53 protein-coding genes (1 of these 53 only partly in view) are annotated in these 57,671 nt (G+C 31.3%); 16 read left to right on the forward strand and 37 right to left on the reverse strand.

Going from position 1 to position 57,671, the window contains the following annotated elements:
• The 4 genes from EV195_RS09075 to murQ all read right to left on the reverse strand — a co-directional run.
• On the reverse strand, positions 1-1,684 hold a 1,684-nt coding region (locus EV195_RS09075), incomplete at its 3' end, for a beta strand repeat-containing protein (protein ID WP_207899780.1).
• A gap of 125 nt (positions 1,685-1,809) precedes the next feature.
• Positions 1,810-2,859, reverse strand: a complete 1,050-nt coding sequence (locus EV195_RS09080; protein WP_132794634.1) for an ATP-grasp domain-containing protein — start codon at positions 2,857-2,859, stop codon at positions 1,810-1,812.
• On the reverse strand, positions 2,849-3,085 hold the full coding sequence (locus EV195_RS09085) for a hypothetical protein (RefSeq protein WP_132794635.1): 237 nt from the start codon (positions 3,083-3,085) through the stop codon (positions 2,849-2,851). The genes EV195_RS09080 and EV195_RS09085 overlap by 11 nt, the downstream gene beginning before the upstream one ends.
• Positions 3,078-3,893 (reverse strand): N-acetylmuramic acid 6-phosphate etherase, encoded by an 816-nt coding sequence (gene murQ / locus EV195_RS09090; protein WP_132794636.1) that lies wholly within the window; start codon positions 3,891-3,893, stop codon positions 3,078-3,080. Before murQ ends, EV195_RS09085 begins: the two co-directional genes overlap by 8 nt.
• 87 nt (positions 3,894-3,980) lie before the next feature.
• Here murQ and EV195_RS09095 point away from each other — a divergent pair, with 87 nt between their 5' ends.
• On the forward strand, positions 3,981-4,811 hold the full coding sequence (locus EV195_RS09095) for a mechanosensitive ion channel family protein (protein WP_132794637.1): 831 nt from the start codon (positions 3,981-3,983) through the stop codon (positions 4,809-4,811).
• A gap of 58 nt (positions 4,812-4,869) precedes the next feature.
• Here EV195_RS09095 and EV195_RS09100 read toward each other — a convergent pair whose 3' ends face one another.
• Together EV195_RS09100 and rplS are read right to left on the reverse strand one after the other, a co-directional pair.
• Complete coding sequence (locus EV195_RS09100; protein ID WP_132794638.1) at positions 4,870-7,095, reverse strand: NADP-dependent isocitrate dehydrogenase; 2,226 nt, start codon at positions 7,093-7,095, stop codon at positions 4,870-4,872.
• Positions 7,096-7,269: 174 nt separating this feature from the next.
• Positions 7,270-7,617, reverse strand: coding sequence for a 50S ribosomal protein L19 (rplS, locus tag EV195_RS09105; RefSeq protein WP_132794639.1), 348 nt, complete (start codon positions 7,615-7,617; stop codon positions 7,270-7,272).
• A 260-nt stretch (positions 7,618-7,877) separates the two neighbouring features.
• Here rplS and EV195_RS09110 point away from each other — a divergent pair, with 260 nt between their 5' ends.
• Together EV195_RS09110 and EV195_RS09115 are read left to right on the forward strand one after the other, a co-directional pair.
• Positions 7,878-8,561 (forward strand): phosphatase PAP2 family protein, encoded by a 684-nt coding sequence (locus EV195_RS09110; RefSeq protein ID WP_132794640.1) that lies wholly within the window; start codon positions 7,878-7,880, stop codon positions 8,559-8,561.
• Positions 8,561-10,057 carry an ArnT family glycosyltransferase gene (locus tag EV195_RS09115; protein WP_132794641.1) on the forward strand — a complete coding sequence of 499 codons (1,497 nt, stop codon included), beginning with the start codon at positions 8,561-8,563 and terminating at the stop codon, positions 10,055-10,057. The genes EV195_RS09110 and EV195_RS09115 overlap by 1 nt, the downstream gene beginning before the upstream one ends.
• Here EV195_RS09115 and EV195_RS09120 read toward each other — a convergent pair.
• Both EV195_RS09120 and trmD read right to left on the reverse strand, forming a co-directional pair.
• Positions 10,047-11,525, reverse strand: a complete 1,479-nt coding sequence (locus EV195_RS09120; protein WP_132794642.1) for a glycosyltransferase family 39 protein — start codon at positions 11,523-11,525, stop codon at positions 10,047-10,049. The genes EV195_RS09115 and EV195_RS09120 overlap by 11 nt on opposite strands.
• On the reverse strand, positions 11,518-12,195 hold the full coding sequence (gene trmD / locus EV195_RS09125; protein ID WP_132794643.1) for a tRNA (guanosine(37)-N1)-methyltransferase TrmD: 678 nt from the start codon (positions 12,193-12,195) through the stop codon (positions 11,518-11,520). The genes EV195_RS09120 and trmD overlap by 8 nt, the downstream gene beginning before the upstream one ends.
• Positions 12,196-12,448: 253 nt before the next feature.
• On the opposite strand from trmD, the gene EV195_RS09130 reads away from it, so the two are divergent.
• Complete coding sequence (locus tag EV195_RS09130; RefSeq protein ID WP_132794644.1) at positions 12,449-13,264, forward strand: hypothetical protein; 816 nt, start codon at positions 12,449-12,451, stop codon at positions 13,262-13,264.
• Positions 13,265-13,326: 62 nt separating this feature from the next.
• Here the strand turns inward: EV195_RS09130 and EV195_RS09135 are convergent, their stop codons facing one another.
• From EV195_RS09135 to EV195_RS09160, 6 genes are all read right to left on the reverse strand, one after another.
• A complete protein-coding gene (locus EV195_RS09135; RefSeq protein WP_132794645.1) occupies positions 13,327-14,601 on the reverse strand; it encodes a hypothetical protein in 1,275 nt (424 codons plus the stop codon).
• 11 nt (positions 14,602-14,612) lie between these two features.
• Entirely contained in the window at positions 14,613-15,515 is a 903-nt protein-coding gene (locus EV195_RS09140; protein WP_132794646.1) for an ATP-grasp domain-containing protein, read from the reverse strand.
• Positions 15,516-16,015: 500 nt separating this feature from the next.
• The gene (locus tag EV195_RS09145; protein WP_132794647.1) at positions 16,016-16,675 is read right to left on the reverse strand and encodes a pyridoxamine 5'-phosphate oxidase family protein; all 660 of its coding nucleotides are present in this window, start codon (positions 16,673-16,675) and stop codon (positions 16,016-16,018) included.
• A gap of 2 nt (positions 16,676-16,677) precedes the next feature.
• Positions 16,678-17,202, reverse strand: coding sequence for a GNAT family N-acetyltransferase (locus tag EV195_RS09150; RefSeq protein WP_132794648.1), 525 nt, complete (start codon positions 17,200-17,202; stop codon positions 16,678-16,680).
• A 1-nt stretch (position 17,203) separates the two neighbouring features.
• The gene (locus EV195_RS09155) at positions 17,204-17,806 is read right to left on the reverse strand and encodes a DJ-1/PfpI family protein (protein WP_132794649.1); all 603 of its coding nucleotides are present in this window, start codon (positions 17,804-17,806) and stop codon (positions 17,204-17,206) included.
• Between the two features lies 1 nt (position 17,807).
• The gene (locus tag EV195_RS09160; protein ID WP_132794650.1) at positions 17,808-18,326 is read right to left on the reverse strand and encodes a DinB family protein; all 519 of its coding nucleotides are present in this window, start codon (positions 18,324-18,326) and stop codon (positions 17,808-17,810) included.
• Between the two features lie 36 nt (positions 18,327-18,362).
• On the opposite strand from EV195_RS09160, the gene pdxR reads away from it, so the two are divergent.
• Positions 18,363-19,889 (forward strand): MocR-like pyridoxine biosynthesis transcription factor PdxR, encoded by a 1,527-nt coding sequence (gene pdxR, locus EV195_RS09165; RefSeq protein WP_132794651.1) that lies wholly within the window; start codon positions 18,363-18,365, stop codon positions 19,887-19,889.
• On the opposite strand, the gene EV195_RS09170 is transcribed toward pdxR, so the two are convergent.
• Positions 19,858-20,727 carry an RluA family pseudouridine synthase gene (locus EV195_RS09170; protein ID WP_243693095.1) on the reverse strand — a complete coding sequence of 290 codons (870 nt, stop codon included), beginning with the start codon at positions 20,725-20,727 and terminating at the stop codon, positions 19,858-19,860. The two genes, pdxR and EV195_RS09170, sit on opposite strands and share 32 nt — an antisense overlap.
• A gap of 215 nt (positions 20,728-20,942) precedes the next feature.
• Between EV195_RS09170 and EV195_RS09175 the strand changes: the two genes are divergently transcribed.
• On the forward strand, positions 20,943-23,195 hold the full coding sequence (locus EV195_RS09175) for an IPT/TIG domain-containing protein (protein ID WP_165915707.1): 2,253 nt from the start codon (positions 20,943-20,945) through the stop codon (positions 23,193-23,195).
• Between the two features lie 85 nt (positions 23,196-23,280).
• On the opposite strand, the gene EV195_RS09180 is transcribed toward EV195_RS09175, so the two are convergent.
• The 15 genes from EV195_RS09180 to EV195_RS09250 all read right to left on the reverse strand — a co-directional run bounded on the left by EV195_RS09180 (position 23,281) and on the right by EV195_RS09250 (position 41,786).
• Complete coding sequence (locus EV195_RS09180; RefSeq protein WP_132794653.1) at positions 23,281-23,625, reverse strand: 5-carboxymethyl-2-hydroxymuconate Delta-isomerase; 345 nt, start codon at positions 23,623-23,625, stop codon at positions 23,281-23,283.
• A 14-nt stretch (positions 23,626-23,639) separates the two neighbouring features.
• The gene (locus EV195_RS09185; RefSeq protein ID WP_132794654.1) at positions 23,640-26,912 is read right to left on the reverse strand and encodes a S41 family peptidase; all 3,273 of its coding nucleotides are present in this window, start codon (positions 26,910-26,912) and stop codon (positions 23,640-23,642) included.
• A 133-nt stretch (positions 26,913-27,045) separates the two neighbouring features.
• Entirely contained in the window at positions 27,046-27,465 is a 420-nt protein-coding gene (locus EV195_RS09190; RefSeq protein WP_132794655.1) for a VOC family protein, read from the reverse strand.
• A gap of 106 nt (positions 27,466-27,571) precedes the next feature.
• Complete coding sequence (locus EV195_RS09195; RefSeq protein WP_132794656.1) at positions 27,572-28,135, reverse strand: TVP38/TMEM64 family protein; 564 nt, start codon at positions 28,133-28,135, stop codon at positions 27,572-27,574.
• Positions 28,136-28,265: 130 nt separating this feature from the next.
• A complete protein-coding gene (locus EV195_RS09200; RefSeq protein WP_132794657.1) occupies positions 28,266-28,592 on the reverse strand; it encodes a YbjQ family protein in 327 nt (108 codons plus the stop codon).
• Positions 28,593-28,687: 95 nt separating this feature from the next.
• Complete coding sequence (locus EV195_RS09205) at positions 28,688-29,344, reverse strand: ATP-binding cassette domain-containing protein (protein ID WP_132794658.1); 657 nt, start codon at positions 29,342-29,344, stop codon at positions 28,688-28,690.
• Between the two features lie 343 nt (positions 29,345-29,687).
• Complete coding sequence (gene ggt / locus EV195_RS09210; protein ID WP_132794659.1) at positions 29,688-31,364, reverse strand: gamma-glutamyltransferase; 1,677 nt, start codon at positions 31,362-31,364, stop codon at positions 29,688-29,690.
• Positions 31,365-31,386: 22 nt separating this feature from the next.
• The gene (locus tag EV195_RS09215; RefSeq protein ID WP_132794660.1) at positions 31,387-31,962 is read right to left on the reverse strand and encodes a hypothetical protein; all 576 of its coding nucleotides are present in this window, start codon (positions 31,960-31,962) and stop codon (positions 31,387-31,389) included.
• The gene (locus EV195_RS09220) at positions 31,959-32,543 is read right to left on the reverse strand and encodes an acyl carrier protein phosphodiesterase (RefSeq protein WP_132794661.1); all 585 of its coding nucleotides are present in this window, start codon (positions 32,541-32,543) and stop codon (positions 31,959-31,961) included. The genes EV195_RS09215 and EV195_RS09220 overlap by 4 nt, the downstream gene beginning before the upstream one ends.
• Positions 32,544-32,584: 41 nt before the next feature.
• Positions 32,585-34,246 carry a hypothetical protein gene (locus tag EV195_RS09225; protein WP_132794662.1) on the reverse strand — a complete coding sequence of 554 codons (1,662 nt, stop codon included), beginning with the start codon at positions 34,244-34,246 and terminating at the stop codon, positions 32,585-32,587.
• A gap of 10 nt (positions 34,247-34,256) precedes the next feature.
• Positions 34,257-35,471, reverse strand: a complete 1,215-nt coding sequence (locus EV195_RS09230; RefSeq protein WP_132794663.1) for a DUF4249 domain-containing protein — start codon at positions 35,469-35,471, stop codon at positions 34,257-34,259.
• An 8-nt stretch (positions 35,472-35,479) separates the two neighbouring features.
• Entirely contained in the window at positions 35,480-36,697 is a 1,218-nt protein-coding gene (locus EV195_RS09235; RefSeq protein ID WP_132794664.1) for a DUF4249 domain-containing protein, read from the reverse strand.
• Positions 36,698-36,702: 5 nt separating this feature from the next.
• Positions 36,703-39,438, reverse strand: a complete 2,736-nt coding sequence (locus EV195_RS09240) for a TonB-dependent receptor (protein ID WP_132794665.1) — start codon at positions 39,436-39,438, stop codon at positions 36,703-36,705.
• 4 nt (positions 39,439-39,442) lie between these two features.
• On the reverse strand, positions 39,443-40,120 hold the full coding sequence (locus EV195_RS09245; RefSeq protein ID WP_132794666.1) for a hypothetical protein: 678 nt from the start codon (positions 40,118-40,120) through the stop codon (positions 39,443-39,445).
• A 202-nt stretch (positions 40,121-40,322) separates the two neighbouring features.
• Positions 40,323-41,786, reverse strand: coding sequence for an aminoacyl-histidine dipeptidase (locus tag EV195_RS09250; RefSeq protein WP_132794667.1), 1,464 nt, complete (start codon positions 41,784-41,786; stop codon positions 40,323-40,325).
• A gap of 91 nt (positions 41,787-41,877) precedes the next feature.
• Here EV195_RS09250 and recR point away from each other — a divergent pair, with 91 nt between their 5' ends.
• The gene (gene recR / locus EV195_RS09255) at positions 41,878-42,495 is read left to right on the forward strand and encodes a recombination mediator RecR (protein ID WP_132794668.1); all 618 of its coding nucleotides are present in this window, start codon (positions 41,878-41,880) and stop codon (positions 42,493-42,495) included.
• Between the two features lie 528 nt (positions 42,496-43,023).
• On the opposite strand, the gene EV195_RS09260 is transcribed toward recR, so the two are convergent.
• The 6 genes from EV195_RS09260 to EV195_RS09285 all read right to left on the reverse strand — a co-directional run bounded on the left by EV195_RS09260 (position 43,024) and on the right by EV195_RS09285 (position 47,233).
• Positions 43,024-43,428, reverse strand: a complete 405-nt coding sequence (locus EV195_RS09260) for a lipocalin family protein (RefSeq protein ID WP_132794669.1) — start codon at positions 43,426-43,428, stop codon at positions 43,024-43,026.
• 39 nt (positions 43,429-43,467) lie between these two features.
• Positions 43,468-44,067, reverse strand: a complete 600-nt coding sequence (locus EV195_RS09265) for a CopD family protein (protein ID WP_132794670.1) — start codon at positions 44,065-44,067, stop codon at positions 43,468-43,470.
• Between the two features lie 2 nt (positions 44,068-44,069).
• Positions 44,070-45,089: a ferrochelatase gene (gene hemH, locus EV195_RS09270; RefSeq protein WP_132794671.1), complete on the reverse strand. Its 1,020-nt coding sequence runs from the start codon at positions 45,087-45,089 to the stop codon at positions 44,070-44,072.
• 10 nt (positions 45,090-45,099) lie between these two features.
• Entirely contained in the window at positions 45,100-45,699 is a 600-nt protein-coding gene (locus tag EV195_RS09275) for an FEKKY domain-containing protein (protein WP_132794672.1), read from the reverse strand.
• Between the two features lie 130 nt (positions 45,700-45,829).
• Complete coding sequence (locus EV195_RS09280) at positions 45,830-46,351, reverse strand: TrmH family RNA methyltransferase (protein ID WP_132794673.1); 522 nt, start codon at positions 46,349-46,351, stop codon at positions 45,830-45,832.
• Positions 46,352-47,233, reverse strand: a complete 882-nt coding sequence (locus EV195_RS09285) for an AraC family transcriptional regulator (protein ID WP_243693096.1) — start codon at positions 47,231-47,233, stop codon at positions 46,352-46,354. It abuts the gene before it with no gap.
• Between the two features lie 215 nt (positions 47,234-47,448).
• Between EV195_RS09285 and hemA the strand changes: the two genes are divergently transcribed.
• The 9 genes from hemA to hemF all read left to right on the forward strand — a co-directional run bounded on the left by hemA (position 47,449) and on the right by hemF (position 56,570).
• A complete protein-coding gene (hemA, locus tag EV195_RS09290) occupies positions 47,449-48,714 on the forward strand; it encodes a glutamyl-tRNA reductase (protein ID WP_394851309.1) in 1,266 nt (421 codons plus the stop codon).
• Positions 48,698-50,284, forward strand: a complete 1,587-nt coding sequence (hemC, locus tag EV195_RS09295; RefSeq protein ID WP_132794675.1) for a hydroxymethylbilane synthase — start codon at positions 48,698-48,700, stop codon at positions 50,282-50,284. The genes hemA and hemC overlap by 17 nt, the downstream gene beginning before the upstream one ends.
• 80 nt (positions 50,285-50,364) lie before the next feature.
• A complete protein-coding gene (hemB, locus tag EV195_RS09300) occupies positions 50,365-51,330 on the forward strand; it encodes a porphobilinogen synthase (RefSeq protein ID WP_132794676.1) in 966 nt (321 codons plus the stop codon).
• Positions 51,331-51,412: 82 nt separating this feature from the next.
• Positions 51,413-52,708, forward strand: a complete 1,296-nt coding sequence (hemL, locus tag EV195_RS09305; protein WP_132794677.1) for a glutamate-1-semialdehyde 2,1-aminomutase — start codon at positions 51,413-51,415, stop codon at positions 52,706-52,708.
• 3 nt (positions 52,709-52,711) lie between these two features.
• Positions 52,712-53,176 carry a protease complex subunit PrcB family protein gene (locus EV195_RS09310; RefSeq protein ID WP_132794678.1) on the forward strand — a complete coding sequence of 155 codons (465 nt, stop codon included), beginning with the start codon at positions 52,712-52,714 and terminating at the stop codon, positions 53,174-53,176.
• A gap of 1 nt (position 53,177) precedes the next feature.
• Positions 53,178-54,206 (forward strand): uroporphyrinogen decarboxylase, encoded by a 1,029-nt coding sequence (hemE, locus tag EV195_RS09315; protein ID WP_132794679.1) that lies wholly within the window; start codon positions 53,178-53,180, stop codon positions 54,204-54,206.
• A gap of 24 nt (positions 54,207-54,230) precedes the next feature.
• Complete coding sequence (locus tag EV195_RS09320) at positions 54,231-54,830, forward strand: TlpA family protein disulfide reductase (protein WP_132794680.1); 600 nt, start codon at positions 54,231-54,233, stop codon at positions 54,828-54,830.
• Positions 54,831-54,896: 66 nt separating this feature from the next.
• Entirely contained in the window at positions 54,897-55,625 is a 729-nt protein-coding gene (locus EV195_RS09325; protein ID WP_132794681.1) for an EI24 domain-containing protein, read from the forward strand.
• A 42-nt stretch (positions 55,626-55,667) separates the two neighbouring features.
• The gene (gene hemF / locus EV195_RS09330; protein WP_132794682.1) at positions 55,668-56,570 is read left to right on the forward strand and encodes an oxygen-dependent coproporphyrinogen oxidase; all 903 of its coding nucleotides are present in this window, start codon (positions 55,668-55,670) and stop codon (positions 56,568-56,570) included.
• A gap of 6 nt (positions 56,571-56,576) precedes the next feature.
• Here hemF and EV195_RS09335 read toward each other — a convergent pair whose 3' ends face one another.
• Positions 56,577-57,671, reverse strand: partial view of a DEAD/DEAH box helicase family protein gene (locus EV195_RS09335; protein ID WP_132794683.1) — the end only. 1,533 nt of this gene lie beyond the right edge of the window; only the last 1,095 of its 2,628 coding nucleotides appear in the window; the start codon falls outside the window, past its right edge; it ends in the stop codon at positions 56,577-56,579.

Genomic DNA, 57,671 nt, shown 5'->3' on the forward strand with positions numbered 1-57,671 from the left:
CGGTTTGTCCTGTTGCACCTGTATTTCCTGTCGCACCAGTTTCACCTGTATTTCCTGTCGCACCAGTTTCACCTGTATTTCCTGTCGCACCAGTTTCACCTGTTGCTCCAGTTTGTCCTGTTGCACCTGTATTTCCTGTCGCACCAGTTTCACCTGTATTTCCTGTAGCACCAGTTTCACCTGTTACTCCGGTAGCTCCAGTTTGTCCAGTAGCTCCTGTATTTCCTGTTGCACCGGTTTCACCTGTTGCTCCCGTAGCTCCAGTTTGTCCTGTTGCACCAGTTTCACCTGTAGATCCCGTAGCTCCAGTTTGTCCTGTTGCACCTGTATTTCCTGTTGCTCCAGTTTGTCCTGTTGCACCAGTTTCACCTGTAGCTCCCGTAGCTCCAGTTTGTCCTGTTGCTCCAGTTTGTCCTGTTGCTCCAGTTTGTCCCGTAGCTCCAGTTTGTCCTGTTGCTCCAGTTTGTCCTGTTGCACCAGTTTCACCTGTTACTCCAGTAGCACCTGTATTTCCTGTTGCTCCGGTTTGTCCTGTTGCGCCAGTTTCACCTGTTGCACCTGTTTGTCCTGTTGCTCCTGTTTCACCTGTTACTCCAGTAGCACCTGTCGCTCCAGTTTGTCCTGTTGCGCCAGTTTCACCTGTAGCACCTGTTTGTCCTGTTGCTCCGGTTTCACCTGTTACTCCAGTAGCACCAGTTTGTCCTGTAGCACCTGTACTTCCTGTCGCACCAGTTTGTCCTGTTGCCCCAGTTTGTCCTGTTGCTCCGGTTTCACCTGTAGCTCCAGTAGCACCAGTTTGTCCAGTAGCACCAGTTTGTCCTGTAGCTCCGGTTTGTCCTGTTGCTCCTGTTTCACCTGTTGCACCCGTAGCTCCAGTAGCACCTGTTTGTCCTGTAGCTCCGGTTTGTCCTGTTGCTCCTGTTTCACCTGTTGCACCCGTAGCTCCAGTTTGTCCTGTTGCACCTGTATTTCCTGTTGCTCCAGTAGCTCCAGTTTGTCCTGTTGCACCAGTTTGTCCTGTAGCTCCTGTGCTTCCTATTGCTCCGGTTTCACCCGTTGCACCTGTATTTCCTGTAGCTCCTGTGCTTCCTGTCGCACCAGTTTCTCCTGTACTTCCAGTAGCACCAGTTTGTCCTGTCGCACCAGTTTGTCCTGTCTCACCAGTCGCTCCAGTTGCACCTTGTGCTGCTATATCAGAAATAGGAACTGAAAGAGTTCCATTGCTATCAGTAATTTCTAAATTTCCACCATTTACCCTAAAAGAAATATTAACCTCGTTTGAGGGATCACTATCATTATCGTTAATTAAAGACGATAAATCCACAAATGAAGAAGTTGAATTAGGAGGAGTTCCTGTAGTTATTGTAAGGATATTAGTAGCAGGGTCAAAAGTTACTTGTTGATCTATTGGTTGATTTCCAGTTATATTACAAAGACTTAACCAATTATTTCCATCATATTGATAGATACACCTATCATCAGTATTAAATATTAGAGCCCCTTGAAGAGGAGTAATACTATTCATTTGAAGAGTATTTACTCTTGTAAGCACCAGTACTTTGTCATTACTTTCAAGTTCTAGTAATGAACTAGCATCAATAACATCTGGGTTGTCTCCAACTTTAACTTGGGAATAACCTAAGATGCTTGAAAAAATAATGAGTAGGGTAATAAATTTCTTCATAAACGGGGATTTTCAATCCATAAAAGTAATAAAACCGATTTACTTATAAGACACACGGTGCAAAAAATAGTCACAAAAACCAAATAATAAGGTAGTTGTTTAGTTAAACAGACCGTTACTTTCTTTTATTGGAATTTTTTTATAGACGAAATGTAATTTCTTAATTCTAACATTTCATTAACAAATTTTTTAACACTTTTGTAAGGTACTTTCTTAGTTCTATGATTTTGAACCGAAATAAAAAACAATGATTTCCAATGGTTCCTAATTTCTCTTAAAGCATTAAAATAAGTGTAATTTTCAGCGTCATAAATATGGGTAGGTTCAGCAATAATTCCATTTATTTCAAGAACCTTATAATCAATCCCATTCTCTAATTCTTCAAAATCATTATATTTAATATCTACTCTTCCATAATACCATCCATCAATTGAATGACTTAATTGATCAAACGTTTCTGTTAACTTTTTTGATATTAAATGACTTCCATTTATAAATTGAGTTCCTTTAGAGTGATTGCCTATTACTGTAAGCCTTATTGTCTCATTTGGTTTAGGAATTGTATCTAGATTACTTTTATGAATCGACTCAAATAAATCAATATATAATTTTGCTCTTTTATCTGTTAAAATCAATTCTTTTAAAGTTGATTTTCCATCACCTGTAACAGCAATAAATTTTTTTAAAGTAACCGAGCTAATTCTACCTTTTTTTTCATTGGGTTTTCGATGATAAAAAACACCGCACTCATTTTTATAATCTAAAAACTCCTGGAGAATAATATTGATAGGATAGTTTATTAAATAGTTTTCTAATTCTTGTTTTGAATCAATTTTTTTGACTAATAACCCTCTAAAGCCAATATCGGGTTTTGCAATAAGAGGAAAATCAATTTCAGCATATTTTAAATTAGAAAGAACTTCTTTAAAATTAGTTTTTGGCTTTACTAATACAGATTTTGGTCTATATTTTTCAGGAACTAATTGAATGGTTTCAAATTTACTTTCTGTTCCATTACCTGAACTTTTTATAGCAGGATTAGCAGCACTAAAAAAAGCAGGATGTTTTGCTCTAATAGCTAAGTAAAAAGCGTAGGGTAGGTTAGGAACATAAAACATTGAAGAAGGCCAATATTCCCAGTTTAAATATTTTTCTATGGTAGTTTTATTTATCAAACAAATAATTTAATAAAGTTCTAAAAGCTTTAAAGCCAAAATAGACTGTAAATAAAATTAAAAATATTGAAATTCCTAATACGATATAACCAATTAATATTTTAGGCATTTCTTTAAAAGTTCTAACCATTCTAAAAGCTAAGCTTAACATTAATGGAGAAACCATTAAGAGTAGGAGTAAAATGAGAAAATTCTTAACCGGTTTGTCGTAGGCTTTATCAGTCATTTTTAAAGTTTTTAATTACTTCTCGTACACTTCCGTATTGCTTTAATAAATCTTTTGCAGTGTTTTGGTCTATGTTTAATTCAGAAACTAACATTTTTTCACCGCGATCTACCAATTTATTATTTGACAATTGCATATCTACCATTTTGTTACCTCTAACTTTTCCAAGTTGAATCATAGTGGAAGTAGATATCATATTTAAAACTAACTTTTGAGCTGTTCCAGCTTTCATTCTCGAACTTCCAGTAACAAATTCGGGACCAACTACAACTGTGATTGGATACTTTGCCGTTAGTTCTAAAGGACTCTTTTCATTACAAGTTATACAACCAGTATTGATATTGTTTTCATTACACTTTTTTAGCGCATTAATTACATAAGGAGTTGTTCCTGACGCAGCAATTCCAATAACCACATCTTTTTCATTAATATCATGCGCTTGTAAATCTTTCCAACCTTGATCCTCAGAATCTTCAGCAAATTCAACTGCTTTTCGAATTGCTGTATCACCACCAGCAATTAAACCAATTACCACATCATGAGAAACACCAAAAGTTGGAGGACATTCTGAAGCATCCACAATTCCTAACCGACCGCTTGTTCCAGCTCCCATATAGAATAATCTACCTCCAATCTTTAATTTTTCTACAATCACCTCAACTAACTTTTCAATCTTAGGAATTGCTTTTTCTACAGCTAAAGGAACTGTTTTATCTTCTCGATTTATGTTAGTCAATAATTGATTGATTGACATTTTTTCGAGATTGTTGTAGTGTGAGTCTTGTTCTGTGGTTTTGATAAAGTTCATAACCCAAAGTTACAATTAATTATGCTTTAGTAAGTGACAAAATCTAGATTCTGGTGTCATAGAATTGAACTAAAAATAAATAAAGAAATGGAAACTTTAACACAATCACTATCAAATTTTTATAATTCTATTGCAACAGGTTTTGGAGATTGGGGTCTAAAACTATTAGGAGCTTTTGCTGCATTAATATTAGGCTTATGGCTTGTTAGGATGATTATGCGGGGAGTTTCAAGACTCTTTGAAAATAAACATGTTGACGAAACTTTGCGTCCGTTTTTAACAACATTAATAGGTTTTGCCTTGAAGGCTCTTTTGTTGATTTCAATTGCTGGTATTGTAGGAGTTCCTACTGCTTCTTTTGCTGCTGTGATTGCTGCTGTAGCGTTTGCTATTGGAAGTGCTTTTAATGGATCATTAGGTCATATGGCATCTGGAGTGATGTTATTAATTTTTAGACCTTTTAAGGTGGGAGATTTGATTAAAACTAATAATGCTTTTGGTTTTGTAAGAGAAATTTCTGTGTTTGTTACTGTAATTGAAACTTTTCAGAATGAGACTGAGATAATTCCTAATTCAACAATAACTTCTAATAAAATAACCAATTTAACAGCTATTGGAAACCTTAGGATAGATATGCCTTTTGCTATTAGATATGGTTCAGATATTGAAAAAGCAAAACAAATAGTTTTAGATGTACTTAAGGATGATGTAAATGTTTTAGAAGGAAAAGGAAAAGAACCTAGAGTTGCTGTTAACAATTTAGGAGTAAACAGTGTTGAGTTATTAGCAATGCCTTATGTTAATTGTAACAATTACTGGGATGTTTTTTGGGACACGAAGCAAAAAATAGTAGAGGCACTTGGTAATGCCGGTTATGAAGCGCCATTACCACAACGAATTGTTACAATGGCAAAATAGATTCAATAAAAAAGCCGGTAAAAACTTTTACCGGCTTTCAATATATTATAATGATATTTTAAATCTCTGCTAAAATAGCATTTAAAGTTTCATTTGGTCTCATAAAACCATCAGCTAACTCGTCATTTGGAACATAGTAGCCTCCAATTTCTATAGCTTTACCTTGAACTTCATTTAATTCGTTTACAATTTTATCTTCATTAGTTTGCATAGCTTCTGCAACAGAAGAGAATTCATTTTTAAGTTCTTCATTCTTATCTTGATTAGCTAATTCTTGAGCCCAATACATAGCTAAGTAAAAATGACTTCCTCTGTTATCTAATTCACCAGCTTTTCTAGACGGAGATTTTTTATTGTCTAATAATTTTTCAATAGCATTGTCTAAAGTTTCAGCTAATACTAAAGCTTTTTCATTATTATTAGTTTCTCCTAAATGCTCTAAAGAAACTGCTAAAGCTAAAAACTCACCTAAAGAGTCCCAACGTAAATGATTTTCTTCTACAAATTGTTGAACGTGCTTAGGAGCAGAACCACCAGCACCAGTTTCAAATAATCCACCACCATTCATTAACGGAACAATAGATAACATTTTTGCAGAAGTACCTAATTCAAGAATAGGGAATAGGTCTGTTAAATAATCACGTAATACGTTTCCAGTTACCGAGATGGTATCTTTTCCTGCTTTTACTCTTTCTAAAGTATATTCTGTAGCTTCAGAAACAGATTTAATTAAAATTTCTAATCCGTTTGTATCGTAGTTTGGTAAATAAGCATTTACCTTTTTAATTAATTCGGCATCGTGAGCTCTGTTTTTATCTAACCAGAAAACAGCAGGAACTTTCATTGCTTTAGCTCTAGTTACAGCTAACTTTACCCAATCGGCAACTGGAGCATCTTTTGTTTGACACATTCTCCAAATATCGCCTTGCTCTACATCATGTTCAATTAAAGTATTTCCTTCGCTATCAACAACAGTAACTTTTCCGTTAGCTGCAATTTCAAAAGTTTTATCATGAGATCCGTATTCTTCTGCTTTTTGTGCCATTAAACCAACATTAGGAACAGTTCCCATTGTAGTAGGATCAAAAGCACCATGCTTTATACAGAAGTCTATTGTAGTTTGGTATAAAGAAGCATAAGAACTATCAGGAATAGTTACTTTAGTATCTTGTTGTTTTCCGTCTTTATTCCACATTTGTCCTGAAGTACGAATCATTGCTGGAACAGAAGCATCAATAATAACATCAGAAGGAACATGTAAATTGGTAATTCCTTTATCAGAATTTACCATAGCTACATCAGGATTGTTAGCGTAGATTGTTTCAATATCCGCTAAAATCTCAGCTTTTTTATCAGCTGAAAGCTCTTCTAAGTTACTTAATAAGTTTCCAAAACCGTTGTTTACATCAACGCCAATTTCTTCGAAAGTAGCACCATGTTTTTCAAACAAATCTTTAAAGAAAATACGAACTGCATGTCCAAAAATAATTGGGTCCGATACTTTCATCATAGTTGCTTTCATGTGTAATGAAAACAATACTCCTTTATCTTTAGCATCGTTAACTTGTTCCTCTAAGAATGTTAATAATGCTTTTTTATTCATCACAGAAGCATCAATAATTTCTCCTGCTAATAATTTTGTGCTAGCTTTTAAAACAGTTTCGTTACCATTAGCATCTGTATGTATAATTTTAACATCTGTTGCATTAGGTACAGTTACAGATTTTTCAGTGTGTGCAAAATCACCTTCACTCATAGTAGCAACGTGAGTTTTAGAATCTGAACTCCAAGCTCCCATTGAATGAGGATTTTTCTTAGCGTAATTTTTTACAGCTTTAGGTGCACGACGATCTGAGTTACCTTCTCGTAAAACAGGATTAACTGCAGAACCTTTAACTTTGTTATAAAGAGCTAAAACTGCTTTATCTTCATCTGTTTCAGTATCTTCAGGATAATCAGGAAGATTGTATCCTAAAGCTTGTAACTCTTTTATAGCTGCTTTTAATTGAGGAACAGAAGCACTAATATTAGGTAATTTAATAATGTTTGCTTCAGGTTTTGTAGCTAATTCACCTAAAAACGCTAAGGCATCTTCTACTTTTTGATCATCAGTTAAATAATCAGAAAAGTTTGCAAGAATTCTTCCTGCTAGTGAAATATCTTTAGTTACAATTTCTATGTTAGATGATTTGGTATATGCTTTTACGATTGGCAAAAACGAACGAGTAGCTAAAGCTGGAGCCTCATCGGTTTTTGTGTACATAATTTTTGCAGTTGTACTCATATATTAACTAGTTATTTTGTTTGAAGTGGTGCAAATTTACGTATTACAAATGGTTTTTGAAATATTAAATCTTTATTAAAATTTGCTTTTTGTTGAAGATTCTTGAATTTTTAATCAAGAGCAAAAAAAAACGATGTTAAATTAACATCGTTTTTTAATATTTTGTACAAAGAATTAATTTCTTCTTTCTTTAATTCTAGCTTTCTTACCAGTAAGACCTCTAAAGTAAAAGATTCTAGCTCTACGTACTTTACCAGTTTTGTTAATTTCGATCTTTTGAATAGAAGGTAAGTTAATTGGGAAAATACGCTCTACACCTACAGTACCAGACATTTTTCTGATTGTAAATGTTTCAGAAGATCCACTTCCTCTTTTTTGAATAACAACTCCTCTAAAGAACTGAGTACGAGTTTTATTTCCTTCTTTAATTTCGTAGTATACAGTAATTGTATCTCCTGCTGCGAATTCTGGTAAATCGTTTTTAGTTACGAATTCGTCTTGAACAAATTTAATTAAATCCATTGTTGAAAAATCTTTAAGATTTACAAAGCAACATTCACGATTCTCGTCAGAGGTTGATTTTGCGTGTGCAAATATAGTATGTTTTTCTAATATGAAAAATAAAATAGTCAATTAAATTTAGGTAAATAAAACAGAAAGTTAGATTAATAAACTGTTGATTAATAGTTGCTAAGTGTATTTATAGATAAAGATTACTTAAAACTTGGTTAAAGCAGAGTACATATTTCAAAAATATATTGCGATGCTAAACAAAACTATTGATGGAAAACGTTATAAAAACGACTAAAAAACCTTTACAGATTAAAGGCGAGCAAACTATAAAAACGCTACTTTTTCATTTAAAAGTAATACGAAAAGAAGTTTTTTTTACTTATCTATTGTTTTTTATACTCTCTATCATCTTAGTTTCTATATATAAGAAGTCTGAGTTACATTTAACATTAAATCAATATCACTCGACTTTCTTTGATCGATTTTTTAAATACTCTACACATTTAGGAGATGGAGCCATGTTTGGTGTTCTTGTTGTTATTTTCTTTTTTATTAACAAACGAATGTCTTTGGTTTTTGGGGTGGGAGGAATATTAACTTTACTGGTAACCCATTTTTTTAAAAAAATACTATTCAAAGGAATACCTAGGCCAGCAGGTTTTTTTGGAGTTGAGAATTTGCATGTAATAGATGGCGTTAAAATGGCTTTTTGGAATTCTTTTCCATCTGGACATACAATGACGGCTTTTACTGTATTCGCTATTTTATGTATTTATTATAGAAAGTGTATGTCACAGTATTTATGGATTTTCTTGGCATTTATCGCTGGTATTTCTAGAGTTTATTTATCTCAACACTTTTGGATAGATATTTTTGTTGGATCGGTTTTAGGTATTGTAATTGCATTTGTGAGTATGTCTTTAATATTTCCAGAACGAAAGAGAATTCATTAATGAACTCTTATAAGAAACAAGTATGTATAGTACTTCTATTTAGTGTTTTATTACGATTGTTTATTGGTGGCAATTTAGAGTTTGGAAACGATGAAGTGTATTATTGGTTGTATGCAAAGTATCCAGACATAAGTCATTTTGATCATCCTCCAATGGTTGGTTTTTTTATTCAGTTATTTACTGGAAATCTTTATTTTAATTCCGAATTGGTTATTCGATTAGCTGCAATTGTTCCATCTACTATAAGTATGTATGTTGTATTTTTGATAGGAACTTATATCAAAGATGAACAAACAGGTTTTATTGCACTATTACTTTATTGTTTAAGTATTTATGGATTTATAATTGCAGGAACCTTCATTTTACCAGATTCTCCACTAGTCTTATTTTGGTTATTAAGCTTCTATTTTTTTATACAAGTACTACCAGAAGAACCAAGTTCAAAATTAATAGTAAAATTACTACTTGCATTTTTGTTTGCAGGATTGGCATTGTATTCTAAATACCAAGCTATTTATTTGTTATTTGGAGTCGGATTGTATGTGTTGTTTTGGAATAGAAAGTGGTTACAAAACATATTTTTCTACCTTGGCTTTATTCTTCCTTTAATAGCAATTGGATTAATTTATTATTGGAATTATACAAATGATTTTATTAGCTATAAATTCCATGGAAATAGAGTTTCATTTTTTAGTCTGAGATTCAATAAGAATTCGTTTTTACGAGAGATTTTAGGACAGTTTTTATATAACAATCCCTATATAGTAGTTATGATTATTGTGATGGTTATAGCTGTTCGAAAGAAGAAGTTTCAATTCAATAACCATCAACAAGCATTCTTTTTTAGTTGTTCATTGCCTTTAATTATTACAACAATTTACCTTTCAGTTTCAAGAAATACATTACCACATTGGTCGGGTGTTGCATATTTAACCTTATTGCCTTTTTTAGCCGTTTTTCTTTCCGAAAGAAAACAACACATTATCAAGAATCTGAAAATCGGATTGATCAGTTTTTCAACGCTATTAGTAATAGCAACCTTTGTGATAAACAAAGGTTGGTTTTTGCCAGCAAACTTTTCAGAACATAAAGAAAAACTAGGTAGGAAAGACGCTTTATTAGATATGTATGGATGGAAACAAGCTTCCGAAAAATTATCTAGCGTTTTTGAAGAAGAACAATTTTTAAAACTACCAATTATTTCAAATCGTTGGTATCCAGCAGCTCATATTGATTATTATATAGCTAGACCTAATAAAATGCAGGTTTATGGAGTTGGAAGTTTGAATGAAATTCATAAATACTATTGGATTAATAAAGTGTACCCAATAGTAGAGAATGAAGTTTTATATATAACAGATAGTAGAAATTTTAAAAATCCTAAAGAATTATTCGAAAATACTTTTAATAAAATTTCTTTAGTAAAAACAATATCTATTGAAAGAAGTGGAGTAGTAGTTAAATACGTGTTTCTTTATAAATTATCTAAGGTGTAGCTTTGTATTTTTCACAAAAGTAAATCCAAAACTTTCGAACTTTTTTACCATGCTTTGTAATTATAATAGGTTCTAATTCTGTACATTTTTCAAAATAGGGTTTCACTTCATTTAGAATATGTCCTTTTTTATCTTCGTTTTTAAAGCGCTTATCAGAATCGATAAAAAAAGCATTTTTACCATTCAAAATGGTTAAGTCGTCTCCTAGGAAATCAAAATGCAACGCTTTTAAACCAATTACATTTTGTGCATATACTTTTTCTTCCATAAAAAAGTTTAATGCAGCGGTGGTTTTATAACCATCATCGGCAAACACAAAAGTATTTGGAAAGGTTTCTTTTAAAGTATCAATTTCGGAAGCTAGCTCTTTCCAGCCAACCCAGGTATCGTCACTTTTAATTGGCACTACATAAAAAAGTAATTGTATGCTAACTAATACATGAATTACAACAGAAAATATAACTTGATAACGAACCCATTTTCTAGTGATGAATATACTCGTCAAAATAATTCCTGTAATGTAAGAAGGCATCATCCAATTTAATTTTACCCAATACACTGGAGTTAAGGATAGAAAGCCTAAAAAAGTTGGAATAAAAAACGCAAGTAAAAAAAGAATTTTACTGCTAGGTAATTTAAACTTTAGTAAAAATCGTTTAATGTATTTAAAAGTAAAAATTAAGAATGTTCCAAAAAGTATTGGAAGTAACAACAAAGATTGATGACCTAAAGCTCCAAAGAAATATTTTGGTGAAATTTTAAACTTTGAAATACTACTGGTTCTATCAGAAGATTTGAATAAGAAAGAAGCAAAATCATTTTGATAGTTCCAAAACCATACAGGAAAAGTTATAATTGCTGAAACTATTAGAGAAATCCAAAGCCAAGGCGATATTAATAATTTTCTATGATGTTTAGAGAAAAGAATAAAAGCTAGTAAACCAATTTGAAGTAAAAGTCCGGTGTATTTACTGTCAAAAGCCAATCCCATAGCGATTCCAGCATATATCCAAGAAGCTTTTTTATGTTCAAAAATTGCTCTGTAAAGAAACAAAACACTTAATGTCCAAAATAATAGTAATGGAACATCTGGTGTTGAGTTAAATGATAAAATTGAAATGAAAAATGTTGAAGCTATTAAAATAATAGCATACTTGAGTTTTTCTTTGGATAGAAAACATTCTGCTAATTTATAAAAGCTCAGTAATGTTAATGAGGTAATTACAAAATCAGTCAGTTTAATAACAAATACTGTTTTCCCAAATACAAGCGTAAATATTCGTAATAAATAGCCTATCATACCTGGGTGATCTAAATAACACCAAGAAAAATTTTCACCATAAAAATGATAATACGCATCTTGGGGCATTAATCCCATAAAAGGTAAAAGTATAAAGCGAAAACATTGAAAACCAATTACAATACTCAATGCAGGATGCTTTTGAATAAGCTTATAAATATTATTCATCTAATAAGTCGGGCCTTATTTTTTGAGTACGTTCGTAGGCCTTTTCAGAACGCCATTCTTCTATTTTAGGAAAATTTCCTGATAATAAAATATCTGGAACTTTCATTCCCTCATAATCAGCAGGTCTTGTGTATACTGGAGGAGAAAGTAAATTATCTTGAAATGAATCGGTTAGGGCAGAAGTTTCGTCGCCCAATACACCAGGAATTAAACGAATAACAGCATCGCATAAAACAGCTGCTGCCAATTCACCACCAGTTAGTACATAATCACCAATAGATATTTCTTTGGTAATGTATTTATCTCTAACTCGTTGATCGACACCTTTATAGTGTCCTGTAAGAATAATAATGTTTTCGCTTAAAGACAGCGTGTTAGCGGTAGCTTGATTTAACGTTGGAGCATCTGGCGTCATGTAAATAATTTCATCATAACTTCTTTCAGCTAATAATCCCTCAATACATTTTGCAATTGGTTCAATCATTAATACCATACCAGCACCTCCACCAAACTGGTAATCATCAATTTGACGATAATTTCCTTGTCCGAATTCTCTTAAGTTATGAAAGTGTACTTCAGCTAAACCTTTGTCGATGGCTCTTTTCATCATTGAGTTTTGAAAAGGGCTTTTAATTAAATCAGGTTCAACTGTAATTATATCTACGCGCATTATGCAAAAGTATATTTAAAAAGTGAACAAATAAATTAAAAATTTCTACATTTGAAAAACTGTTATGAAAACAATCATAAACTTTTTTTCACATTTGTTAGATAAAGCCTTTTCTTATTCAGAAAAATTAAGTGATTTTGTTAAAATCTGGATTTTTGGTTTTATAGTTCTTATTGGAGGATTTTGGCTTTTAAAATCGTTTTTTCTTCTTTTATTTAGCCTTTTTAAATAATCAATTTCAAAAATTTTACGGATGAAAAATTACATTACACTGATTATAGCATTGTTATTAACCGCTAATTCTTTTTCACAAACAGCAATAAAAGAAGAGGCGTTAAAAAGTAAATTAGATTCTATAATTGCTGAAGCCGATTTGTTATATAGCTATGAGAAAGTGGCTTGGAAAGCATCAGATTTAATTATGCAGAATGAATCTTTAAAGCATCAAATAGGAGGGTATTTAGTATACCATTCTAATGATACTGTTTATGGTATTTTTACGGATAAGGTTTTCCAAAAAAGAATAGCAACATATACATTTACTATAAAAGATTTAAACGTTCCGTTTAGCACCGATTTTAATCTAGTTGAATTATCATCAAAAGAGAAAAATCTGCTAGCTATTAGAAATACAATTATCAATCAATTTTCTAATCCAAAATATCAAGTAACTATTACAAATGGATATACTCCGAACTTAGTGTTAATAGAAGAGGAGACAGGCTATAAGTTTTATGTTATTATGGGAACTAATTATCCTGAAGTTATTCCTTTTGGGAACGACTATTATTTTAAAACAGATAAAGAAGGAAAAATTCTATCCTCTAGAAAATTTCATAAAACCGTTATTCCTGCACAAACAAAAATGAAAGATGGCTCGGTAGTAGTCTCTGTAATTCATTCACATTTAAAAATGACACCATTTATCACAGCTACTGATATTTGTACTTTTAGATTATATGGTGAATTGTATCAAATGAATGAATTTATGGTATTATCAACAGCTTTAGGAAAGTATTTTAAATATACTTTAAACACAAATACAATTGAAGTAACTGATATAAAATAAAACGACCTCTTAACTTTTGTGTTTAAGAGGTCATTTTTATAATGGTTACAGTATTGTTAGTTTTAATAAGCTTTTACATCTCCCATACTTAACTCACGATCTTTTCCAAATCGATGCATTTTGGGTAATAAAGTTCCGCTTTCAGTAGTAATCCAATCTTCCCAAGTTGCAGGAACACCATTCATTTTCATACTAGGTACATACATTTTATAACTTTTCGGAACATAATTTTCATCTAAAATCCATAAGTAAGAATCACCCGGAGTTGTTCCGCCAGTAGTGTATTTTACTAAAAGCGCTTCTTTTCCGTCTGTTTCTTTTACAGAACGTAAAATACCTGGTTCAAATAGTTTATGAGGAGCCACTAGCCAAAAACTATCATTATTAAAATAGTCTTCTGCTTTTTTAATAATTGCTTTGTCTTTGCTTTCAGAAAGTTTTTCATTGAAATAAATGGTACTTCTTTCAAGGTTGTTAGGATGTAAAACTACTTTAGTTGTATCCCATGTTACTTCAACAATATGTTCTTCCTTATTCCACTTATAAGATCTTCTTCCTCCAAAGCTCCATTCAATATTTTTAGTGGTTTTATAAGCTTCATGTTTAATGGCTTTTAAAATTTTGTTAGCTAAAGTATCTGCCTTAGGAGTTGAAGCTTTAGGATTTCCCATAGTAATTGTCAAATCAAATAAATTGGTTTCGTGTTTGGTAGGAAGTTTAAAGCCAGCTTCTGTGTCTATCCAGTCGTTCCAAGAAGCATATACACCGCCAATTGGAATAATGCTCGTCCACATTTTATAACCAGTCGGGAAATTATTTTCATCTAAAATCCATAAGTAAGAATCGCCAGGAGTAGTTCCGCCTAAAGTATATGTAACTAGTAAAGCATCTTTATTTTCGTTTGTAACAATACTTCTTTCAACACCACTATCCATAACTTTATGAGGCGCAATTAACCAGAAACTATCATTGTTAAAATAGGCTAGTGCCGTTGAAATTATTTCTAAGTTATCAACTTTTTCTCCGTTTACAAAAGCTTCACTTTGTGCTGGGTTGCTAGTGTTTAAAATTACTTTATTTTGATCCCAAGAAACTTCCACTTTCCCTTCTGATTTAAACCATTTGTAATGATGATTTTCTCTAAAAGACCATTCTAAAAGCTCCGCATTTTTAAAAGCTTCGTGATTGATAGCGGCTAACATTTTAGTAGCTAATTCTTCTGCTTTTTCACCTTTTTCACCCGTTGGTAATGATTCGTTTTTACTAAAAAATAAGACTAAAAAAGTAATAATTAATAGTGCTATAAAAACTCCTACTACTTTAAAAAATTTTGTCATAAGTTGTTAGATTAGTTTTGGATTAACTTTTTAATACCTTCCGATAGTTTTGCAGCAGCTTCAGGATACATTCTAAACCAAAGTTCAGGCTCAATTAACTCTAGCTCTGCGATAGCTAATTTACCATTATTATCGGTAAAAATATCAACTCTTGCATACATTGGTTTTTCTTTGCAAGCATTTACTGCATTTTCAGCAAAAGCAATTTCTTCAGGAGTAGGCGTATAGTTATGCACAGAACCTCCGAAATCATCTTGGACTCTAAAATCACCAGGTTTTGCAATTTTTAAAACTGCATGGGTAAAGGTTCCATTCATAATCATTAATGATAATTCACCTTTTTCTACAATATTATGTTGAAATGGCTGCATAATAAAAGCTTCCTTTGAGATTAATTCTTTGAATAAATCCTCATGATCAGAAATGTTTTTTGCATTGATTTTATAGGTGTGTCTTGCTGCACCAGAAACACAAGGCTTGATAACAAAATTGTCTAGCTTATGTTTATTAGATAGTTCTTGTAAGGTTAAAGTTGAGTCTTTTTCAATAAAATACGACTCACAAATGTGGACTCCATTTTCTTGTAAATCTAAGAGATAGTGCTTGTCTAAATTCCAACGGATTATGGCTTGGGAATTGATTAGTTTAGTTTGTTGACTAACTTTTGTTAACCACTCAGAAAACTCTTCAAAACGATCAAAATAATCCCAAGTAGTTCTAAATAAAATGAAATTAGTAGAAGACCAATCAAAATTAGGATCATCCCATGACAAACGTATAACTTTTAATCCATCATTTTCTAACGCTTTTTTAACTAAATCATCTTCTAATAAAACATTTGAAATGTAGTTGTTAACTTCAGGTGGATTGATATATCTTCTTTCAGAAAGAATTGCGACATCGTATTTTTTCATGATGTAAATCTACAGTTTTAATTTTACTAAAGTCTTGGAGCTTTCTAAGAAAAAAGACGAAAAATTTTAGTTGCTAATTTGGTGATTATGATACTCTGTTTTCTAAATATTTAATATGACAAAGGTATTGAAGAGAATAAGTTTAACTCCTAGTAAATCAGTAGGTTTATAATTGTTTTTTATAACATTTTTCTAACACTTTCTTCACATTTTAATTAAAGAATTATGCCTAATTTAGTATTGTATTATTTGAATTTATGCCTCCTGAAAAAAACAGCTTTATTTGTAAAGCTGTTTTCTTTTTTTAGTCTACTATTTTCCTGTTTCTTATACTATGTTTATAGATGATGTTTTTGTAAATTAAGTAACAATTTATTTACATTAGGTAGTTGTCAAAAAGATATTTTTGCCGCCGTAAATAATTTGAGTTAATAAATCCCCTAAAAACAAAAAGACGGTATCTTGCATAGAGCCGTCTTTTTTTGTATGTATAACAATATTTATTTGAATTTGTTATAATGTGTTTCTATATGTTGTGGAATATTAATCGTTGAAGGATACCCTTTGTCAGGAATAGGAGCTTCTAATACTTGTTTAACTGGAATAACTCCAGCCCAGTAAGGTAATTCATAATCTTCAGGTTCGTCATTAACACCTTTTGCTCTAATTTTTGCAGATGCAGAAGTAATGGTAAATTCTACAACTATGGTTCTGTCTAATTCTTTTTGATGCATTGGACGTAGCGTTTCCCAATGATTTGGAATCATTTGATCTACAATATCTCCTAGGAGTTTACTTTTTTCTGAGTCTTCAATAATTTCTTTCAACTCACCAAATAAGGTTACCGAACGATAGTTTACAGAATGATGCAATCCAGAACGTGCAATGACTAATCCGTCTAAATGCATTACATTAATAGAGGTTTTACCACTTTCTAAAATAGCTTTTAACATTCTGTTTGCTGTCGAACCGTGTAAGTAAATTTTATCGTCCTTTCTAGTATACGCCATAGGTATACTAATCGGATAACCATCGTAGATATATCCTACTTGGGCAATAAAACCAGCATCAAGAATTGAATTAATAGTTTCTGTATCGTAAACGGCTCTGTTAGCACCTCGTTTGATTCTATTCAATTTTGTTTTTTCAAATTCTTTCATAATTATAATTTTTTAGCTAGAATCGGATTTTCATATCCTTGCTTACTTATTTTAAAAGAAATACTTCCTACTTCTTCAAAATTGTTTTTTAAATAAAAATTAATTGCTTTAGTATTCTTTATGTAAACAGATAACCAGATTACTTCAAAATTCAATTCTTGAGCTTTTTCAATGGTTTTGTTTAATAAATCAATTCCGAATTTTTGAGAGATAAATTCATCTAACACATAAATACGTTCCAAACGACAACTACGTTTATTAGGTATAAAAGGAGAAGTAGCATTTAAAACTAGCTTGGAATATCCTACAGGAAAATTATTTTTATAAATTATAAAATAAACATTGTTAGAATCATTTATTTGCTTTTGAGTGTTTTCAAAAGAAAAAGACGTATCTAAATACTCATTTAGATTGGTTTTGTCTTCTATATAATTTCCATGAGACTCTCTAAAGGTAACACGTCCCAACAAAGCCAAAAGTTCAACATCGTTTGCTGTGGCTAGTTTTATTTTATGAGTTGTTGTCATTTTATAAATCGTAAACTTCTTTATGAATTGGATACTCCATGTAAGTAGCTGTTTTCTGAATTATTTCCTTTCCATGTAACTTGTTAATTACGTGAAAAGACAAATCAATACCAGCAGAAATTCCTCCGGAAGTGTAGGTTTTCTCGTTAGATTGTGTGAATCTTTTCTCTTTAATTGGAATTCCTGACGGAACTAATTTTTTCATATCGCTATATACAAGATGATGTGTACAATACGGATTAGCATCTAATGCTCCGATTTTTGCTAAAAATCGAGAACCAGAACAAATACTCATTGTTATTTCAGTTTCTTGATGTTTTTCAGCAATCCAATTAATTACTACTGGATCTTTAACAGCTTGATTAGTTCCATTTCCTCCAGCCAGAATTAAAATATCTACTTTAGGACAATCGGTAAAATTGTAAGTCGGATTTACAGATAAACCATTTACAGCTCTAATTGCAGTTTTGGTCTTAGCCACTGTAAATACATTAAATAATTCAAAGTTATTTAGTTCTGATGTTACCGAAAAAACTTCAAAAGGACCTGCAAAATCCAATACTTCTGCATCGTCAAAAATAAAAATACCTACGTTTTTCTTCATCTTATAAATATCGTTCTTTAATAATTTCTTGATGCCAAATATCATGACCAGGAATTACAAATGCCGCTGCTCTAGCAGACATAGCATTACCATTTGCATTTCCAATAAAACATAAATCTTCATTCGAAATTGAACTCAAAAAATTAATTGAATGTTCTCTGTTTATTGAAAATTCTATAATCAAATTTTCTATAGATTTTTGATGTGCTCCTGAAGGTTCTATATAAATGTTTTGATCAAAACCACTTAGCGCAGTTGTGTCTCTTCGAGCAATTCTAAAACAACGATTCATGAAAATACGCTCAGTATCTATTTGATGTTGTAATATTTCTTTTACAGACCATTTTTCAGGTTGATATCGATATTCCAGTTTTTCTTTTTTGATGTTTGAAAAGAAATTAATTGTATTTTCTTTTCCTTCTGAAAAGCTTTTCAGTAAACTAGTGTTTGAAGGAAGTTTATCAATATATCTCTTGTAATAAACGTCAAATTCAGTTGGTTGTAATTCTGTAATAAGCATTGTTGAATTAATTTATAAGCTAAAATTACTACTTTTATGGACTGTATACTTAGTCCAGAAAAAACAAAATTAATAGTCCAGATGTTTCCGTATAAAACTTCTTTGTTTATTGACAGATCTTGTGCTCAACCACTATATGTTCAGTTGTCAAATCAATTGATTCAGTTAATAAAAGATCAAAAGTTACCTCCAAATACCAAGTTGCCTGGTACAAGAACATTATCTGATATTTTACAAGTTCATCGTAAAACAGTTGTAGCATGCTATGAGGAATTATTATTGCAAGGTTGGGTAGAAAGTATTCCTAAAAAAGGAACTTTTGTAAATAGTTGTCTGCCAGATGTTACGCCTCAAGATTATGTAGAAGAAAAGGTAGCGATTGATTCGATTCAAGGATTTAGCTTTTACACTAATCAATTTCTTAATAGAAAAACAAATGAATTACTAGAAGGTGTATTATATGTTAATGATGGAATTTCTGATACGAGATTAACTCCTGTTAATGAAATAGCAAGAACCTACAGAAGAATCGCCAGTAGAAAATCTATTTTTGAGCACTTGTCTTATGGAAGTACGTATGGAAATGAAAAGTTGCGAGAGGTTTTAGCAAATTATTTAAACACAACTAGAGGATTACACATATCAAAAGAAAACATACTAATAACAAGAGGAAGTCAAAATGGAATTTATTTGAGCTCTCAATTGTTATTAAGAAAAGGTGATGTAGTAGTCGTTGGTAATACAAACTATATTTCTGCCGACATAACTTTTTTAAATGCTAAAGCTACTATAAAACGTATTGATGTTGATGAGTGTGGTTTGGTTATGGATGATTTAGAAGAGTTATGTAAAAAACACACGGTAAAAGCGGTTTATGTAACCTCTCATCATCATCATCCAACAACAGTAACAATGTCTGCTGAACGTAGAATTCATTTATTGAATTTAGCGAAAAGGTTTGGTTTTGCCATTTTAGAAGATGATTATGATTACGATTTTAATTACAATCACGCACCCATTTTACCATTAGCGAGCCATGATACTAATGGAAATGTTATTTACATTGGTTCAGTTTGTAAAACGGTGGCTCCTGTTTTTAGAATAGGTTATTTGATAGCAAATACATCTTTTATAGAGGAAGCAGCAAATTTGAGAAGAATTGTGGATAGACAAGGAGATGCTTTATTAGAACTGACTTTTGCCGATTTTATTCAGTCGGGAGATTTGGATAGCCATATTCGAAAAGTTCTAAAGATTTATAAGACTCGAAGAGACTTATTTTGTGATCTATTATCTAAAAAACTATCAAAGTATGTTGAGTTTGAAATTCCAAAAGGAGGTATGGCGGTTTGGGTACATTTGAAAGAACCTTACAAATGGACAGCTGTTGCAGAGGTTGCCAAAAAGTATAAACTCGATATAGGAGAATATGAACGTTATGACACTGCAAATACAAACCATAATTGTATTCGTATGGGATTTGCGAGTTGTAATGAAAATGAAATTAAAGAATTTATAGCTAGATTAGCACTTACAATGAAACATCTGGAAAAAGGCGCTTAAATTTTTTGGGTAATTCTGAGGAAATGAACATCTTTTTAGTTGTAATAGGATGAGTAAATTCTAAAGAAGTGGCATGTAAGTATAATCCATTTCCGTATGAAATTAAGTCTTCAATAAAATAATCTTTATCGCCTAGAATAGGATTTCCAATTCCGTGTAAATGTTTTCTTAGCTGATGTCTCCTTCCGGTTTTAGGATTAAGTTCTACAAGGTTTAGAAATCCATATTTTTCAGAGGGAATACTTTTTAAAACATTATATGCTGAGTACGATTCTTTTTCATCAATTAGCATTTCAATTCCTCCTTCATTTTTCATTTTACCAATGGTAACAGCATGATATGTTTTTTGAATTTTCTTTTCCTCAAAGAACTTTGTTAGATGGTAAGTGGTAGCATTTGTTTTACTAATTAATAGCAAACCACTTGTAGGATAATCTAATCGATGAACAGCTCTCGGAATTACGGCATCTTGTTGGGTACTAGCTTTTAAATTTTGTTCTAGAGCATTGTTAATGGTAGCAAAAGAGTTTCCGCTAACTACAATACCAGAAGGTTTATAAATTACAGCCATAAAATCATCTTCAAAAACAACTTGTAAGGGAAATATAAATTGTTTTTTAGGGTCAGTAGTTTCATTTTGGAATAATTCAATTAACTCATTTCCAGTAATTACTAATGCTGTAGTAGCTACATTTCCATTTACAAAAACCAATCCTTTTTTAATGGCTTTTTTAATTCCTGATTTTGTCGGTACAGTACTAAATATTCCAATAGCGTATTCTTGTAAGCGAATTGGTTCTATGCTATTCTTTACTTTATGTTGCTCTTTTAATTTCAAAAAAATGTATTTCAGGCAAATATAGGTAGTTAATCAAATTGAAAAATAATAACTACTTTAAAGAATAATTTTTGTTCCTTAAAAACAATCTTTTATGCCAATTTGAACTACACTCATAGAAATTATACTTTTGAAGTTATCATTCGTGTCTAATTTAGACTTTCAGAAACAGAATTATGCTGTTTTTACAAATACCAAACTTTATATCAATTATCATGAAAACTATTACAAATTCGATTTTTAGAAAACTACTTATGCTACTTGTTTTTTCAGTTTATCAGATAACTGCACAAAATGTTGACAGCATTAGTCCGAGTTCAAGCTCTTTATACGGAAATACTTTAGTAACTATTAACGGAAGCGGTTTTAAATCATCATCAAAAATAACAGTTCAATTTGGGGTTACGGGAGTTTTATCAAGTGATATAACTGTTGTTTCGGATTCTAAAATTATAGTAAGAAATCCAGCAGTTAGTAAAGAACAATCTGTTAACGTTAAAGTTTTAGTTGGAAGTGTTACATGTAAGAATCAACCAAAATTTAACTATAAATTACCACATATAAAATCTTTTAATCCACCAAAAGGTTCAACCAAAGGGAATGAAACAATTACCATTCATGGAAAGTATTTTACAGGAGCTAGTTACGTGAAATTTGGAGAATCAGGAAGCACGCCATTAACAGTTTCGGATACGTTAATAACTGTAAAAAGTCCGGCACACGCGAAAGATAGTGTGAATCTTTCGGTAGAGGTTCAAGGAAAATATGGAGTTTCTTCAACTAAATTTAAGTATCAAAACAAAAGTGTTAAATCTTCGTATGTATTATCACTAGAAAATTTAACAGGATTAGATTCAAACTATAAGGTTTATGTGTTGGGTTTCAGTACTGGATCAAAGAAAAAATTAATAGTAGATTCAAATACAAAACAAGGAGCGTTTACAACTATATCTGATAAAAAAGGGTATATAACTTCTTATGAGTTAGGATCAGACATAACCAGTATTAAGTTGAGTAATTTAAACCCAATTGATGGAGCAAGAATTTACTTTTTTGTAAAAAACACTAGTAAAACTTACAAAGACAATTCAAGTAAAACATCTAATGGAAATTTAGGATTTAAGTACAATAGTTATGGTACAGATGTAAATCAAGTTGGTAATCCACCTCAATCAGATTTTCCTCAGTATAATTATATTGAAGTTACATACTTAGCAAATGAAGGAATGTTTTTAGATGTTTCATCTGTTGATGGTTTTTTCTTCCCAGTTTCTGTTATAGCTGAAGATACAACAGGAAAAGAATTAGGTAGAGTAGGACAAACAGCCGGAATTAGTGGAAAAGCAATTGCAGATGCTTATAAGCCATTTATGAAAAATTATTCGAACTCAACTGCTTACAATGATTTGTATTATCCGGTGGATAAAGATTTGGTTGCTTTGTTAAACCCTGGTTTGTATTTAGAAAATAATACCAGTTCTTTAGAAACGGTTTTTGACACTGCGTTGAATAAAATTTTCACAGATGCCTCTTACAATATGAATATTTGGCAAAAGAACAATGATGGAACTGAATACTATTTTAAAGTATCTCCAATAAAAGATGTTGTTTTCCCAGGTACATCGAATAAACATGATGCTTTGGAATTTAAAGCACCAACGTTATCTGAAACACTATATGTGTTTAATCCAGTAGGATTTTCTGTAGTTTCTTATTTAGATGCAACAACTAAAAAGAGAATGCCAATTAAAGGTTCTATATCAAACAACGTTTTAACGTTTGAAAATCCTTTACCAAATGATGTTGGTTTAGTAGAAGGAATGTACATAAGTAATGGCGGATGTATAACAGATCAAACAATAACCATCAATCAAATTAATAAAAACACAGAAAATGAAATTGTATCTGTAAATGTTAATACCAAGCCAAAGTGTGCTTCTCCTAAGTTCCAGTACAAATTTTCGAAAGCATCAACAAACTATTATTACTCTTCTGGTCATATGACTTTTGCAGGATTAGGTTTGTTTGCTGATGGATCTTACAGGTATTCTGATAAAAATGTTCAAACTATAGTAAATGGTTTAGAAAATCAAATAAGTACGGCATTAAATAGGGGAGTTGCTCTAGTAAAATCAACAGACACTACTAGTAACGGAAGAACAACTACAAGTTGGGGTAAGGAAACAGATTGGTATCCAGCTAATCAACCACAGAATTTATTTTCATACTTTATGCATACGGCTAAAGTTGGTTCACAAAATATTTTTGCGCTCCCTAAAAATGCTATAAAGTCAGCTCAAGGAGATTATATGGCGCAAGCTTACGGATTTGCCTACGATGAAGATCCTATAGAGATTCAACAAACAAAACAACCTCCAGTACCAGCTGAGTTTTCAGGAGCTTTTCCAACAGGAACAACGCAGTTAAAGCTAGAATTAGGTCCGTGGAAAACCAAAAAGAAAAAATAAGTTAAGAAAAACACATAATAAAGATTAAAAAAAACGAGGTTAAAATTTGATTTTAACCTCGTTTGCTATGTATAAATTGTACAAATTAAACCATAGATTTGTTGCAATATGTAGCTTTTTCAAAATCTCTGATATTAATTGAAATTATAGGAACATTAGGAAACATTTGTTTTAGTGTTGATACAATACTATTTGAAAGCTCTTTCTTTTGAGCTATTGTTCTTCCTTGCATAATATTTGCAAAAACATGAATGAAATCATCCTTTGTATTTCCTACAGTATAATATTCAAAAGGGTTAATTCTAACTTTAATATCTCCTTTGGCAAATAAATTACTAGCATCTGCGCTATCATAAACCTTCTGAATTATTTCTTCAGGAGTTTTTAAGTTTATAATATTCTTTGAACAATCGATTACAAAATGTGGCATATATATAAAATAAATTATTTTTCTTTTTCGTATCCTTCAGGTCTTTTAGATCGGATAGGTGCTTTCGGTTCAGGTTTTAATTGAAACTCTTTTCCTTTTAATAAACGTAAAGCTTCTTGAACAGCTCTTTCCAACTGAGGATCATTTCCATTTGAGACTTCTTTAGGATCTTGAATTACCTCAATGTCGGGAGCAACACCATCACCTTCAACTGCCCATTCACCATTTACATCGAAAAAACCACCACGAGGAGCTACCATTCTACCACCATCTATAAATCTAGGAGTATCCCAAGTACCAACTAAACCACCCCAAGTTCTTGTACCAACTAACGGTCCTATATTTTTGAATTTAAACATATATGGAAGTAAATCACCACCAGAACCAGCACGCTCATTAATAATCATTACTTTTGGGCCCCAAATTCCCGCCATTGGAGTTGTCCATGGTCTACGATCGTTAGCTTTACTATTGAAATAACCCATTAAATCACGAGACATAATATCAATCATGTAATCAGCAGCTGAACCACCACCGTTGTTTCTTTCATCTATAACAACTCCTTTTTTATCTTGTTGAGAAAAGTAATAGCGATTAAAGGAAGTGAATCCAGCTCTAGAAGTATTAGGAACATAAACGTAGGCTAACTTACCATCTGATAATTTGTCAACTTTTCTTCTATTACTTTCAATCCAGTCAATAGTTCTTAAAAAACGCTCACTAGCAACTGGTTTTACTAAAACTGATCTAGCTCCGTCAATACTTGGTTTCGAATTTACTTTAATATAAATTTCACGACCTGCAGTTTGTTCTAATAATTGATAAGGATTGAGATCACTCATTAATTTTACTCCGTTTATTTCCAATAAATAATCTCCTATGTTTACGTTAATGCCAGGCAAACCAAGAGGAGCATTATTTTCGGGGTTCCAACGTTCTCCATTATAAATTTTAGCAAAACGATATACTCCTTTGTGTTGTTCTAAATCGCATCCTAATAATCCTACAGGCACACGATTTATATTTGGTGTATCGCCGCCAGAAACATAAGAGTGTCCAATAGCAACTTCACCACTCATAATGTCTACAACATAATTTAAATCAGTTCGATGTCTAACGTGATCAATCCATGGAGCATACCATTTATAAACATCATCCCATGGTGCGCCATGAACGTTATCAACATACAGGAAGTCACGCATATATCTCCAACCTTCTTTAAAAATTTGATGCGCTTCTGCTTTAGGATCTACTTTTATTTTAAGATCTGTTTTTAATTTTCCTTTAGAGTCTTTTACAGGAGTTTTACTATTAACAATACTCCAGCTACCACTTTTGTATAACAATACAGAATTTCTGTCTTCTGAAGTAACTATTTGACTAACGCCTTTAGAAAATTCGGTAGCTTTTTCTTTTGTAACATCATATGAATGAATAGTAACTCCTCTTGTGTTTGGAACAGCTTCGCCAATAAAAACATTATCCTTTGGACCTTTTGTTAAATAAAGATAATTTCTAGCAGGAAGTTTTAATGCTACAGCTCTATCAAAAATTCCATTTTCTTCAATACTTACAGTAACTTTCTTACTTTCTTTTTTATCATCTTTTTTCGCATCCTTTTTACCTTTTGTATCGTTTTTTCCAGAGTCGCTCTCTTTTTTTATTTCCTCTTCATCAGTTTTAGGAAGATTTGGAGCTTTATCTTTTGAGTTTAATACAACAGCATATAAACTTCTTGTAACACTAGGATCATATGAGCTCATATCTAACCATCCAGACTGTAAGCCATAATCGGTACTCGCTAACGTGTAAAGATATTTACCAGATGCATCCCAAACTGGTGAAATTGCATCGGCTATTGGATCAGTAATTTGAACCTTTTTCTTGGTGCTTATTTGATATGCAAAAATAGATTTAAAATGACTGTCATTTTGCTTAGCATAAGCAATCCAATCACTATCAGGAGACCATTGCGGATTCATTGATCTGTTTGGGTGTGCATATCTATCGGTATCGACTTTTACAGCTTTTTTTGAGTCAAGATTTATAACCCAAATATTAAAATCAGTATCGGTGTAAGCAATATGTTTACCGTCTGGAGACCAATCTGGTCTATAATAAAATGTTGGATTAGGTAATGAAATATATTCTTGATTTTTACCATCCTGATCAGCTAAGACCATTTCATACTCTCCATTTTTATCTGAAAACCATGCTACTTTATTACCTTTAGGAGACCAAATTGGAGAACGATCTGCAATACCTGGTGAATTTGTAAGGTTTCTCCAAGTTCCGTTTTCTTTAGGGATTGTAAAGATTTCTCCTCTATATTCAAAAATGGCTCTTTTTCCTTTAGGAGATATGTTTGGATTAGTTAAGTTTCTTCCTGAAACATTCATCCAACGAGTTCTAGAATAGTTTAAATCTCCTTTTACATTAATTAGAATTTGTCTAGTTTCTCTTGTGTTTGGATTTAAGAAGTGAATATATCCAGCTTGTTCATAAATAATACCATTTGTATTGGCATCTAAGCTTTTAATGTCAAATTTTTTGTGAAATGTTATTTGAGTTTCTTGTTTGGTTTTTATATTATACGACCAAATATTATTGGTATAATCTCTTTCTGATAAATAAAATACTTGACCATTATACCATACAGGGTCTAAATGCCTTTCTTTATCTTTTTGAGGTGTAGTTTGAAGCTCTTTTGTCTTTAAGTTTACAATCCAAATTGGCATAGCTTGTCCTCCTCGATAATTTCTCCATTCTGCGTCCCAGCTAGTAATTGGAGTATAGGCAATATGGTTTCCGTCTTCAGAAACTTCGCCATATGCTGCTCTCGGAATTTCAAGCGACTCAGGCATTCCTCCATTAGGAGAAATTTTGAAAAATTTATTGAGTTGAGTTGGTCTAGCTTCTCTATCTGATCTGAAAATAATTTTATTATCAGGAGTCCAGCCTTGGACAAAATCACCGGAAGGATGATAAGTTAAGCGTTTAGGTTCTCCACCTTCAGCTGGAATTACATAAACATCAGTATTTCCATCATACTGCGCAGTAAAGGCGATCATTTTACCATTTTTCGAAAAATGAGGGTTAGATTCATACCCATCATCACTAGTTAATCTAACTGCATCGCCGCCGTTTAGTGATGCTTTCCATAAATCATTTGCATATACAAAAACGACTTCTTTTTGTGATAAAGAGGGTTGTCTCAATAATCGGGTCCCTTGTGCTAATGCTGTAAAAGAAACACATAAAGAGAGCACGAATGTTATTTTTTTCATGTTCTTTTGTTTGGTTAAATATCAGAAGTAATAAAGGTAACCAAAAAGAAAACTTAAAAAACTAAAGGTTATGTTAAAGCTAATAAGAAAATGCAGAAAAGCCGCTTTTTTATCAGGTATACTAATTGAAAAATTACTTTGCAAAAAGTTGGCTCATATCTTTAAAAGCTTTGAACTCAAGAGCATTATTTTCAGGGTCGTTAAAAAACATAGTTGCTTGTTCTCCTACTTTTCCTTTAAACCTTATAGTTGGTTCAATAATAAATTTGGTACCAACACTTTTTAATTTTTCAGATAAACTTGTCCAGTCTTCCCACGATAACACAACACCAAAATGAGGAACAGGTACATCATGTCCATCCACTGGGTTTGTAATTGCTTTGGTAGGAGAGAAGTCGTCTTTCTGATGAATCACTAACTGGTGTCCGAAGAAATTAAAATCTACCCAATGATCCGAGCTTCTTCCTTCTTCACATTCTAAAACGTCTCTATAAAACGTTCTGCATTTTTCTAAATCTTGAACAGGTATGGCTAGATGAAAAGGTTGTATCATAAGAAAATCTTATTAAAATGGTTAAATCAAAGATACCATTCTCCAGCTTATTTGTATTTTATTATTAAATTTTAAACAGAATATAAATTTTAGTAAATATCTATTGCTACAGTTGTAACAATCCTCCTGAGTAAATGTAGAAAGAAACTAGTATTATCTCTCCTACAAAAACACCTGTAAACATATACTTATACGGCATTTTTATAATCCCAGCGACATAGCAAATAATATCAGTTGGAACCAGAGGGAAAAAGGACCATCCTAAAACTAACCATGTAGCTTTTGAACTTTGTAGTTTGCTTTCCCATTTTTTTACTTTATTCGGATATTTTTTTTCTAGATATTCACTAAAACCTAACATGTCAGAAAAATAATAGAGGGCTGTTGCTGACAGCATAATTCCTATCATAGAAATAAGAAGTACTAATAATAATCTATCAGGAAATAGTAGAGCTCCTACTATAACAAATGGAGTACTAGGTATCAGAAAAAAACCTCGTACTATAGAGAGTATTATATAAACCAATAAGATTTGATCATTATAAGAGCTTATAAAACTCTTAAGGTATTCAACTGAAAATATTGCTGGATTTTGAGCGTAGCAATACAAAAAGTAAATCAATAATACTCCCCAAAGTATATAAAAGATTTTTTTTCCAGTTCTTAACATAGATTTTTCAACTAAAGATTTATTTGGCAATTGATATTCTATTCCTAGAATTTACAATATAAGACGATAAGAGAAAAAAAATGTTACGTTAGCGTAATGATTCATTTAAGAATCATCCAGTTCTAATTAATCATGAGGCTACATAAACAGCTGTTCCTGTTACAGAAACTACTAACGCAGATGTATTAGCTATAGTTTCAATATCTACCTTAATTCCCACAATAGCATTGGCATTTAAATTTTGTGCATTTTGTTGTAGTTTTTGAAAAGCATCTTCTTTAATTTTCTCTAAAGCAGTTTCATAAGCTTCATAATACTTTTTCATGCTAAACATATCTTTAAAAGACATTTTAATTCCTTTATAGGAGAAAGATGAATTATATGAAACACCAGTAACAATACCTTTATATTCTATAATTTTGAATCCTTCGATTGAGTTAGTTGTAGTTAATATCATGTGATAGTTTTCTTGATTAGTAGCTGATTTGTTTTTGTAGTTACATAAGCAATTTAATTATTTTCATTGATAATCTATATTTTTAAACCATAAGTTTATTCTGAAAGGTACCCCAGTTCTATTAGTTCTTCGTGTTTTTTGATTTCTTTTAAATGACCGTCTTTTAAGAAAACTATTTTATCGGCAAGTTTTATCACATTTCGATAATCATGATCAGTAATAATAATTCCTTTTGTATTTCTCATACTATTTATTATTGAAATTATTTGTTCTCTGACTATTGGACTAACACCATTGAATGGTTCATCAAGTAAAACAAACACAGCTTCTGAATGGAGAATAAGTAAAATTTCAACAATTCTTTTTTCACCTCCAGACAAGACATTGTTTGTTTTATTTAAAAGTGGTTTTATAAATGCATTTTTAAATAAAAGGTCACTTTTTTTCTTTCCAAGAAACAATCGAATGAGGCGTTTAATTTTAATGTTATTTGGAAGAAAATTATCTTGAGGTAAATAATTTATTAAGTTTCTTCCATCTGATATGTTTCTGATAACTTTATTGTTAACTCTAACAAAACTAAATTCAGCTTTTTCCACACCGAAAATTATTTTTAATAAAGTTGATTTACCACAACCGTTTCTTCCAATAAGACCTTTAATTTCTCCGGTTTTACAAGAAAGAAATACATCACTTAAAATTAAATTATTACCGTATGATTTTCTGACGCTATCTACGTGAAGGTGACTCATGAACTTAAAAAGATAAAAAAGCTACTTAAACTTATAATTCCTGTTGATTGCCAGAGTTTTGTGGAGTTAATCCCTAAATTGAAATAATAAAAGTATTGATTTTTATTAAGGAGATTGTAAAAATAAAAATGATTACAAGGGGCGATAATACATAAACTTATCGCAGTTAGTTTGGTCGGAATTGGTGTAAAACCACCAATTAAAAATGAGATAACTAGAGATATTGGCAGAATTTTGCTCTGAAATAAAAGTACGTTCTTTAACATTCGCATAATGCAATATATAGAGACGTAATTTTATTCTTTAATGAATTAATAAACTATAACAAAGAATTAGGATTTTTTTAAAATCCCGATGGGGCATCATCTCCACGATGGTCTGCGCCACCTTCTAATTTACCATTTGGTAATACTAAAATGGCATCTACTTTACCAATTACAGGCGAATCCGTTTCATCTATAATATAACCTAGCTTTTTTAGTTGTTCTTTTACAATAATAGTAAAACTGTTTGGCTCCATTCTTATTTCGTCAGGTAACCATTGGTGGTGAAAACGTGGTTTATTAACAGCTTCTTGCATACCCATATTATATTCATGAACATTTAAGATTGTTTGTAAAACTGAAGTAATAATTGTAGAACCGCCTGGCGTTCCGACTACCATAAATAGCTTACCGTTTTTCTCTACAATGGTTGGTGTCATTGAACTTAGCATTCTTTTTTCAGGCTCAATTTTATTGGCTTCTGCGCCAATTAATCCAAACATATTTGGGGTACCAGGTTTGCTACTAAAATCGTCCATTTCATTATTTAACAAGAAACCTAATTCTGAGCAGTATAATTTTGAACCATAAGCACCATTTAACGTTGAGGTTACCGAAACGGCATTTCCAAACTGATCAACGATAGAGTAGTGGGTGGTTTCATCACTTTCAATAAAGTTTATTTCACCATGAGATATTTCAGAAGATAGAGTTGGTCTTTCAAATGAAAAGTTTTCCATTCTTGAATTAGCATATTTCTTACTGATTAGTTCTTCCATTGGGATTTTAACAAAATCAGGGTCTCCTAAAAAATGACTTCTATCGGCATAGGCTCTTCTTTCTGCTTCAACTAACAATTGAATATATTTAGTACTATTATGTTCGTATTGTTCTATATTAAAAGGTTCTATAGCATTCATTATTTGAGCTAAACAAACGCCACCACTTGATGGAGGAGCCATTGAAATGATTTTTAAATCGTCATAGGTAAAAACCACAGGAGTTCTCCATTTAGCTTCATATTTAGCTAAATCTTGCTCAGTTATAATTCCTCCATTATCTTGAAGAAACTTAGCTAGAGTTTTTGCAGTTTGTCCTTTATAAAACTCATCCCTACCATACTTTTGGATTCTAGTTAAGGTCTCGGCAAGTGAAATATATCTTATAGAATCACCTTTTTTCCAATTGTTATCAAGTAGAATGGTTTCTTTGTTAGCTTTTCTAAAGTTTGGAGTATGTTTTTCTAAGCGTTTTTGTTGTTTTTCAGTAACAACAACTCCTTTTTTAGCCAATTCAATAACAGGTTGTAAGATATCTTCAATAGGTAAGCTACCAAATTTTTTATGTGAAGCAAATACACCAGCAACAGTTCCGGGTACTCCAACAGCCATAGCTCCTAAAGTACTTTTATTTTCAATAACATTTCCTAAAGAATCTAAAAACATGTTTTTTGTAGCGCTTAATGGAGCTTTTTCTCGATAATCTAAGGCGCCTATTTCTCCATTATTTTTTCTGTAAACCATAAATCCGCCACCACCTATATTACCAGCGTACGGATAAGCGACAGCTAGGGCTAATTCTGTAGCAACCATTGCATCGAAAGCATTGCCCCCTTTTTTTAAAATATCAGAACCAATCTTAGAAGCTTCAGCTCTAGCAGAAACTACCATTGCTTTTTCTGTAATTAAACCAATTTCAGGTTGAGGTTTGCAGTTAAAAAAAAATAAAGAAACTATAATTGGGAGGAATTTTTTCATACAATGTTGAAATCTTGAAAAGTTATTTTATTAAAAACTCATCAGATTTAAAATTAATATAGTTAGCAAAAAAAGAAGCAAACCATTTTAAATCATCTAATAAGTATTTTTCATCTTCGTTATCAAATCCTAAAAGCAAATGTTTTTCATTATTTGTATCTACTAAATAAAGTTTTCCATGATTAGTATTTTGTTTAATATCTGTAATGTCAATTTCAAAATCGGTTACAGTATCACCATCAAAAGAATATTCTTCAGATTCTGTATTGATAATAATTTTATTGTTTACTAGTTTTTTCTTGTTTGCATTTGATTCCCATTTAGCTTTCATTCTTGAAAAATTGAACGCTGATGTTCCTAAGAAAAAAATAAAGATAGCAAACATCTTTCCTGTATGTGATCTGATGAAATCAGATTTAAAAGTCAAATAATAAATTAATATTATGATAGCGATTAAGAAAGGAATAATAATTAAACCAATGAAGTTAGCATAATCCATTTTAGGTTTTCCTATTATTATATTATTATTTTCTTTATAAAAAGAAATTTTCAACCTTTTTAATTTAGATTCAAATAAGTCTAATTTTTGGTTTTTCATAGTTTGTCAATTTCAATAGAAACAAAATTAATTAGTTCAAACATAAAGGTTTGAAAATCATTTTCAAAATCTGTGTAATACAATTCAAGATCTTCAATAGCTAAGTTCATTTTTGATTTTCCTCTTGTCCTTCTGTTCATTCCTTTTAAAACATCTTGAATTCCTTCAATAAACTGATAATTATACAACCAGTTGTATTGAATCATGTAGGGAAGGAGTTCTTTGGTTTTTTCTGGTAAAATTTTTAGCTGACTTTGTAAATAAGCATAGATGCTATTAGTATAAATGTCTAATGGAATTTGAGAGTAATCGTCCCAGTTTTTAGCAAGAAAATGATCGTAAAAGATATCTATAATAACACCATCGTAATGGCCATATCGTTCATGTAAACGACGTTTGCTTATGCGGACTATTTCATTTGAATCCGTAAAAGTATCTATTTTACGATGTAAATGAATTCCTTTTTGAATATCTTCTGGTAAATGTTTGAATTTATTTCCTCTAACATGATCAGCAATAAAATTACCAAGCATTATATGTGGATTATTGGGAGATAAATACAAATGAGCCAAAAAATTCATTGCATAAATGTAGCGAAAAAAGACTAATTAAGATCAACGAGTTATTCTACCGCAAAATCTTGTGTAATAGACACTAATTTTCCGTTTATATCATAACCTTGAATTGTAATTTCATAAGTTCCTATAACATCAGATGTATAGAAAGTTACCTCTTTGGTTGTGTTTTTTACGCTAGGATTCCAATACAGTTGTGTTCTAAAATCAGGTATTCTTGTATTACTTTCTTTATGGTCTTGAAAGAAATATATTTTTTTAGGTTGTACAGGTTGTACATCAAATTTTGTGTATTCATTGTTGTTTTCGGCATAATTGCCTTTGAAAGTTTCTACAAGTACGATACCTTGATATATAGCATTTCCGTAAAAGTATTTGTCTTTAACCAGAGAAATGGTTTTAATTTTTCTAGAATTATAACTCATAAAACTAGTATGATCCATTATTATTCTACCATCTATGATTAAAAGTGACGGCAGGTAATTTAAAGTTTCAGAAGCATCAGCATCAGTAACTTTTATTTGATAGTCGTCTCCTTTTTTATAAAAACCAGCACCTTCGATTACCTCAATAAATGTTTCTTTTATGGTATTAAATCGAGTATAATCATCCAACGGATAGGCTACTTTAATTCTGTCTAATAGTAAATCTTTTTTTGAAATGTCTATTATTGAATCTTGTTTTACCGTATAGTAAGCATTCTCAATTTGAGAGTATAAACTCCTGTTTTTAATAAGTGTTACCGCCGATTCATCTAATTGAATCGGAGCAAAATCACTTAACGCTTTAATTGTGTTTTCAGATTCAATAAGTTCTATTGTATATGCCGATTTGTTCTTGTCAAGTATACTAATATAGACAGCGTTTTTGTTAAGATTTTCAATGTTAAAGTAAAACTCACCGTTGCTATTAGTAATAGCAGTTAGTGGAAGTGATTTATTATTTTCAAAGGATAACGCTAGTTTTACATTTAAAAGTTTAGCAGATGTAGAACTTATTTTTCCTTTAATAAGAGAACCTCTCAATTCTGGTAAAAATAATTGATTACTTCCAGTTACTTTTGAGTTCTTTAAACTAGCGGTTGGAACAGAATAATTGTCTTTTAGTGTTACTGAAATCGAAAAATCTCCATTGATGGTTTCAAGTTTTTCAGTTGAAAGAGGTAATATTATTTTCTCTCTTTTTTTATAAGAAGTAGCTATGCTTTTTATAAAAGAGTTCTCATTACTTGAGCTTGTTGATTCTTTGATGTTTGTATTTGATGCATCAGAACTACTTGTCGGTAATTTGTTAGAAAAAGGATTTATGATAATGATATTCTTTTCAAAGAATTCCTTTTTGTTAAGCATCCATTTCGTGTATGCAATAAGTTTATAAGAACCTGTTTTTACTTTTGTATCAATAAACACATCACCATAACCGGTACCATTAGTAAGTGCAATCTTTTGTTTTGAAATACTACTATTTTCTTGATTAATTAATTCTACATACGCAATATTACTGAAAGGAGTATATTGATTGTTTTTATTTAGACAATATACTTTGTAAAATAATTTTTCCCCAGAAACTAGAAAGTCATTGTTTAAATGAACATGAATTTTTTCACTAGGATGGTTTTCTAAGTTGTTAAGTAGCTTATAATCAACATTCGATTGAGCAATTCCAATACATGCTACGGTAATATGTAATAAAAATAGTATTCTTTTCATTTTTTTAATTTTAATCTACCCAAAAATCAGGTTGTTGAACAGGTCCTAAGTGTGAACAATCTCCACATTGTCTTAATACAACTTGGTATGGAGAATTTGAAGATCCTCCACCAATTCCTCCAGGAGGTTCATCATAAAATATGTGCGTTGCTAAAAAGTCTAGTAAAGGAGAATTCCCAAAGTTATCTTCAAAAAGAGGTTGAGGAAACTCATTACAAGCATTCGAGTCTGTATAGTTTTTGTAAGAAATATCGGTGATGTCACTTCTATTAAAGAAAAAGCGTTTTTCACTAAAAGAAGAAACCTCAAAGAAACCTATAACGTTGTTTTTGTCAGGATTTGATTCTGCTGTAATATTACTAGGGATGTTACCAACTTGAGTTTGAGAAAAAATATCGTTTTGGTCTGAGAATTTATCTAATAACTGATAATAGTCGTATGTATTTTGATTGAGTACATACTGTTTTAAAAGAATACTATATCTAAGTCCAACTATATAACTTTCTAAAGGTATTTCTCTTATAGTAAAACCTAAAACCTGATCCTGTGCTAACGTTTTTGTCTCAGTAATCAAGATGCTATTTGATTTTTTATTTCCATAACAAAATCCTTCACCATAAATTTCAGGCTCTTTGTCAACCAAATCAAAATCATAAGGTGAAACATCTGACAATATTCTAATACGCTTAGAATTCCATATAAAAGCCTTTATTTTATAAGTTTCTTCATACTCATAACGGTAATAACTTCCATCGATGTTATTTCCAGAGGAGTTTGCTTTAAAAACAATTATAGATTCGTTATCGATATTAGCATCGATAGTTGCAGTCATATCTGTAATTTCAGAAATATTTGGTAACTGCTCGCTTCTTGAACTATACTTTTCTCCATCATAGGTTTGAATGTTTAATATGTACTTCTTATTAGGTTGAACTGCGAAAGCTTGAGTAGATGTATATATTCCATTATCAGTTTCCTGAAAATTATAAACAGCACCAGAATCATCTGTAATAGTAATAACTGCATTTCTCTCAGAGATTACATCTTCAGATTCGATTGGAGTAGTACGAGACAGCTCTATACGATGAGTTTTTAACTCGTTTGTAATAATAGCTTTTACCACTAAATTACTTTCAAATGAAGTGCTAGGAAACTCAACAGTTTCAATACAGCTACTTAATATGATAGCAACAAATAAATATGATATGTTTTTAATTTTCTTCATTAATTATTTTATTCTGTCCAAAAATCAGGTGGATTAACTGGACCTAAATGTGAACAATCACCACATATTTTTAATGCTAATTGATACGGCTTATTAGGTGGTATAATAAGAACATCAGGAGGACTTTGATAAATCCATCCTGTTCTCAATCTATTTAAAAGAGGAGAACGTCCACGAGAATCTTCGATTTCTGGATTTACACGCTCTGCACATGAGCCAAGATTTTGATAATTTTCAAAATCAACTTCTGTTATGTCTTCTCTGTTTAAGAAAATTCTTTTTGTGGATAGAGAAGAAACTTCAAAGAAACCTAAAACCTTATCCTCTTGAGGGTTGTCTACAGATGTAACATTGCTAGGAATATTACCAACTTGTGTTTGAGAAAATATATCATCTGGATTTGAAAATTTATCTAACAAAGTATAAAAGTCAAATGTATTTTGATTGATGACATATTGTTTTACTAAAATACTGTATCGAATACCAATAATATAACTATCCAAAGGGATTTGTCTTATTGGAAATCCGATAACCTGATCTTGTGATAATGATAACGTTTCTGTTACTAATACCTTTTTTGATTTTTGATTTCCATAACAAAATCCAATTCCATCTTCCTCAGGAGTTTTATCTACTAATTCAAATTCATAAGGGTTAGTATCTGAAATTATCAAAAGCTTTTTTTGACTCCAAATAGGCGTTTTTATTTTATACGTTTCATCGTATTCGTATCGGTAATAGTTACCATCTCCTGAAGAGGGGTTACTATTAGCTTTTATAACTAGCTCTTGAATTTGAGATATTTCATTTTCTTCTATACTGATATCTAAATCACCAACTGTAGCAGTACCAGGAAGCATTTCTTCAGATGAGGTGTATTTTTGTCCATTACTAGTTTCTATATTCAACGTATATTTTTTAGCAGCTTCAGCAGAGAAAGTATTTATCGATGTATACGTTCCATCTTCTGTTTCTTGAAAATTATAAATTGCACCAGTATTGTCTGTTACAAATACAGTAGCATTTTTCTCTGGACTTAATTTGGTTGAATCTATAGGAATTGTTCTAGATAATTCTACCGTATGGTTTTTAAGCTCATTAGTTAGTATTCCGTTTACAACAAGGTTACTGTCTACAGAAATTGTAGAAAACTCAACAGGTTCAATACAACTATCAATAATTAATAAACCAATAAGTAAATATATGTATGAGATAATTTTTTTCATGATACTTAAAATTTAAAATTATAAGTAATGGTTGGAATCGGCACGGAGAAAATAGAACTCTGATAGGCTTCAACATTACCATCTGCATTAGTCTGGAAAAACACAGAGTAAGGATTGTTTCTTCCTAGTACATTGTAAACCGAGATATTCCAGAAACTATGTGCAAACTTTTTGATTTTATGATTCCCTTCGATATTGATTCCGATATCTAAACGATAATAATCTGGAATTCTAAACTGGTTTCTATTACTGTAAGTTAAAAATTCTGCTCCCTGAAAAATGAATTTACCTGTAGGATAGGTAATAGGTCTTCCTGTTTGATAGGTAAAGTTAGTAGAGAAGCTGTATCTTTCTGTAAACTTGTAATTTAAAACTGCAGTTAAATCATGAGGTTTGTCATAATTTGTAGGGAAAAAGTTTCCATTATTAACTCTCTCTTCGTTAAACTGACTGTCTAATTGAATTAAAGATCTAGAGTAACTATATCCTAACCATCCGTTTAATCTTCCTCTGTTCTTTTTGATAAGGAACTCTGCTCCGTAAGATTTTCCTTTACCTTGCAATACTTCTGTTTCAATGTTTTCGTTCAATAATAAATTAGCTCCAATTTTATAATCTAAAAGGTTTTGATATTCCTTGTAATAGCCTTCTAAACTAATTTCATAATCATTTCCATTGATGTTTTTAAAGGCACCAAAAGATAATTGAGTTCCTTCTTGTGGTTTAATATTAGTGTTCGAAAGTCTCCAAGTATCAATAGGAGTAGCTGTTGTGTTATTGTTTAGTCGGTGAATGTATTGGAAAGATTTATTGAAACTTCCTTTTAATGATAATGAGTTGGTTAAGGCATATCTTCCGGACAAACGATAACTTAATCCATGATATGTTTTAAAAATCTCGTTATTATCATACGATACTGTATTTACAACGGTAGTCTCGTTTTTAGGAGCATTATCTTGATACTCTCTTTGTACTGAAGGTCCAAGAGCTAAGTACTGGTTCAAACGTAAACCAACATTAAAGTTCAGTTTTTTATTGACTGTAATTTCATCTGATATAAAGAGGGCATTTTCTAATGCTTTTTCTTCAGGAATTGTTAAAGGAACAACAGTTGAGTTCTCTCCATTGGGTTTTATAGTACCTGGATTTATATTGTAAAGTTTTGACTCTAAACCATAATCAATTTTATGTGTATCAGAATAATCATATTGCAACTTGATTTTTAAATCGGTTTCGCTGATAGTATAATCTAAGTCAAAACCTTTATTGGTATCATCACTTTCATAGTTAATGTCAAAAGCATATCTACTATGCGAAACAACAATATTTCCTCTGTTTTTATCATTAAAAACATGCTCCCAGTTTAAAGAAGCCATTACATTTCCGTAGTTATTAATTGTGTCAGAAGCAATTTGAAATTGATCTTTACTAAAATAACCTGTAGCTTTTATGGCATTGTTGTCATTTATTTGGTGTTTATATTTAGCTATTAAATCATAAAAAGAAACACTACTATTTTCAATTTGTTTGTTGTTTACCAATCCTAAAATCCAATCAGAATAAGTACTTCGAACACCTAACGTTAATCCAGATTTATCTTTAACAACAGGAATATCAACATTCACGTTTCCTGTTACAGGTCCGATAGAAGCTTCACCTTGAAATTTTTGAGTACTTGGATCTTTAGTTCGTATATCAAATACAGAAGACAATCTTCCTCCATATTCAGAAGGAATATTTCCTGTGTATATTTTTAAATCATTAGTTGTAAATGGATTGATGGCCGAAAATAAACCAAGAAAGTGTGTTGGGTTATAAATAACTCCATTATCAAGTAAAAATAAATTTTGATCTACTTTTCCACCTCTTACATTAACACCTTCAGATCCTTCACCAGTTGATTTTATAGCAGGTAAGGTAATCGCAACTTTTAAAATATCTCGTTCACCTAATACTAAAGGAATCTTCTTAATTTCTTTCGCTTTTATTTGGCTAATTCCTGCAATCGTTTGCCTGATGTTTCTTGTACGATTTGCATTAATAACAACTTCTTCTAATTGCTCTGATTTTTCGTTAATAGAAAAGTTAAGCTTACCATCGCTATATATAATGATGTTCTTATAATCACTATCAAAACCAACAAAAGAAGTTTCTAATTGATTTTCACCAAAAGGGAGATTGATTTTAAAGTACCCCTTATTATCAGTAGTAGCATAAATGTTTTTAGTTCTTTCAAAAATAGTAACGCCCTCAATAGGTTCTCCATTTTTGTCGTTAATTACTCTACCTGATAAGGTGTAAGAGCTTTTTTTATTACTAACTTCTTTCCCTATTTTTATAATGTTGTTTCCTTCTGTATTAACAAGAACTGGAGTGTCGGAAGTATCAGAATTTTCAATATCATCAATTTCATAAACACTTTTCTTAATTAAGTTACCATTGGTAAGTATTATTCTATGATTATCCATTACAAAATAATTGATGGTACTTCCACCAAATAAAGTGTCTAATACATCAGAAATCTTCGCATTGTTAAATGTAAAAGTTACTTTTTCATCAGTTAACCAATCTTTTAAGAAGTAAAAATGATAGTTAGAATTGTTCTCAATAAGTTTAATTACTTCTTCTGTAGTTAAATTATTGGCATTTATAGAAATAGTTTCTTTTTTTTCTTGTGAATTGATGACAGAAAAAAAGAAAATAAATAGGATCGATAGAGTTCTTTGAATAGCTAATTTCATTTGGTTATTCTTGTGATAAAGACGTGATTAGTTTAGCAACAAAAGTTTTATAATCGTTTTTTAATAAAAACGTATTGGATTTGTAAAAGGCTGCTATTTGCTTTTTTTGAGCAGGAAATATTTTGTAGAAATCCCTTTTAGAATCTATAGGATAAAATGAATCTTTAAACAGCAATACATTGTTTTCTTTCTTTCTGAAAGTGTGGTACCTATAGTCTGCATCTCTATTTTCTTTCGCTGTTTTTTGATGCTTTTTTAAAACCGAAAATTGTTCTTTAACTAATAACTCTTCTAAAAAACCGTAGGAATCAGAATAAATAAAACTTGTGTTTTCTATTGAGAATCTTTTAACGAGTGTTTTTTCTGGAACTATAGATATTTGTTGCTCTTGATTGTTAATTTTAACTACGATAAAATCGTCAACCAATTCATATTTCAACTCAATATTTTTGAATTCTTGATTACGATAAAAAACACTTCCTGTTTTAAAGGTATCATCGATGTAGAAATTATGATTGTCTCTAAATTTTTTACGGTATTTCTCTTTGTAGATAACGCCATAACTAAGTTTAGTATTATTAATACCAACTATGTTATCGAATTCAGTAAAAAGTGAATTGTCTTGTCCGAAAGTTATATAACAAGAAAACGCCACTACCAAGGTTGATAGCAATTTTTTCATCAACATTTATGTTTTTAAATTAAACTTGGTAAGGGGTAATAAATATAGAATTTAAATTTTTAGAAAATGTTAAAATCAAGGAATTTGCAAATGTTTTGTGTTTTTGTGAATTTTTAAGCTTTAAGATTGTGTTATGTTTATATTAATAAAAAAAGCCATTCAATTAATTGAATGGCTTTTAAAAAGTAATAGTTAGCTATAACTAGTTTTTACTAGGTATGTTTTTAAGTATTTCTAATAAGTAGTTCCAGAATTTTTGCATTGATGAAATTTGAGCTCTTTCATCTGGACTATGAGCTCCTCTAATATTAGGACCAAAAGAAATCATATCCATGTTAGGGTAATTTTGACCTAAAATTCCACATTCCAAACCAGCATGGCAAGCAGCAACATGAGGTTCAGCATCATTCATTTTCACATATAAGTCTTTTAAAACTTTTAAAATATCTGAGTTCATATTAGGTAACCAACCTGGATAAGCACCCGAAAATTCAACTTCAAATCCAGCTAATTCAAACACTGAACGTAAAGAATTTGCTAAATCCCATTTGTTAGTTTCAGAAGAAGAACGAGTTAAACAACCAATTTTAATAGTTTCGTCTTTAACGATAACACGGGCAATATTATTAGAAGTCTCAACTAAATTTTCAATATCAGGACTCATTCTATAGACACCATTCAAAGCAGCGTAAATGGCTTTAATTAATCCTATTTGAACTCCTAAATCCATTACAGACTCTGGTAAAGAAACTTCTTTTAATTCAATGGTTAAATTTGGTTCTAAAGATGCAAACTCAGATTTAATATCATTAATCAATTCATTTAATTCAAACAAGAAAGGTTCTTTAGAAACTGTATCAATAACAACAGTAGCAAAACTTTCTCTAGGAATTGCATTACGCAAACTACCTCCGTTAATTTCTGAAATACGTAAACCGTAATTAGTAAAACCATCAAATAACAAACGGTTCATTATTTTGTTAGCATTTCCTAATCCTTTATGAATATCCATTCCAGAATGACCTCCGTTTAAACCTGTAACAGAAAGTTCAAAAGCAATTGTGTTATCAGGAGTTTTTTCAGATTCATAAGTTCTCGTTGCAGTAATATCTACACCACCAGCACATCCAATTCCTATTTCATCGTCTTCTTCTGTGTCTAGATTTAATAAAATATCACCAGTCAAAATTCCGCCTTCAAGCCCCATTGCACCCGTCATACCCGTTTCTTCATCAATAGTAAATAAGGCTTCTATAGCAGGATGAGGAATGTCTGTTGAAGATAAAACAGCCATAATAGACGCAACACCTAATCCATTATCGGCTCCTAAAGTAGTTCCTTCTGCTTTAACCCAATCACCATCAATGTACATTTTAATACCTTCAGTATCAAAATCGAAATCAGTATCCGAATTTTTTTGGTGCACCATATCTAAGTGACTTTGCATTACAATGGTTTTTCTATTTTCCATTCCAGCAGTTGCAGGTTTTCGGATAATTACGTTTCCAACGTTATCAACAAAAGTTTCTAAGTTTAAACTTTTTCCGAAGTCAACCATAAACTGAATTACACGTTCTTCTTTTTTTGAAGGACGAGGAACAGCATTTAAATCAGCAAAATGATTCCACACTGATTTTGGCTCTATATTTCTTATTTCTGCGCTCATCTTGTTGTAGTTTATTTGATGAATCAAAGTTAGGATATAAAGAATAAAGAGAAAAGAATTTAGAACAAAGACTTTTACTATTTTTGCAGCAATGGAATTTTCATCAAAATTATTAGAAAATGCGGTAAATGAAGTAAGCAGATTACCGGGAATTGGTAAGCGAACTGCATTACGTTTGGTACTTCATTTATTAAAACAACCTAAAGAGCATACTAAGTTTTTAACCGATGCTTTATCTCAGCTTAGAAGTGATGTGAAGTCATGCAAAAAATGTCATAATATTTCAGATACCATTTTATGTGATATTTGTAGTAACCCTAACAGAAAGGAAGAGATAATTTGTGTAGTAGAAGATATTAGAGACGTGATGGCTATAGAAAACACAGGTCAATTTAGAGGTTTGTATCACGTATTAGGTGGGAAAATTTCGCCGATAGAAGGAGTAGGGCCGCAAAATTTGAATATAGATTCTTTAGTTGAAAAAGTGCAAAATGGAGAAGTTAAGGAGCTAATTTTTGCATTAAGTTCTACAATGGAAGGTGATACAACCAACTTTTATATTTTTAAGCAAATTGAAAAATATAAAGTAATCACATCAACAATTGCGAGAGGAATTTCGGTAGGAGATGAGTTAGAATATGCAGATGAAGTTACCTTGGGTAGAAGTATTATCAACCGTATACCTTTTGAGCAATCAATAAAAGGATAAGTGTTTAGTTATTAACAATTAACATGAGATTGTTTATAAAAAGAAAGACTAAGAAAAGATAAAAGTAACAGCCATAGATAAATAATAAAATTAGTTAATTATCTTTGCTAGTAATTAAAATAAAAAAGTCGATTGCTGGAACAATCGACTTTAAAATGAAGTTTGAGTTTTTGGTTTTACACTAATGGAATGTAAACCAATCCTTTTCTTCTCTATATAATTTAGAGACTTACTTCATTTTGAGTTGAGTATGTTAAACTCATTCTAGAACAGCTAATGAGACTGTCTTTGAACCTCTGTTTGATAATCCAAAGATAGGTCTTATTTGCTGTTACTTAAAGTGTTACTTTTCCACAAAAGCCTTGTAGTTTTAAACAAAATGCGAAATTTCGTAATTTTTAACAAAAAAAAACAACATCTTAACTTGTTGTTTTTCAGATGTTTGCTTTAGTGTTTGTTAGCTAGTAGTGAATTTTACTGAGTTTCTTAATTATAGGTATTTTGTGTTAATACATAAGTTAAACAAAATTATTGCCTAGCCCAAGTATATCTTCCAATAATCATGTCTTGATTGTTATTATCAAAACTTATTGGAGCATCTGTACCTGAAGTATAACCGTGTCTTTTAATATAATAGGTTCCATCGTTATTGTTAGTCCACTCACCATTATGAGAGTTCTGAGAATTTAAAGTACACTGATTATTAACAGTGCTATACTCAGTAAAAGTAAATTTCCCATCACTAGTAAAAACATACTCACTTTGACCAGTACAGGCATTTACATCAAATCCATTATCTTTAGCTAAGTTCCAAGTTCCAATAATTGGTTCTTGATTTTGTGTTGGGTTTTGTGTTCCATCGTCTGAATTATCATCAGAAGAACAAGAAATAAAGGAAAGAATAACGAAAGAAAGTAAAATAAATCGTTTCATAATTAGGGGGATAAAAAATTAAAGTCGAAAGATAGTTATTTAACTTAAATTATTGTCTTCTTCTTTGTTCTTTTCTAATAAAGTTTTTTCGTATGTATCCCAGCTTTTTTTAGCTCTAATTTTTTTATATAATCGAACACTCATCATTAATAAAACAGAGACTAAAATAATACCAACAACACCCCAAATCCAGTTAATGGCATTTTTAAGAACGACTAAAAATACAACAGCAAATAAGATAATGGTGGCAACTTCATTCCAAATTCGAAGTTTTAAAGAACTGTATTTAACTTCATCTCTTTGAAGTTGCTTATACATAGAATGACATTTACCATGGTAAAAATATAAAGCTAACACAAAAGACAATTTCACATGCATCCAAGGCATTTCTAAATAAATGGGATTGTCAATTAACATCCAAAACGCAAAAATACTTGCCAAAATAGCAGAAGGCCATGTAATAATATACCAAAGCCTTTTTTCCATAAGCTTGTATTGAGTTTGTAAAATCTCTTTAGCAGGTTCTTCTTTTTTCTCTGCTTCTGCATGATAAATAAATAAGCGAACGATGTAAAATAGGCCAGCAAACCAAGTTACAACAAAGATGATATGAAGTGATTTAAGGTATAGAAAATCCATGATTAACTTTCTTTAAACTCATTAATCCACTTTGCTAATACAGCCACCCACTCGTCGTTATCATTAATACAAGGAACTGTGTGGAATTCTTCTCCGCCAGCTTCTAAAAATTCTTCTTTTCCTTCCATGGCAATTTCCTCTAGGGTTTCCAAACAATCAGAAACGAAAGCCGGAGTTACTATTGCTAATTTTTTCACACCGTCTTTTTCAGCTTTATTAACTAAAGTTCTATCAGTATAAGGTTGTAACCAAGGATCAACTCCTAAACGAGATTGGAAAGTAGTAGTTACTTTGTCTTCCTCTAAACCTAATTCATTCATAACGTTTTTTGTAGTTTGAAAACATTGATGGCGATAGCAGAATTCATGAGCTTTTGAAGGAGTATTACAACAACTTCCGTCAATTTTACAATGCGATTTTGTTACATCCGATTTACGAATATGGCGTTCAGGAACTCCGTGATATGAGAACATAATATGATCATACTCTTTATCAGATAAATAATCTTTTATACTGTTTGAAAGAGCCTTGATATATTCTGGTTTGTTGTAAAAAGCAGGAACATCCGTTATTTTCATATCTGAAAAGAATTCATTTCGTAATTCTTCTGCTAATACTACAATTGTTTCTGTAGTTGCCATGGCAAATTGTGGGTATAATGGAACCAATAATAAGTCTCTAACACCTTTATCGTATAACTCTTGTAATCCACTTTTTATAGACGGATTACCATAACGCATAGCAAGTCCAACTGGAATATCAGTTTTGTCTTGTACTTTGGCTTGTAATCTTTCAGAAAGAACAATTAAAGGAGAACCTTCGTCCCACCATATTTTTTTATAAGCAGCAGCCGATTTTTTCGGACGAGTATTTAAAATAATCCCTCTAACAATAAACGAACGTAACCAAAAAGGAACGTCTATTACACGTTGATCCATTAAAAACTCGTCTAAATATTTTTTTACATCTTTAGGATCTGTACTGTTAGGAGACCCTAAATTAACTAATAAAACTCCTTTCATTTTTTATTGTTTATTGAATACAAGGTTTGTCGTTAAGAGAAAACTTGCTTTTACCAATGGTGTTTTTGTTTAAATGTTTAATTGATAATTCTTTTTCAAGAACTAAATATTTTAAAGCTCGTTTGTTATAGTTTTTATAACAATCGTAAGTTGCATAATCTTTCCTGTTGACTAAAATATATGTAAAATTATATTTTTGTTGGAATTTAATATCTTCTTCCAACAACTTATCATCTTGATAAACGTATAGTTTGATATCGTTATTTTTCCAGTCTTTACTTGCTGATTTTACTGTTATAGAGCATTTTTCAGTGAATGAAATTGATTTAGGTTTTGCTCTGTTAGTCCAATTATTTTTGTATGTATATGTTTTAACCAGACTATCTCCGATGAAAAAGTTTAAGAGGTATTGTGTTTGGGGTTTCTCAATATTTAATTCAAATAAACCATTTGTATTGATAGTTGTCTTTTCAGAAAAGCCATCTACAGAAACATTTATAATTGGAAATTCTTTTTTGAAGCTGTCAGATGTGTGAAGTTTACCTTTAATAGTATTTTGACTATAAAGATTTAATGTAAAAAACAAAATTGCTAATAATATGTTTTTCATTTTTAATTGTTTATCTAAGTATAACTTGATAAAAAGATTTTTTGATTTCGACTTCGCTCAATCGCCAAATATTATAATTTTCTAACTTCTAACTTCTAACTTCTAACTTCTAACTTCTAACTTCTAACTTCTAACTTCTAACTTCTAACTTCGATTTCATCTGATTTGTCGCTTCGTATAAAGTAATAGCTAAACTGTGAATTACATTCATGCTTGAATTTCTTCCATACATAGGAATAGACACGGTAGCATCAACTAAATCAATATTTTCAATGCCATTTCTTTCACTACCCAAAAGTAACACCAATTTATCATGATTTTTAAAATCAAAATCTTGAATTGTTATACTCTTATCAGTAATTTCAATACCAACTATGGTGTTGCCTTCTTTCTTTAATTGTTCAATTATCGAATTGAAATCGCCATAGGTTTCAGATTCAATCTGATTAAGCGTGTTTCTTGCCGTTTTTTTCACAATTCGATTGTCTAACGAAGGAGAGCTTTCATGAAGGTATATCTTAGAAACTCCAAAACTTTCCGCAATTCTAAAGCACATTCCAATATTTTCGGGTGTTCTAATAGCATCGCAAACAATGCTGATTGGAAACTGTTGAGTATTATTCTCTATTTCGTAATGTGTAAGTTGTTTCATTTAACTGTTTATAGATAAAACATATTGTTTTGGAGTTGTTCCAAACTTCTTTTTAAAAGCAGCAATAAAATGACTTGCGGTACTGTAGCCAACTTGCAGTCCGACTTCATTAACATTGTATTGATTACTTTCTAACAATTTTCGAGCATGTTCCATTTTATAGTCAAATAAAAAGCTGTAAACAGTATCTCCGTAAACTTGTTTAAATCCTTCTTTTAACTTTTTTAAATTCAAACCTGTTTCGTTAGATAATTCTTGAAGGGTAGGAGGTTCTGCCATTCTAGAAATAATAATATCCTTTGCTTTTCTAATTTTAGAAACATCACGTTCATCCACTAAAAAAGGACAATAATCACCTTCAATCGATTCATCTTTTTGAAAATGCAAACTCAATAGTTCGTATATTTTTCCTTTGATATACAAATTGCGAATACTACTATTTACATTGGCGTTTAAAATTTGTTTTAAAACAATTAAAACCGTAGGTTTTATAGTAGCATTATCATAGTATTTCCTATTCTTATTTTCATTACTTAAAAAAGGTATGTAAGCAGCTTCATTAGAAAATAAAGAGTGGAATTTTTTAATTGAAACTAGCAAAGAAACCAATGAGCTTTTTGGTTGTATTTCTAAATTTAAAGGTAAATCTTGTTGAGGATTGTACAGTAAAATTGAATGCTCTTCTAAAACATCAAAAGTGTAACTACCATTATTAAAATGAAACTTAGCATTACCATGAATGCAAAAGTGTAATTGAATAAAAGAGTTATCTATGTCACGTTCAAAACGTTGAGATTCCATGGTATCATTTGAGAACTCTAGCAACAGAAAACCATTTTCAAGATTGGTTTCTAAAAAAGTGCTTCCAGCGATATTTTTCAATTTATATATTGTTTTGTGTTTTGATGTTTTTATTTAGAATTATTCTAGATAAATAACCATGTAATACTTGATTCTAGTACAAAAATAAAGAAAAACAGTGGTTTTTAGAAAAAATGACGAATAAAAACCAAAATCGACATTTTAAGTTCTTCTAGCGATATTTTTATATAACCTATCTTTCTATTTTTGTCGAGGTTTTATGTAAAAAAAGAATATTGGAAGATACTAAGCACAAGAATTTTTACAGTATTGGAGTAAGCTATATAAAAGCTGATGCACAAACGCGTGGTAAGTTTTCATTATCTGCGAATGGTAAAATAGCATTGTTAAACGAAGCAAAAGCAAACGGTTTTGACGGAGTTTTTGTACTGTCTACATGTAATAGAACGGAAATAATTGGTTTTGCAGAACATCCTTTTCAATTAATTAGTATGCTATGTAAGCATTCAAATGGTTCTGTTGAAGAGTTTGCGAAAATATCGTACGTACACAAAAACCAAGAAGCAATTCAGCATTTATTCAATATTGGTACTGGTTTAGATAGTCAAATATTGGGAGATTATGAAATTGTAGGACAGCTTAGAACAGCTTTCAAAATTGCAAAAGAACACGGAACTACAAATGCATATTTAGAACGTTTGCTTAATAATGTAATGCAGGCTAGTAAACGAGTAAAAAATGAAACGAAACTAAGTTCAGGAACAACGTCAGTTTCTTATGCAGCGGTTCAATATTTAATTGAAAATTTAGACGATTACAATTCTAAGAATATATTAGTGTACGGTTTAGGTAAAATGGGAAAACATACCTGTAAAAACTTAGCTGAATACACACGTAATAATCAAGTAACGCTAATAAACCGAACAGAGGAAAAGGTAGATGAGTTTATCAAAGAATACCCTTTTATCAACAAATCTAAAATAGAGAATTTAACAGAAGAAATTGACAATGCAGATGTATTAATCGTTTCTACAGGTGCTTCTGAGGCTACTGTTACTTTAGAAAATATTCCATTAGATCGAAATTTACTGATTTTAGACTTGTCAGTTCCAGCCAACGTTGATCCAAGTATTAAAAACTTAGAAAATGTAAAGTTGGTTAATGTAGATGAATTATCTAAAGTTACTGATGAAACTCTAGCAATTCGTAAACAAGAAATTCCATTTGCAAAGCAAATTATAGAAGAGCATAAACAGGAGTTTAATGATTGGTTAAACCATAGACGTTTTACTCCAGCAATTAATGCGCTAAAAGAGTCTCTTGAAGCAATTCAACGAGACGAAATCAACTTTCATAAAAAGAAAATTAATAATTTTGATGTAGATCAAGCAGAAGCAATTACATCAAGATTCATTCAAAAAATAACTACACAATTTGTAAAGCACTTAAAAACTGAAGAAACTTCAATAAGCCAAAGCATAGAAGTAATGGCAAAGGTGTTTGGCACAAATTTAGAAACAATTGATGCAGAAAATCATTAGAATCGGTACTCGTGATAGCGAGTTAGCTTTATGGCAAGCTAAAAAAGTTCAAAGCTTATTAGAAGAGTTAGAGTACACTACTCAAATAGTTCCAATAAAATCTACAGGAGATATAGTTTTAGACAAACCTTTGTACGAACTAGGTGTTACAGGAATTTTCACTAAGAATTTAGACATTGCAATGTTAAATGGTGATATAGATATCGCAGTCCATTCAATGAAAGACGTCCCTACAGTTTTACCAGAAGGAATTGTTCAAGCTGCTGTTTTAAAGCGCGCTAACTACAATGATATTTTGGTGCTAAAGGATAATGAAGAGTTTATGGCACAACCAGAAGGTGTTATTGCTACTAGTAGTTTACGTAGAAAAGCGCAATGGTTAAATAGATATCCAACTCATAAAGTTGAAGATTTACGAGGTAACGTAAACACTCGTTTACAAAAAGTAATTGATAATGAGTGGAACGGAGCCATTTTTGCTGCTGCTGGATTAGAACGAATAGGGAAAAGACCAAGTGGAGCTGTAAACCTTTCTTGGATGATTCCTGCTCCTGCACAAGGTGCTATTATGATTACTGCATTAGCTGAAGATGATTTTTCTTTAGATGCTTGTAATCAATTAAACGATGTTGATACAGAAACATGTACAACCATAGAGAGAGAGTTCTTAAACCGTTTAGAAGGAGGTTGTACAGCACCAATTGGAGCATTGGCTTATATAAACGAAGTTGATAAAGAGCTTGTTTTTAAAGGAGTTTTATTAAGCAGAGACGGAAAGAAAAAAATAGAGGTTAGTAAGAAAGTTCCTATTGGTAAGCATAAATTTGTAGCTAAAGATTGCGCAAATTATATCATTGAAAAAGGAGGGAAGCTTATCATTATGGAAGATTTAGGAATTGAAAAAGAATTTTCAATTTTTTCTACCAAAAAATTATCTGAAGCGCAAAAGAAATTACTTCCTACAAAAGTACATGTTGAGGATAGTGATTTTATAAAAATTAGATATAACCGTATTGCACCAAAAATTGTTAAAGAAGGAATAGAGAATGTAATTCTTACAAGTAAGAATGGTGTAGAAGCTTTGTTGAATAATTTCTCTTCTGATGAATTACAGTTTAAGAATATTTACTGTGTTGGAAGAAGAACAAAAAAATTAATTGAACAGAAGATAGGTAAGGTTGCTCACTCAGAACGAAATGCAGATAGACTAGCGAAGTACTTAGCCAATGAGATTAAAGGTAAAGAAGTAACCTATTTTTGTAGTGATTTACGTTTAGATACTTTGCCAACCAAATTATCAGAAAGTAACATCATAGTTCATGAGATTGAAGCATACAAAACAATGTATAGTCCTGCAAAAGTGGATGATAAAGTAAACGGAGTTTTATTCTACAGCCCATCTACAGTTGAGAGTTATATGCAAGAGAATGAAGCTGATAAATTAGCATTTTGTATTGGTGAGACTACAGCAAAAGAAGCGGCTAAGTATTTCAAAGAAGTAAAAACAGCCAAATTACCTACCGTAGAAAGTGTTATCGAGTTGGTAAATACACATTTTGTAAAAGAGTAATATAATACACCTCGAGTACAGTTAAGAGGTTTTAAGAATTGGTCTTGACTGCGCTCGAAGAGACAAAACATAACCGATATATGTTTAGAACACGCAGACTTAGAAAAACAGAAAACGTTCGTCGATTGGTAAGAGAAAATAAACTTTCAGTCGACGATTTTATATACCCATTATTTATTGAAGAAGGACAAGGAATTGAAAAAGAAATTCCATCTATGCCTGGAATTAAAAGATATTCATTAGACACAATATCTAAAGAATTAGATGAATTAGTTGAATTGAATATTCCTGCAGTTTTATTATTCGGTATTCCTGCTAATAAAGATGAAGTAGGTACCGAAACTTGGAATGATAATGGAATTATGCAACAGGCTATTCGTTTTATCAAGAAGAACTATCCTAGTTTATATGTAATTACAGATGTTTGTTTTTGCGAGTATACTTCACATGGACATTGTGGTGTATTGTGTGATCATGATGTTGATAATGATGCAACGCTTTTGAATTTAGCTAAACAAGTTATTTCTCACGCCAAAGCTGGCGTAGATATGGTGGCGCCATCAGGAATGATGGACGGAACTATAGCAATGATTCGTGAAAGTTTAGATGCAGCTGGTTATCCTAATTTGCCAATTATGGGATATTCTGTAAAATATGCTTCTGCATTTTATGGTCCGTTTAGAGATGCGGCAGATTCAGCTCCGTCATTCGGAGATAGAAGAACCTATCAAATGGATCCAGCAAATAGAGATGAAGCTCAGAGAGAAGCTACATTTGATGATGAAGAAGGAGCGGATATTTTAATGGTAAAACCTGCATTGTCATATTTGGATATTATTAGAGATCTAAAAAATAATTTCGATCGTCCAATAGCTTGTTACAATGTAAGTGGTGAATATGCAATGGTAAAAGCAGCTGCTGAAAAAGGTTGGATTGATGGAGAGCGCGTTATGATGGAAAGTTTGTTATCAATGAAAAGAGCGGGAGCTGATATCATCATTACCTATTTTGCTAAAGAAGCAGCTAAAGTATTATCAAAGAAATAAGATCACTAAGAGGAAAGTTAAGTAATTCATATTAATTGATTACTTTTCATATTTATTTTCGTTTTAAGAGAAAAGAATACAAATGGAATTCAAAAAATCACACAAATTATATAACAAAGGATTAGTAAATTTAGTAGGGGCGGTAAATTCTCCTGTGAGAGCATTTGCATCTGTAGGGGGTAATCCTTTATTTATTGAAAAGGCAAAAGGTAGTAAAATTAAAGACGTAGACGGGAATTCGTTTATCGATTTAGTATTGTCTTACGGGCCTATGATTTTAGGTCACCGTCATCCAAAAGTACAAAAAGCAATTACCAAAGCTTTAAAAAATGGATATTCTTTTGGAGCTTCTACAGCAAATGAAATTAAACTAGCTAAAATAGTTTGTGATGCTTTCCCAGGAATGGATAAGGTTCGTTTTGTAAATTCAGGTACAGAGGCTGTGTTAAGTGGAATTCGTTTAGCTAGAGCATATACTGGTAAAGATAAAATTATAAAATTTGCAGGTTGTTATCACGGTCACCAAGACTCATTACTAGTTGCTGCAGGTTCTGGTTTAGCAACGTTAAGCTTACCAGGAAGTAAAGGTGTACCAGAAGGAGCAGTAAAAAATACACTTATAGCAAATTATAATGATTTAGATAGTGTAAAAGCACATTTTGAAAAGCATGATGATATTGCCGGTGTAATTTTAGAACCAGTTGCAGGTAACATGGGAGTTGTAATTCCTCAGGATGATTTCTTAAAAGAGTTAAAAGCATTTTTAGAATCAAAAGGAGCTTTATTAATTGTTGATGAAGTAATGACAGGTTTCCGTTCTAAGTTTGGAGGAGCTCAAGAATTATTAGGAGTAGAAGCAGATATTACATGTTTAGGTAAAGTAATTGGAGGAGGTTTTCCAGTTGGTGCTTATGGTGCAAGAAATGAAATTATGGAGAATGTAGCTCCTTTAGGAGGTATGTACCAAGCAGGAACGTTGAGTGGAAATCCGATTGCAATGGCAGCTGGAATCTCAACATTAACTGAGTTGAAAAAGCAAAATCCGTATGAGTTTTTTGATAAAGTTGCGGCCATAATTGAAAGAAGCTTATTGACTTCTGCTCAAAAGTATGGAGTTGAGTTGACTGTAAATAGATTTGGTTCTATGATTAATCCTTTCTTCACTAGTAAACACGTAACTAATTTTGAAGAGGCACAATCTTCAGATACTAAGAAATTCGCTGTGTTTTTCTGGGAAATGATTAAAAATGGAGTGTTTTTACCACCATCTCAATTTGAAGCTTGGTTTCTATCAAGTGCTTTAAGTTCGAAAGACATTGAGAAAATTAAGAAGGCTATAGATAACTCTATGGAAGCTGTTTCTAAAATGGAAGCGTAAATTATGAAGTTAGTTGTTACCTTATTTTTTAGTCTTTTCCTTATGGCTTGTTCAAATAAAAGTGTAAGTCAGTCACATCAAGAAAGTACAGTTGTAAATGTATACCAAGGTGTTTTAAATGGAGCAGGAGAAGAGGGGTTAGAAGAGGGAAACTTGATAATAGAGTCTAATGAAGCTTGGCAAACATTTCTTGAAAAACTGAATAGTGTAAACAACGTATCAGGACAATTTAACTCAACTATAGATTTTTCAAAAAATAATGTAATTGTTGCAGTTGACCGTGTAAGGAATACGAGTGGTTTTTCGATTAAGCTAGAGAAGGCTCAAGAAGAAAACGACCAATTAATGTTTAGTGTACTTAAAAAAGGTCCTAGTTCAAACGACATGGTTGCCACAGTAATTACACAACCAATAGATATAATAGTAATTAATAAAACAAACAAAAAGATAGTTTTTGTAACGAAATAAAATGATAAAGAACGATTTATTCTTAAGAGCCTTAAAAGGAGAAACAGTTGATAGACCACCAGTGTGGATGATGAGACAAGCAGGTAGATATTTACCTGAGTTCATGGAAATACGTGAAAAGTATGATTTCTTTACACGTTGTAGAACTCCAGAATTGGCCTCAGAAATTACAGTACAACCTATCCGAAGATTTGGAATGGATGCTGCTATTTTATTTTCAGATATCTTGGTTGTTCCTCAAGCCATGAATGTTGAGGTAGAAATGAAGCCTAATTTTGGTCCATATTTACCAAATCCAATTCGAGATAAGCAATCATTAGATAAGGTAATTATTCCTGATGTAAATGAGGAATTAGGTTATGTAATGGAGGCTATTAAAGCAACTAAAGAAAAATTAAATAACGAGATTCCTTTAATCGGTTTTGCTGGTTCTCCATGGACTATTTTATGTTATATGGTACAAGGACAGGGTTCTAAAAATTTTGATAAAGCAAAAGAATTTTGTTTCACACAACCAGTTTTGGCACACCAATTGTTAATGAAGATTACGGATACCACAATTGCTTATTTAAAAGCAAAGGTAAAAGCAGGTGTTGATGCTGTTCAAATTTTTGATTCTTGGGGCGGAATGCTATCACCAACAGATTATCAAGAGTTTTCATGGCAATACATCAATAGAATTATCGAAGCATTAAAAAATGACGCACCGGTAATAGCATTTGGTAAGGGATGTTGGTTTGCTTTACAAGAAATGTCTAAATCGAACGCGTCGGCTTTAGGAGTAGATTGGACATGTTCTCCAAGGAATGCAAGATATTTAACCGGTGGAAATGTAACGTTACAAGGTAATTTTGATCCATCAAGATTACTTTCTCCACCAGCCGAAATAAAAAAAATGGTCACAGAAATGATCAACAATTTTGGAAAGGACAAATATATTGTTAACTTAGGGCACGGTATTTTACCAAATATACCTGTTGAAAACGCTAAAGCATTTATTGATGCCGTTAAAGAGTACAAAGTTGAATAAATAAAAAATTAAATAATAATTCCCATGAAAAGATTCGTATCATTTCTGTTAATTATTCTTGCTACAAGCGTATTTGCACAAAAAAAATACTACAATCAGGCAGTAAACAGTTGTGCAGGTAAGTCTTCTGAAGAATTAATAGATAAATGTATTAAAGATAGTTACTTGTTGAACTATGACTTTACAACTGATGAAGGAAAAGTTGTTAGTACTAAAGATATTAAGAAGCCTATCGTAATTTTAGCTGCTGCTGGTTGGTCTGCTCCATGTATTGGACAAATTCCAGCAATCAATGAAATTGTTGATATTTATCATAAAGATTTTGAGTTTATCATGATTTTTTGGGATAAAAAGGATAAGTTAGGAAGGTTTAAAGAAAAAGTTGATTCTAGAGTTTTACTTGTGCCTCCTGGAGAATTAGATAAGGTTGAACAAGGTAATTTAGATATCAGTGGATTTGTTCACAAATTAGATTATCCAACGGCTTATTTAATAGATAAAAACAAGAAGTTTGTTGATGTAAAAAGAGGAGCAGCAATTCCTTCTAAAACAGTTACTAGAGAACAAGCTAATGAAACTAACATTTCTGAGTTGGAAAAATTTATCAAGCAAGCTTTAAATTAATCCAAAAGAATATATTAATTATAAAACCTCTTTCTTACATTTGAAAGAGGTTTTTATTTTTTAGCTATGATACAATCAACCATTACCGCAATTAAAGCATATTTTGATGCATTTGAAACCATTAATAAATTAAAACTTTGGAAATATTTTTTTATTCCAATTCTTATTAGTGCTATAGCTGCACTTATCATAGGTTCAATTACCTATTTTTTATCTGATGATTTGGGTTATTATGTGGCTAAGATTTGGCCTTGGGAATTTGGCAAAGAAACGTTTACTTCAATTGGTAATTTTTTAAGTGGTGTGGCTATTGTTGCTATAGGATTTATTTTATATAAACATATTGTTTTAGCATTATCTTCTCCTTTTATGGGGCCAGTTTCTCAAAAAATTGAAGAGCATTTTTATGGAGATCAACATACGCATAGAAAAATCACTTTTTCAGAATCTTTAACTAGAGGAATTCGAATTAGTATACGAAATATTACGAGAGAGTTATCGTTAACAGTGTTACTTTTAATTTTGGGGCTTATTCCTTTAATAGGTCTTTTTTCTTCTGTTTTATTATTTCTTGTTCAAGCTTATTATGCTGGTTTTGGAAATATGGATTATACTTTAGAAAGGCACTATAACTATAAGGATAGCATCACTTTTGTTAAAAGACATAGAGGTACAGCCATCGGTAACGGAATAATCTTTATGTTATTTTTATTGATTCCTGTGGTAGGAGTAATTTTAGTATTACCATTTTCTGTGACTTCGGCAACAACAGAAACTATGAAAAAAATTCAATAAAAAACTTCATTATAATTACTTTTGCCGAACAATTAAAGAAGAATGAAAGACCAATTTTACGCATACATTCAACAGTTACAAGATACCATAACAAATGAACTAGAAAAGATAGATGGAAAAGCTACTTTTCGAGAAGATTTATGGGATAGACCAGAAGGAGGAGGAGGAAGAACTCGTGTAATTGAAAACGGAAATGTATTTGAAAAAGGAGGCGTAAATATATCTGCTGTACATGGAGAATTACCTGAAATTTTAAGAAAGCAGTTTAAAGTTGAAACAGGTAATTTTTTTGCTTGTGGTCTGAGTTTAGTATTGCATCCTGTTAATCCATTCGTACCAACTGTACATGCAAATTGGCGTTATTTTGAAATGTATAATGAAAAAGGAGAGATTGTAACTCAGTGGTTTGGTGGAGGACAAGATTTAACACCGTACTATCTTTTTGATGAGGATGCTATTCATTTTCATACAGTATGTAAAGAAGCTTGTGATAAGCATCATAAAGATTTTTATCTTACATACAAGGAAACATGTGATAACTATTTTTGGAATGCTCATAGAAATGAAGCTAGAGGAGTTGGTGGATTGTTTTTTGACTACTTAAAAGAAACGAAGGAGTTTTCTATGCAAGACCGTTATAACTTTGTAACGGAAGTTGGAAATAGTTTTCTAAATAGTTATGTTCCTATTGTAACAAAAAGAAAAGAAACAGAATACACAAAAGAGCACAAAGATTGGCAAGAAGTTCGTAGAGGTAGGTATGTAGAATTTAATTTAGTACACGATAGAGGTACTTTATTTGGATTAAAAACTAACGGACGTATTGAGAGTATTTTAATGAGTTTACCTCCAGTTGTACAATGGAAATATGACCATGTTCCTGTCGAAGGAACAGAAGAAGCTAGGCTACTTGAAGTTTTAGCAAATCCTAAAACTTGGGTGTAAGGAGCTTTATTTCCAAATTACATTTTTCTTTACAATAGCTTTATCTCGAATTCTAATTTTTTGTAAACGGGCTTTTAACAAATGTTTTCTGCCTTCTAGATTTCTGGTGTAAATCATCTTAACTATTCCAACTCGGATATTCCAATGTTTAAGAAAAGCGTTGGCGTCTTTTTTATTGCCTCCAAAAAGTTCAGGAACAACAGTATACTTTTGTTTAGTAAACTTATTTGTTATCCAAGATTTTTTATTCTCTTTTAAAAGATATTTAGGATTACCAATTGGTTGTAATATTTCATTAAGAACATTTACAAAGGTTTTGCTTTCAAATCTATTAGCGCCATAAATTGTAATTCCAACTTCTCCTTTTCCTTTTAACTTAGTTTTTAGAGTTAGTTTATTTTTTGGTGTTGTAATTATCTTTAATTCTAGTAAGGTGTCAAGAACAGCTTGTCCTATTTTATGAATTCGGGTATCGTATAAACCGTATTTTAGGTAACTACGTGTGTTTTTATGAATACTAAAAAGAGCCCAAATAAAAATGCTAGTAATTGAAAAGTAAAGAAGTTGTATAATCTTAGGATCATCAATAACAAAAAGCAAAGAGAAATAAACTATTAGCATCCCAATGATTAATGAGATTTCACTAAAACTATAAAGTAAAGCATTTACATAATCTAATTTAGTCGATTTTGTAGCCTTTTTCTTGGGGTTTACTAAAGTAATCTCATCATGTATTTTTTTTCCGTTAAAGATAGATGTGTGCCATTTTGAAGCGATGATTTCTCTTCTTTCAGATTCTAGAATGGTTTTTAAATTTAAACTTTCGACATCATTAACGAAAATCTCTTCAGGAAGACTAAGTCTAGACAATCCATTTTGAATGGTATTATTGTCGTTATTTGAAACACCTAAAAATGAATTAAATCTTCGAGATAAAAGTTCAAGATCTTTTCCTCCAGTCGGATCAGTTGGATCAATACATGCTAAATGCCATATTAAGCCAACTTTATTAGGATTGTTAGCATTTATGCGTATGGCACGTCCTCTCATCTGATTTGAAGTTACAAAAGAACCTACAAAAGAAGCTAAAACTAAACTGTT

The organism is Tenacibaculum skagerrakense, assembly GCF_004345825.1.
GTDB classification, from domain to species: domain Bacteria; phylum Bacteroidota; class Bacteroidia; order Flavobacteriales; family Flavobacteriaceae; genus Polaribacter; species Polaribacter skagerrakensis.

What these genes read in the sequence shown, in the direction of transcription:
- EV195_RS09120 (WP_132794642.1), bottom strand. Translation starts at nt 11,525, where the DNA reads ATGAATAATATTTATAAGCTTATTCAAAAGCATCCTGCATTGAGTATT.
- EV195_RS09260 (WP_132794669.1), bottom strand. Translation starts at nt 43,428, where the DNA reads ATGAAACGATTTATTTTACTTTCTTTCGTTATTCTTTCCTTTATTTCT.
- EV195_RS09215 (WP_132794660.1), bottom strand. Translation starts at nt 31,962, where the DNA reads ATGAAAAACCAAAAATTAGACTTATTTGAATCTAAATTAAAAAGGTTG.
- EV195_RS09235 (WP_132794664.1), bottom strand. Translation starts at nt 36,697, where the DNA reads ATGAAAAAAATTATCTCATACATATATTTACTTATTGGTTTATTAATT.
- hemE (WP_132794679.1), top strand. Translation starts at nt 53,178, where the DNA reads ATGATAAAGAACGATTTATTCTTAAGAGCCTTAAAAGGAGAAACAGTT.
- hemF (WP_132794682.1), top strand. Translation starts at nt 55,668, where the DNA reads ATGAAAGACCAATTTTACGCATACATTCAACAGTTACAAGATACCATA.
- EV195_RS09325 (WP_132794681.1), top strand. Translation starts at nt 54,897, where the DNA reads ATGATACAATCAACCATTACCGCAATTAAAGCATATTTTGATGCATTT.
- EV195_RS09320 (WP_132794680.1), top strand. Translation starts at nt 54,231, where the DNA reads ATGAAAAGATTCGTATCATTTCTGTTAATTATTCTTGCTACAAGCGTA.
- EV195_RS09310 (WP_132794678.1), top strand. Translation starts at nt 52,712, where the DNA reads ATGAAGTTAGTTGTTACCTTATTTTTTAGTCTTTTCCTTATGGCTTGT.
- EV195_RS09135 (WP_132794645.1), bottom strand. Translation starts at nt 14,601, where the DNA reads ATGACAAAATTTTTTAAAGTAGTAGGAGTTTTTATAGCACTATTAATT.
- murQ (WP_132794636.1), bottom strand. Translation starts at nt 3,893, where the DNA reads ATGAACTTTATCAAAACCACAGAACAAGACTCACACTACAACAATCTC.
- EV195_RS09240 (WP_132794665.1), bottom strand. Translation starts at nt 39,438, where the DNA reads ATGAAATTAGCTATTCAAAGAACTCTATCGATCCTATTTATTTTCTTT.
- EV195_RS09130 (WP_132794644.1), top strand. Translation starts at nt 12,449, where the DNA reads ATGAAAAATTACATTACACTGATTATAGCATTGTTATTAACCGCTAAT.
- EV195_RS09275 (WP_132794672.1), bottom strand. Translation starts at nt 45,699, where the DNA reads ATGAAAAACATATTATTAGCAATTTTGTTTTTTACATTAAATCTTTAT.
- hemH (WP_132794671.1), bottom strand. Translation starts at nt 45,089, where the DNA reads ATGAAAGGAGTTTTATTAGTTAATTTAGGGTCTCCTAACAGTACAGAT.
- EV195_RS09190 (WP_132794655.1), bottom strand. Translation starts at nt 27,465, where the DNA reads ATGATACAACCTTTTCATCTAGCCATACCTGTTCAAGATTTAGAAAAA.
- hemB (WP_132794676.1), top strand. Translation starts at nt 50,365, where the DNA reads ATGTTTAGAACACGCAGACTTAGAAAAACAGAAAACGTTCGTCGATTG.
- EV195_RS09140 (WP_132794646.1), bottom strand. Translation starts at nt 15,515, where the DNA reads ATGAAAAAATACGATGTCGCAATTCTTTCTGAAAGAAGATATATCAAT.
- EV195_RS09250 (WP_132794667.1), bottom strand. Translation starts at nt 41,786, where the DNA reads ATGAGCGCAGAAATAAGAAATATAGAGCCAAAATCAGTGTGGAATCAT.
- EV195_RS09150 (WP_132794648.1), bottom strand. Translation starts at nt 17,202, where the DNA reads ATGACAACAACTCATAAAATAAAACTAGCCACAGCAAACGATGTTGAA.
- EV195_RS09265 (WP_132794670.1), bottom strand. Translation starts at nt 44,067, where the DNA reads ATGGATTTTCTATACCTTAAATCACTTCATATCATCTTTGTTGTAACT.
- EV195_RS09230 (WP_132794663.1), bottom strand. Translation starts at nt 35,471, where the DNA reads ATGAAGAAAATTAAAAACATATCATATTTATTTGTTGCTATCATATTA.
- hemL (WP_132794677.1), top strand. Translation starts at nt 51,413, where the DNA reads ATGGAATTCAAAAAATCACACAAATTATATAACAAAGGATTAGTAAAT.
- EV195_RS09115 (WP_132794641.1), top strand. Translation starts at nt 8,561, where the DNA reads ATGAACTCTTATAAGAAACAAGTATGTATAGTACTTCTATTTAGTGTT.
- EV195_RS09280 (WP_132794673.1), bottom strand. Translation starts at nt 46,351, where the DNA reads ATGAAACAACTTACACATTACGAAATAGAGAATAATACTCAACAGTTT.
- trmD (WP_132794643.1), bottom strand. Translation starts at nt 12,195, where the DNA reads ATGCGCGTAGATATAATTACAGTTGAACCTGATTTAATTAAAAGCCCT.
- EV195_RS09200 (WP_132794657.1), bottom strand. Translation starts at nt 28,592, where the DNA reads ATGATATTAACTACAACTAACTCAATCGAAGGATTCAAAATTATAGAA.
- EV195_RS09095 (WP_132794637.1), top strand. Translation starts at nt 3,981, where the DNA reads ATGGAAACTTTAACACAATCACTATCAAATTTTTATAATTCTATTGCA.
- EV195_RS09175 (WP_165915707.1), top strand. Translation starts at nt 20,943, where the DNA reads ATGAAAACTATTACAAATTCGATTTTTAGAAAACTACTTATGCTACTT.
- rplS (WP_132794639.1), bottom strand. Translation starts at nt 7,617, where the DNA reads ATGGATTTAATTAAATTTGTTCAAGACGAATTCGTAACTAAAAACGAT.
- EV195_RS09220 (WP_132794661.1), bottom strand. Translation starts at nt 32,543, where the DNA reads ATGAATTTTTTGGCTCATTTGTATTTATCTCCCAATAATCCACATATA.
- EV195_RS09085 (WP_132794635.1), bottom strand. Translation starts at nt 3,085, where the DNA reads ATGACTGATAAAGCCTACGACAAACCGGTTAAGAATTTTCTCATTTTA.
- recR (WP_132794668.1), top strand. Translation starts at nt 41,878, where the DNA reads ATGGAATTTTCATCAAAATTATTAGAAAATGCGGTAAATGAAGTAAGC.
- ggt (WP_132794659.1), bottom strand. Translation starts at nt 31,364, where the DNA reads ATGAAAAAATTCCTCCCAATTATAGTTTCTTTATTTTTTTTTAACTGC.
- EV195_RS09180 (WP_132794653.1), bottom strand. Translation starts at nt 23,625, where the DNA reads ATGCCACATTTTGTAATCGATTGTTCAAAGAATATTATAAACTTAAAA.
- EV195_RS09205 (WP_132794658.1), bottom strand. Translation starts at nt 29,344, where the DNA reads ATGAGTCACCTTCACGTAGATAGCGTCAGAAAATCATACGGTAATAAT.
- EV195_RS09225 (WP_132794662.1), bottom strand. Translation starts at nt 34,246, where the DNA reads ATGAAAAGAATACTATTTTTATTACATATTACCGTAGCATGTATTGGA.
- pdxR (WP_132794651.1), top strand. Translation starts at nt 18,363, where the DNA reads ATGGACTGTATACTTAGTCCAGAAAAAACAAAATTAATAGTCCAGATG.
- EV195_RS09185 (WP_132794654.1), bottom strand. Translation starts at nt 26,912, where the DNA reads ATGAAAAAAATAACATTCGTGCTCTCTTTATGTGTTTCTTTTACAGCA.
- EV195_RS09245 (WP_132794666.1), bottom strand. Translation starts at nt 40,120, where the DNA reads ATGAAAAAATTGCTATCAACCTTGGTAGTGGCGTTTTCTTGTTATATA.
- EV195_RS09195 (WP_132794656.1), bottom strand. Translation starts at nt 28,135, where the DNA reads ATGTTAAGAACTGGAAAAAAAATCTTTTATATACTTTGGGGAGTATTA.
- EV195_RS09160 (WP_132794650.1), bottom strand. Translation starts at nt 18,326, where the DNA reads ATGCTTATTACAGAATTACAACCAACTGAATTTGACGTTTATTACAAG.
- EV195_RS09145 (WP_132794647.1), bottom strand. Translation starts at nt 16,675, where the DNA reads ATGAAAGAATTTGAAAAAACAAAATTGAATAGAATCAAACGAGGTGCT.
- hemC (WP_132794675.1), top strand. Translation starts at nt 48,698, where the DNA reads ATGCAGAAAATCATTAGAATCGGTACTCGTGATAGCGAGTTAGCTTTA.
- EV195_RS09100 (WP_132794638.1), bottom strand. Translation starts at nt 7,095, where the DNA reads ATGAGTACAACTGCAAAAATTATGTACACAAAAACCGATGAGGCTCCA.
- EV195_RS09110 (WP_132794640.1), top strand. Translation starts at nt 7,878, where the DNA reads ATGGAAAACGTTATAAAAACGACTAAAAAACCTTTACAGATTAAAGGC.
- EV195_RS09155 (WP_132794649.1), bottom strand. Translation starts at nt 17,806, where the DNA reads ATGAAGAAAAACGTAGGTATTTTTATTTTTGACGATGCAGAAGTATTG.